Annotated in this window: 65 protein-coding genes and 1 pseudogene (1 of these 66 cut by a window edge); 28 read left to right on the forward strand and 38 right to left on the reverse strand. The window is 65.1% G+C overall.

Annotation, left to right across the window (positions count from 1 at the left end; all coding sequences use genetic code 11):
- The 9 genes from FFS56_RS20620 to FFS56_RS16700 all read left to right on the forward strand — a co-directional run.
- A partial coding sequence (locus FFS56_RS20620) for a hypothetical protein (protein WP_212742677.1) occupies positions 1-1,314 on the forward strand: 1,314 nt, incomplete at its 5' end.
- Entirely contained in the window at positions 1,307-2,818 is a 1,512-nt protein-coding gene (locus FFS56_RS16665) for an SCO6880 family protein (protein WP_067117755.1), read from the forward strand. The genes FFS56_RS20620 and FFS56_RS16665, both read left to right, overlap by 8 nt.
- 5 nt (positions 2,819-2,823) lie before the next feature.
- On the forward strand, positions 2,824-4,503 hold the full coding sequence (locus FFS56_RS16670) for a hypothetical protein (protein WP_212742678.1): 1,680 nt from the start codon (positions 2,824-2,826) through the stop codon (positions 4,501-4,503).
- Positions 4,503-6,248, forward strand: a complete 1,746-nt coding sequence (locus FFS56_RS16675) for a TraM recognition domain-containing protein (protein ID WP_137772147.1) — start codon at positions 4,503-4,505, stop codon at positions 6,246-6,248. Before FFS56_RS16670 ends, FFS56_RS16675 begins: the two co-directional genes overlap by 1 nt.
- Positions 6,241-6,621 (forward strand): DUF4913 domain-containing protein, encoded by a 381-nt coding sequence (locus FFS56_RS16680; RefSeq protein ID WP_067117765.1) that lies wholly within the window; start codon positions 6,241-6,243, stop codon positions 6,619-6,621. Before FFS56_RS16675 ends, FFS56_RS16680 begins: the two co-directional genes overlap by 8 nt.
- 98 nt (positions 6,622-6,719) lie before the next feature.
- On the forward strand, positions 6,720-7,310 hold the full coding sequence (locus tag FFS56_RS16685; RefSeq protein WP_137772148.1) for a hypothetical protein: 591 nt from the start codon (positions 6,720-6,722) through the stop codon (positions 7,308-7,310).
- 6 nt (positions 7,311-7,316) lie between these two features.
- Positions 7,317-7,715 carry a hypothetical protein gene (locus FFS56_RS16690; protein WP_137772149.1) on the forward strand — a complete coding sequence of 133 codons (399 nt, stop codon included), beginning with the start codon at positions 7,317-7,319 and terminating at the stop codon, positions 7,713-7,715.
- On the forward strand, positions 7,708-8,595 hold the full coding sequence (locus tag FFS56_RS16695) for a hypothetical protein (protein WP_137772150.1): 888 nt from the start codon (positions 7,708-7,710) through the stop codon (positions 8,593-8,595). Before FFS56_RS16690 ends, FFS56_RS16695 begins: the two co-directional genes overlap by 8 nt.
- Positions 8,592-9,497, forward strand: a complete 906-nt coding sequence (locus FFS56_RS16700; protein ID WP_137772151.1) for a CPBP family glutamic-type intramembrane protease — start codon at positions 8,592-8,594, stop codon at positions 9,495-9,497. Before FFS56_RS16695 ends, FFS56_RS16700 begins: the two co-directional genes overlap by 4 nt.
- Before the next feature lie 84 nt (positions 9,498-9,581).
- Here the strand turns inward: FFS56_RS16700 and FFS56_RS16705 are convergent, their stop codons facing one another.
- The 4 genes from FFS56_RS16705 to FFS56_RS16720 form a co-directional block, all read right to left on the reverse strand.
- Complete coding sequence (locus tag FFS56_RS16705) at positions 9,582-9,788, reverse strand: hypothetical protein (protein ID WP_113681861.1); 207 nt, start codon at positions 9,786-9,788, stop codon at positions 9,582-9,584.
- Between the two features lie 222 nt (positions 9,789-10,010).
- Complete coding sequence (locus FFS56_RS16710) at positions 10,011-10,256, reverse strand: MarR family transcriptional regulator (protein ID WP_137772152.1); 246 nt, start codon at positions 10,254-10,256, stop codon at positions 10,011-10,013.
- Positions 10,257-10,426: 170 nt separating this feature from the next.
- Positions 10,427-10,816, reverse strand: coding sequence for an IS5 family transposase (locus tag FFS56_RS16715; protein ID WP_171011026.1), 390 nt, complete (start codon positions 10,814-10,816; stop codon positions 10,427-10,429).
- Between the two features lie 144 nt (positions 10,817-10,960).
- Positions 10,961-12,082: a LacI family DNA-binding transcriptional regulator gene (locus FFS56_RS16720; RefSeq protein ID WP_137772154.1), complete on the reverse strand. Its 1,122-nt coding sequence runs from the start codon at positions 12,080-12,082 to the stop codon at positions 10,961-10,963.
- Positions 12,083-12,251: 169 nt separating this feature from the next.
- Here FFS56_RS16720 and FFS56_RS16725 point away from each other — a divergent pair, with 169 nt between their 5' ends.
- The 5 genes from FFS56_RS16725 to FFS56_RS16745 are packed head-to-tail and all read left to right on the forward strand — an operon-like array spanning position 12,252 to position 16,956.
- On the forward strand, positions 12,252-13,109 hold the full coding sequence (locus tag FFS56_RS16725) for an ABC transporter substrate-binding protein (RefSeq protein WP_137772179.1): 858 nt from the start codon (positions 12,252-12,254) through the stop codon (positions 13,107-13,109).
- Between the two features lie 53 nt (positions 13,110-13,162).
- A complete protein-coding gene (locus tag FFS56_RS16730; protein ID WP_137772155.1) occupies positions 13,163-13,957 on the forward strand; it encodes an amino acid ABC transporter permease in 795 nt (264 codons plus the stop codon).
- Positions 13,954-14,724 (forward strand): amino acid ABC transporter ATP-binding protein, encoded by a 771-nt coding sequence (locus FFS56_RS16735; protein WP_137772156.1) that lies wholly within the window; start codon positions 13,954-13,956, stop codon positions 14,722-14,724. The genes FFS56_RS16730 and FFS56_RS16735 overlap by 4 nt, the downstream gene beginning before the upstream one ends.
- Complete coding sequence (locus tag FFS56_RS16740) at positions 14,724-15,755, forward strand: Gfo/Idh/MocA family oxidoreductase (protein WP_137772157.1); 1,032 nt, start codon at positions 14,724-14,726, stop codon at positions 15,753-15,755. The genes FFS56_RS16735 and FFS56_RS16740 overlap by 1 nt, the downstream gene beginning before the upstream one ends.
- A 25-nt stretch (positions 15,756-15,780) precedes the next feature.
- Complete coding sequence (locus FFS56_RS16745; protein WP_137772158.1) at positions 15,781-16,956, forward strand: FAD-binding oxidoreductase; 1,176 nt, start codon at positions 15,781-15,783, stop codon at positions 16,954-16,956.
- A gap of 1,399 nt (positions 16,957-18,355) precedes the next feature.
- Here the strand turns inward: FFS56_RS16745 and FFS56_RS16750 are convergent.
- Positions 18,356-18,757, reverse strand: a complete 402-nt coding sequence (locus FFS56_RS16750; protein ID WP_046747422.1) for a hypothetical protein — start codon at positions 18,755-18,757, stop codon at positions 18,356-18,358.
- A gap of 165 nt (positions 18,758-18,922) precedes the next feature.
- Here FFS56_RS16750 and FFS56_RS16755 point away from each other — a divergent pair, with 165 nt between their 5' ends.
- Positions 18,923-19,252, forward strand: coding sequence for a hypothetical protein (locus FFS56_RS16755; RefSeq protein WP_045264356.1), 330 nt, complete (start codon positions 18,923-18,925; stop codon positions 19,250-19,252).
- On the opposite strand, the gene FFS56_RS16760 is transcribed toward FFS56_RS16755, so the two are convergent.
- The 5 genes from FFS56_RS16760 to FFS56_RS16780 form a co-directional block, all read right to left on the reverse strand.
- Positions 19,249-19,524 carry a hypothetical protein gene (locus tag FFS56_RS16760; protein ID WP_127481599.1) on the reverse strand — a complete coding sequence of 92 codons (276 nt, stop codon included), beginning with the start codon at positions 19,522-19,524 and terminating at the stop codon, positions 19,249-19,251. The genes FFS56_RS16755 and FFS56_RS16760 overlap by 4 nt on opposite strands.
- A 54-nt stretch (positions 19,525-19,578) precedes the next feature.
- On the reverse strand, positions 19,579-19,917 hold the full coding sequence (locus FFS56_RS16765) for an ATP-dependent DNA ligase (protein WP_127481600.1): 339 nt from the start codon (positions 19,915-19,917) through the stop codon (positions 19,579-19,581).
- Positions 19,918-20,217: 300 nt separating this feature from the next.
- Positions 20,218-20,394, reverse strand: coding sequence for a CsbD family protein (locus FFS56_RS16770; protein ID WP_082066565.1), 177 nt, complete (start codon positions 20,392-20,394; stop codon positions 20,218-20,220).
- A 37-nt stretch (positions 20,395-20,431) separates the two neighbouring features.
- Positions 20,432-21,193, reverse strand: a complete 762-nt coding sequence (locus FFS56_RS16775; protein WP_127481601.1) for a PRC and DUF2382 domain-containing protein — start codon at positions 21,191-21,193, stop codon at positions 20,432-20,434.
- Between the two features lie 75 nt (positions 21,194-21,268).
- On the reverse strand, positions 21,269-21,931 hold the full coding sequence (locus FFS56_RS16780; RefSeq protein ID WP_206516654.1) for a hypothetical protein: 663 nt from the start codon (positions 21,929-21,931) through the stop codon (positions 21,269-21,271).
- Positions 21,932-22,145: 214 nt separating this feature from the next.
- Here FFS56_RS16780 and FFS56_RS16785 point away from each other — a divergent pair, with 214 nt between their 5' ends.
- The 4 genes from FFS56_RS16785 to FFS56_RS16800 all read left to right on the forward strand — a co-directional run bounded on the left by FFS56_RS16785 (position 22,146) and on the right by FFS56_RS16800 (position 24,964).
- A complete protein-coding gene (locus FFS56_RS16785; RefSeq protein WP_127481602.1) occupies positions 22,146-22,853 on the forward strand; it encodes a hypothetical protein in 708 nt (235 codons plus the stop codon).
- Positions 22,831-23,244, forward strand: coding sequence for a phage holin family protein (locus FFS56_RS16790; protein ID WP_046746438.1), 414 nt, complete (start codon positions 22,831-22,833; stop codon positions 23,242-23,244). The genes FFS56_RS16785 and FFS56_RS16790 overlap by 23 nt, the downstream gene beginning before the upstream one ends.
- Positions 23,241-23,804: a DUF3618 domain-containing protein gene (locus tag FFS56_RS16795; RefSeq protein ID WP_058631421.1), complete on the forward strand. Its 564-nt coding sequence runs from the start codon at positions 23,241-23,243 to the stop codon at positions 23,802-23,804. Before FFS56_RS16790 ends, FFS56_RS16795 begins: the two co-directional genes overlap by 4 nt.
- A 62-nt stretch (positions 23,805-23,866) precedes the next feature.
- The gene (locus tag FFS56_RS16800) at positions 23,867-24,964 is read left to right on the forward strand and encodes a YihY/virulence factor BrkB family protein (RefSeq protein WP_127481603.1); all 1,098 of its coding nucleotides are present in this window, start codon (positions 23,867-23,869) and stop codon (positions 24,962-24,964) included.
- A 32-nt stretch (positions 24,965-24,996) separates the two neighbouring features.
- Here the strand turns inward: FFS56_RS16800 and FFS56_RS16805 are convergent, their stop codons facing one another.
- The 6 genes from FFS56_RS16805 to FFS56_RS16830 form a co-directional block, all read right to left on the reverse strand.
- On the reverse strand, positions 24,997-25,713 hold the full coding sequence (locus FFS56_RS16805; protein WP_127481604.1) for a TetR/AcrR family transcriptional regulator C-terminal domain-containing protein: 717 nt from the start codon (positions 25,711-25,713) through the stop codon (positions 24,997-24,999).
- A gap of 218 nt (positions 25,714-25,931) precedes the next feature.
- Positions 25,932-26,135: a hypothetical protein gene (locus FFS56_RS16810; protein WP_127481605.1), complete on the reverse strand. Its 204-nt coding sequence runs from the start codon at positions 26,133-26,135 to the stop codon at positions 25,932-25,934.
- Positions 26,136-26,571: 436 nt separating this feature from the next.
- The gene (locus FFS56_RS16815; protein ID WP_137772160.1) at positions 26,572-27,153 is read right to left on the reverse strand and encodes a recombinase family protein; all 582 of its coding nucleotides are present in this window, start codon (positions 27,151-27,153) and stop codon (positions 26,572-26,574) included.
- A gap of 493 nt (positions 27,154-27,646) precedes the next feature.
- Positions 27,647-28,825: a DUF262 domain-containing protein gene (locus tag FFS56_RS16820; protein WP_137772161.1), complete on the reverse strand. Its 1,179-nt coding sequence runs from the start codon at positions 28,823-28,825 to the stop codon at positions 27,647-27,649.
- A gap of 122 nt (positions 28,826-28,947) precedes the next feature.
- The gene (locus FFS56_RS16825; protein ID WP_137772180.1) at positions 28,948-29,847 is read right to left on the reverse strand and encodes a hypothetical protein; all 900 of its coding nucleotides are present in this window, start codon (positions 29,845-29,847) and stop codon (positions 28,948-28,950) included.
- Positions 29,837-31,513 carry an N-6 DNA methylase gene (locus FFS56_RS16830; RefSeq protein WP_249352996.1) on the reverse strand — a complete coding sequence of 559 codons (1,677 nt, stop codon included), beginning with the start codon at positions 31,511-31,513 and terminating at the stop codon, positions 29,837-29,839. Before FFS56_RS16830 ends, FFS56_RS16825 begins: the two co-directional genes overlap by 11 nt.
- A 285-nt stretch (positions 31,514-31,798) precedes the next feature.
- Here FFS56_RS16830 and FFS56_RS16835 point away from each other — a divergent pair, with 285 nt between their 5' ends.
- Positions 31,799-32,083 (forward strand): CRISPR-associated protein Cas2, encoded by a 285-nt coding sequence (locus FFS56_RS16835; protein WP_137772162.1) that lies wholly within the window; start codon positions 31,799-31,801, stop codon positions 32,081-32,083.
- A gap of 96 nt (positions 32,084-32,179) precedes the next feature.
- Here the strand turns inward: FFS56_RS16835 and FFS56_RS16840 are convergent, their stop codons facing one another.
- The 5 genes from FFS56_RS16840 to FFS56_RS16860 all read right to left on the reverse strand — a co-directional run bounded on the left by FFS56_RS16840 (position 32,180) and on the right by FFS56_RS16860 (position 34,941).
- Positions 32,180-32,659, reverse strand: a complete 480-nt coding sequence (locus FFS56_RS16840) for a hypothetical protein (protein WP_137772163.1) — start codon at positions 32,657-32,659, stop codon at positions 32,180-32,182.
- Between the two features lie 111 nt (positions 32,660-32,770).
- Complete coding sequence (locus FFS56_RS16845) at positions 32,771-33,313, reverse strand: hypothetical protein (protein ID WP_137772164.1); 543 nt, start codon at positions 33,311-33,313, stop codon at positions 32,771-32,773.
- Positions 33,310-34,206, reverse strand: coding sequence for an HAD family hydrolase (locus FFS56_RS16850; protein ID WP_137772165.1), 897 nt, complete (start codon positions 34,204-34,206; stop codon positions 33,310-33,312). Before FFS56_RS16850 ends, FFS56_RS16845 begins: the two co-directional genes overlap by 4 nt.
- Before the next feature lie 114 nt (positions 34,207-34,320).
- A complete protein-coding gene (locus FFS56_RS16855) occupies positions 34,321-34,620 on the reverse strand; it encodes a hypothetical protein (protein ID WP_137772166.1) in 300 nt (99 codons plus the stop codon).
- Between the two features lie 36 nt (positions 34,621-34,656).
- Positions 34,657-34,941, reverse strand: coding sequence for a hypothetical protein (locus tag FFS56_RS16860; protein WP_137772167.1), 285 nt, complete (start codon positions 34,939-34,941; stop codon positions 34,657-34,659).
- A 999-nt stretch (positions 34,942-35,940) separates the two neighbouring features.
- Between FFS56_RS16860 and FFS56_RS20880 the strand changes: the two are divergent.
- Positions 35,941-36,062: pseudogene (locus FFS56_RS20880) on the forward strand (AAA family ATPase); the annotation flags it as partial.
- Positions 36,063-36,166: 104 nt separating this feature from the next.
- Positions 36,167-36,502 carry a hypothetical protein gene (locus FFS56_RS16865; RefSeq protein WP_067117672.1) on the forward strand — a complete coding sequence of 112 codons (336 nt, stop codon included), beginning with the start codon at positions 36,167-36,169 and terminating at the stop codon, positions 36,500-36,502.
- 95 nt (positions 36,503-36,597) lie between these two features.
- On the opposite strand, the gene FFS56_RS16870 is transcribed toward FFS56_RS16865, so the two are convergent.
- The 3 genes from FFS56_RS16870 to FFS56_RS16880 are packed head-to-tail and all read right to left on the reverse strand — an operon-like array spanning position 36,598 to position 39,466.
- Positions 36,598-37,485 (reverse strand): hypothetical protein, encoded by an 888-nt coding sequence (locus tag FFS56_RS16870; protein WP_067117675.1) that lies wholly within the window; start codon positions 37,483-37,485, stop codon positions 36,598-36,600.
- A gap of 11 nt (positions 37,486-37,496) precedes the next feature.
- A complete protein-coding gene (locus FFS56_RS16875; protein ID WP_137772168.1) occupies positions 37,497-39,071 on the reverse strand; it encodes a relaxase/mobilization nuclease domain-containing protein in 1,575 nt (524 codons plus the stop codon).
- Positions 39,068-39,466, reverse strand: coding sequence for a MobC family plasmid mobilization relaxosome protein (locus tag FFS56_RS16880; protein ID WP_137772169.1), 399 nt, complete (start codon positions 39,464-39,466; stop codon positions 39,068-39,070). The genes FFS56_RS16875 and FFS56_RS16880 overlap by 4 nt, the downstream gene beginning before the upstream one ends.
- A gap of 138 nt (positions 39,467-39,604) precedes the next feature.
- On the opposite strand from FFS56_RS16880, the gene FFS56_RS16885 reads away from it, so the two are divergent.
- Positions 39,605-39,889, forward strand: coding sequence for a hypothetical protein (locus FFS56_RS16885; protein WP_067117683.1), 285 nt, complete (start codon positions 39,605-39,607; stop codon positions 39,887-39,889).
- A gap of 169 nt (positions 39,890-40,058) precedes the next feature.
- On the opposite strand, the gene FFS56_RS16890 is transcribed toward FFS56_RS16885, so the two are convergent.
- The 11 genes from FFS56_RS16890 to nrdH form a co-directional block, all read right to left on the reverse strand.
- On the reverse strand, positions 40,059-41,003 hold the full coding sequence (locus FFS56_RS16890; protein WP_067117686.1) for a zeta toxin family protein: 945 nt from the start codon (positions 41,001-41,003) through the stop codon (positions 40,059-40,061).
- Between the two features lie 62 nt (positions 41,004-41,065).
- Positions 41,066-41,539, reverse strand: a complete 474-nt coding sequence (locus FFS56_RS16895) for a hypothetical protein (protein WP_137772170.1) — start codon at positions 41,537-41,539, stop codon at positions 41,066-41,068.
- 47 nt (positions 41,540-41,586) lie between these two features.
- Positions 41,587-41,805, reverse strand: a complete 219-nt coding sequence (locus tag FFS56_RS16900) for a hypothetical protein (RefSeq protein WP_067117690.1) — start codon at positions 41,803-41,805, stop codon at positions 41,587-41,589.
- A gap of 235 nt (positions 41,806-42,040) precedes the next feature.
- Positions 42,041-42,514, reverse strand: a complete 474-nt coding sequence (locus FFS56_RS16905) for a hypothetical protein (RefSeq protein ID WP_067117693.1) — start codon at positions 42,512-42,514, stop codon at positions 42,041-42,043.
- Positions 42,515-42,528: 14 nt separating this feature from the next.
- Complete coding sequence (locus FFS56_RS16910; RefSeq protein WP_171011027.1) at positions 42,529-43,116, reverse strand: thermonuclease family protein; 588 nt, start codon at positions 43,114-43,116, stop codon at positions 42,529-42,531.
- Between the two features lie 72 nt (positions 43,117-43,188).
- On the reverse strand, positions 43,189-43,791 hold the full coding sequence (locus FFS56_RS16915; protein ID WP_067117699.1) for a hypothetical protein: 603 nt from the start codon (positions 43,789-43,791) through the stop codon (positions 43,189-43,191).
- A 41-nt stretch (positions 43,792-43,832) separates the two neighbouring features.
- Complete coding sequence (locus FFS56_RS16920; RefSeq protein ID WP_067117702.1) at positions 43,833-44,624, reverse strand: ParA family protein; 792 nt, start codon at positions 44,622-44,624, stop codon at positions 43,833-43,835.
- Positions 44,621-44,956 (reverse strand): hypothetical protein, encoded by a 336-nt coding sequence (locus FFS56_RS20625; RefSeq protein ID WP_171011028.1) that lies wholly within the window; start codon positions 44,954-44,956, stop codon positions 44,621-44,623. The genes FFS56_RS16920 and FFS56_RS20625 overlap by 4 nt, the downstream gene beginning before the upstream one ends.
- A 26-nt stretch (positions 44,957-44,982) precedes the next feature.
- Complete coding sequence (locus FFS56_RS16925) at positions 44,983-45,429, reverse strand: single-stranded DNA-binding protein (protein WP_067117708.1); 447 nt, start codon at positions 45,427-45,429, stop codon at positions 44,983-44,985.
- A 102-nt stretch (positions 45,430-45,531) separates the two neighbouring features.
- A complete protein-coding gene (locus tag FFS56_RS16930; protein ID WP_067117711.1) occupies positions 45,532-45,768 on the reverse strand; it encodes a hypothetical protein in 237 nt (78 codons plus the stop codon).
- 3 nt (positions 45,769-45,771) lie between these two features.
- Complete coding sequence (nrdH, locus tag FFS56_RS16935) at positions 45,772-46,014, reverse strand: glutaredoxin-like protein NrdH (RefSeq protein WP_137772182.1); 243 nt, start codon at positions 46,012-46,014, stop codon at positions 45,772-45,774.
- Positions 46,015-46,313: 299 nt separating this feature from the next.
- Between nrdH and FFS56_RS16940 the strand changes: the two genes are divergently transcribed.
- The 5 genes from FFS56_RS16940 to FFS56_RS16960 all read left to right on the forward strand — a co-directional run bounded on the left by FFS56_RS16940 (position 46,314) and on the right by FFS56_RS16960 (position 51,288).
- A complete protein-coding gene (locus tag FFS56_RS16940; RefSeq protein WP_016464935.1) occupies positions 46,314-47,408 on the forward strand; it encodes a tyrosine-type recombinase/integrase in 1,095 nt (364 codons plus the stop codon).
- Positions 47,405-47,728: a helix-turn-helix transcriptional regulator gene (locus FFS56_RS16945; RefSeq protein ID WP_016464934.1), complete on the forward strand. Its 324-nt coding sequence runs from the start codon at positions 47,405-47,407 to the stop codon at positions 47,726-47,728. The genes FFS56_RS16940 and FFS56_RS16945 overlap by 4 nt, the downstream gene beginning before the upstream one ends.
- Before the next feature lie 71 nt (positions 47,729-47,799).
- Positions 47,800-49,680 (forward strand): hypothetical protein, encoded by a 1,881-nt coding sequence (locus FFS56_RS16950; protein WP_137772172.1) that lies wholly within the window; start codon positions 47,800-47,802, stop codon positions 49,678-49,680.
- A gap of 25 nt (positions 49,681-49,705) precedes the next feature.
- Positions 49,706-50,050: a metalloregulator ArsR/SmtB family transcription factor gene (locus FFS56_RS16955; RefSeq protein ID WP_016464931.1), complete on the forward strand. Its 345-nt coding sequence runs from the start codon at positions 49,706-49,708 to the stop codon at positions 50,048-50,050.
- On the forward strand, positions 50,047-51,288 hold the full coding sequence (locus FFS56_RS16960; protein WP_016464930.1) for an MFS transporter: 1,242 nt from the start codon (positions 50,047-50,049) through the stop codon (positions 51,286-51,288). The genes FFS56_RS16955 and FFS56_RS16960 overlap by 4 nt, the downstream gene beginning before the upstream one ends.
- Positions 51,289-51,360: 72 nt before the next feature.
- Here the strand turns inward: FFS56_RS16960 and FFS56_RS16965 are convergent, their stop codons facing one another.
- The 3 genes from FFS56_RS16965 to FFS56_RS16975 all read right to left on the reverse strand — a co-directional run.
- On the reverse strand, positions 51,361-52,014 hold the full coding sequence (locus FFS56_RS16965) for a copper resistance CopC family protein (protein ID WP_036283402.1): 654 nt from the start codon (positions 52,012-52,014) through the stop codon (positions 51,361-51,363).
- A gap of 78 nt (positions 52,015-52,092) precedes the next feature.
- Positions 52,093-52,584 carry a hypothetical protein gene (locus FFS56_RS16970; protein WP_137772173.1) on the reverse strand — a complete coding sequence of 164 codons (492 nt, stop codon included), beginning with the start codon at positions 52,582-52,584 and terminating at the stop codon, positions 52,093-52,095.
- A gap of 687 nt (positions 52,585-53,271) precedes the next feature.
- A protein-coding gene (locus FFS56_RS16975; RefSeq protein WP_067117717.1) for a DUF3560 domain-containing protein crosses the window boundary here: on the reverse strand, positions 53,272-53,593 show its 3' end. The gene runs 617 nt beyond the window's last position; 322 of the gene's 939 nt are visible here — the last part of the coding sequence; the start codon falls outside the window, past its right edge; its stop codon occupies positions 53,272-53,274.

The following is a 53,593-nucleotide window of genomic DNA, read 5'->3' on the forward strand; positions in this document are numbered from 1 at the left end:
TGCGAAGGGTTCGATCCTCTGTGCTGGGCTGGTGAGGGAATCGGCAACGCTGCCAATAGCGCGTTCACGGATTTCGTGCGTGATATCTGGAAGCTGCTGATCGATTTTCTCGGGTGGATCAACTCGTTCTGGGTGGGCATCCCGAGTGCGGATGTGACGGCCCCGGCGATTGGTCAGATCAACGGGTGGATGGGCTGGTACACCGCCGCGATTGCGTTGATCGGGCTTCTTATCGGTCTGGGTCGCATGGCGATCTCGAACGACTTCAAGGCCGGTCTGCCGGCGGTCAAGATGGTTGTGAACCTCATCCTGGTCACGGGCGTGTACGCGGTGGCGTTCGCGGGTCTGATGACGGCGGGCGACCAGTTCGCGCCGTGGATCATCCAGAAGGCGACGGGGGAGGAGCTGAGCCTATCGGGCATGCTGTCTCTCTCGGAGATGATGCTGATCTACCCGGGCGGCGGGCTGTTCCTCGCGATCATCGGCCTGCTCGGCGCCGTTGTGAACGTCCTGTTCATGGTGATCCAGGGTGCTCTCGCGTCCACGATGTTCGCCCTGCTGCCAGCGGTGGCCGCGGGCAGCGGGACTGAGATGGGATCGAACGCATTTCGTCAGCTGCAGGGCTGGTTGCTGGCCGTGATTCTGTTCAAGCCGGTGGCTGCGATCATCTACGCCTTCGGGATGATGCAGATGAAGAACCCGCCGGCGATCGAGGGCCTCGATGACATCGGGAAGTCGATCTACAACGCCTGCGTCGCCATGGTGATTCTCGGCATGGCGGCCCTCGCTCTGCCGGCACTGATCAAGTTCCTGGTGCCGGTGGCAGCGGCGGCAACCTCGAACGCGTTCTCGGGTGGCGCGGCGGTCGCTGGCGTTGCTGCAGCCGGGTCGGCCGTCGTGATGGTCGGGGCGGTAGCCGCGACCGGTGGAGCGGCTGCACCGGCCGCGGGCGCTGCTGCAGGAGCCGGTGGTGCCGGCGCCGCGGCCGGTGGCGCTGCATCGACTGCAGCTGCAGGTGGAGCGGCTGCCGGAGGCACCGCGGCGTCGACGGGCGCTGCTACCGGGGGAGCGGCGGCGAGCGGAGGAACGGGCGCTGCTACGGCGGCCGAGTCCGGTACGTCGGCCGCCGCATCCTCGCCGTCGACGAGCCCGGGCGGTGCGGCACCTGCCGCTGTGGACAGCGGTGGAGCTGCGCCCTCGAGCGGCGGTAGTTCCTCTGGGTGGAATGCGGCGGGATCCGCGATGAACAGTCTCGGCAGCTCGGCATCGAGCAGCAGTAACGGAATTGACGAACAGGGGTCGAACGATGAGTAGCAATGACACCACGATGGTGGAGCACGGCAACATCGTCATGCCCGCCAAGCTCGGCATCGGCGGGCTGGGTGCGGGTGTGACGTTCGGGTCTATCCCGTTCGCACTCGTCCTCATTGGATGCATCGTGCGCGGCTGGTGGCTTGCTGCCGGCATCATCACGCTCCTCGGTGTGGCCGCGGCGGTAGTGACCGTGGTCACCGTCAAGCAGGGCCGCAACTGGTATCGGCGCAAGGCGAACCGCATGGCGTTCCGCGCTGCGGAGCGTCGCGGCGACACACTTCTGGTTGCGGGGCCTGCGGGACGGATCCCGGATGGGAGCTTCCGTCTGCCGGGCCTGCTTACGGCGTCAGAGCTGAGCGAGCACAAAGACAGCTACGGCAACCCGTTCGGGATGATCCGTCTCGCTACAGCGACGACAAAGCACTACACCGTGGTGATCGAGTGCTTCCCCGATGGGGACTCGCTCGTGGATCAGGACAGGATCAACCGGCAGGTCGCCCATTGGGGTGGCTGGCTCGCGCAGCTGGGTGTGGAGGATTCGATCGTCGGCGCATCTGTCACGATCGAGAGCGCGCCGGACTCTGGCCTGCGGCTGCGGCGCATGGTCGCGGAGAACGTGTCTGACCACGGCAGCGACTTCTCCACCGCTGTTGTCGGTGGCCTCGCGGACACGCTGTCGGGCGGTGCTCCTCAGCTGAGCACGCGTCTGGCTCTGACGTTCAATGGCACGGGTCTGGAGTCGAAGAACTCCGATCGTGGCGTGCAGGAGATGGCGGACGAGATCGGCAACCGCCTCCCGGTCCTGTTGGCTTCGCTGGGCATGACGGGAGCTGGCACCGGGGCGCAGGCGTGCACGGCGCAGGACATCGTGGACTTCACCCGCGTGGCGTACGACCCGACGGTGTCGGCCCGCGTCGAGCAGGCCCGCCAGGAGGGCGGGACGGGCTTGACTTGGTCGGAGGCCGGCCCTGCGTTCTCCGAGGCGAAGTACGACCGGTACTACCACGACCGTGGTGTGTCGAAGTCGTGGACGATGTACGAGGGTCCGCGATCGAAGTTCTACGCGACGGCGCTGCGCCGCGCATTCGAGCCGATGAAGGGCGTTCTCCGCAAGCGGGTGACGATCCTGTATCGTCCGATCCCCGCTGGGGATGCGCCGGATGTGATCGAGGCCGAGATCAACAACGCGCAGTTCAACTCGTCGACGAAGCAGCGCGCGACGGCCCGGCAGAAGAACCGCATCCGGTTCGCGAACAAGGCGGCCGAGGAGGAGGCCGCGGGTGCGGGTCTCATCCGGTTCGGCATGATCATCACCACGACGTGCCGGACGAACGATGAGTTCCCGCGTCTGGAGAAGGTCATTCCGTCGCTGACGAATCAGGCGCGGCTCAAGATCCGTGAGGCGCTGGGGAACGAGGACGTGGCATTCCTCGCGGGCCTGCCCCTGGGTGTGGTTCTGCCCGCGCACATGACGTTGCCCGATCAGATTAGGGACTGGCTGTGATGACGATGACGACGACGAGAGCGCAACGACGACAGACGGAGGCGGGAGAGCTGCGGCTGACCCCGCGTGAGGCAAAGCGCCTGGAGCACAAGGTGCGACCCCCGGCTGTCACGCCGCTGCAGCGCTGGCTGCAGTTCCTCGACCGCACCCGAACGCAGCGCCGCCGTGCGCTGGGGCGTGCGGGTCGTCGAGGCTGGCGTACCAGCGGCACGGGGCGGATGCCCTGGATCGAGCCGCTGCCGGAGGCGCAGGGCACCACGGTGCAGGTGTGCGGTCTCTGGCCGTTCATCGCCGGTTCGAGCGACCTTCCCGTGGGCGTCCCCCTCGGGAAGAATCTGCTGAAAGGCACGGTGGTCTGCGCCGATCCGATCAGTTGGTTCCTCGCCAATCTGATCAATCAGCCCTCGTGCTTCGTTCTGGGCCGTCCCGGCCTGGGAAAGTCGACGCTCGTACGTCGCATGGTGACGGTGCTGGAGGCCTGGGGGCACATCCCGATGGTCCTCAGTGACACGAAGCCTGACTACGTTGATCTGATCGACGCGCTGGGCGGGCAGGTGTTCCACCTGGGCCCTGGCCAGGAAGTCATCAACATCCTCGATTTCAGCCAGTTGCTGAGCGAGCTCGAGCAGATCCCCGACGACATCACCCGTGGCGACGCGCCGCGGCGTGAGGCGATCGACGCGATGAAGCGGCGTCGGGCCACTCTCGTGACGGGTCTGCTGGAGCTGGGCCGTGATGCCCGGATCAGCGAGAAGGAACGCAGCATGGTCGTGGAGGGCCTGCGCATCCTCGATGAAGAATTCGACATCGAGAAGGAAGGCCGGCAGCCGCGGATTAGCGACCTGGTGGCCCTGGTGCGTTCTCGTCACCCGCGCCTCGCCGCGATCGCGCAAGACCGTGGCGATGAAGAACGGTATGCGGAGCGCGCGGAGCTGCTGCTGGACGGTCTGATTGCGTTGACCTCGTCGGGTGTGTACGGGTCGATCTTCGACGGTGATAGCACCGTGCAGATCGAGGCCGGTCGGCCGGTCGTGTTCGATCTGTCGTCGATTGATGACGGCGACCTGACGCTGCAGGCGGCCGTGCAGGCCGTGTCGTGGTCGTTCGGGTCTGCGGTCGTCGACGCGGAGAAGTACCTCGCGGATGCCGCCCTGCGGCCCCGCCGTCACTACTTCCTGGTGATGGATGAGCTGTGGCGCATGCTGCGCGCCAGTTCGGCGATGGTGTTCTTCGTCGACGCGCTGACGCGTCTGAACCGTGCACGCGGTATCGCACAGGCGATGATCACGCACACGATGGATGACCTCAAGCTGTCGTCTGATGAGCTGACGACGATCGCGTGGGGCTTCGTGGCCCGGTCCGCGATGGTGTTCATCGGCGGGCTCGCGCAGTCCGAGATGGGGAACCTGGAGCAGGTGTTCGCGATGTCGGCACGCGAGAAGTCGATGATCATGGACTGGAGTGCCGACGGTTCGCTGAACCCGCACACGGGCACACAGGCGGTCCCGCCTGGGCGAGGAAAGTTCTTGCTCAAGATCGGCAAGAAGCCGGGGACACCGTTCGAGGTGGAACTCACGGCTGCAGAGATGGACGTGAACAACACGAACCGGGCCTGGACGACAGCGGCAGAGCGGTTCCGTGCGAACGCGGCGCGCGTGACCGAGACGCTGGAGGAGGCGGCCTGATGCGCCCGAACCGGCGGGCACAACCTCTCGCGGCCGACACCGGGTGGCTGGTGATCGGCGGGGTACTCGCGGTGGCGATGTTCGTCGGGGTGCTGGGCTGGTTGGCTGCGCTCACCAACCCCGGCGTCGACGAGCTCGGCCGGCGTGACCCTTTCACGGTGCTGGCGGCTGTTCTGACAGGGAAGCTGTCGCCGGCGCCGCTGCAGGTCGTGATCTTCCTGCTCGGGCTGATTGTCCTGGGGGTGGCGGCCGCCGCGATCGCCACGCTGGCGCTGCGGCGCCGGTCATCGGGATCCCGGGTCGACCACAAGGCGGCGTCGATGGGACAGATCCGCGAGCTGGATGAGATGACGCAGAAGAAGGTCGCGGAGGACACCGCCCGTCTCGGCGCAGAAGGCGCAGCGGACGGTGTCCCGCTCGGCCGACACGTCCCGTCCGGCAAGTTCCTCTTCGGTACGTGGGAGTGGGTGCAGATCTGGCTCATGGGACCGCGTGCGGGCAAGACGAGCTGCGTGTGCGTGCCGCAGATCCTGGAGACGCAGGGGCCGGTGTTCGCGACGTCGAACAAGCGAGACATCGTCGACCTCACCCGCGGGCCGCGATCGGAGATCGGCCGCATGTGGATCCACGACGTGCAGGACATCATCGGGGCGGAGCCCACCTGGTGGTGGAATCCGCTGTCGTTCGTGACGAACTTCGAACGTGCGGAGAAGCTTGTCGACGTGTTCGTCTCGGCCGCGCAAGAAGCTGACGCGAAGGAAGATGCGTACTTCGGGCCGGCCGGCCGGGAGACACTCGCGCGGTTGTTCCTCACCGCTGCGGTGACGGGGAGACCCATCACTGACGTGTACCTGTGGGCGATGGATCCCAGCGGGCGGGATCCCGAGATCGGAGATCCGTCTGTGCTGCTCGTCGAGGACGACTACACGCAGGCACAGGGCCTCTCGAAGACGCAGACGCTCACGGAGAAGCAGCGTGACGGCGTGTACGGCACGGTGCGGACCTTTATCGGCGTCCTGGCCAACAAGAAGGTGCTCCCGTGGATCACGGACACCGACGGGCGACCGCACTTCGACCCGTACGACTTCGTCAAGTCCACAGACACCGTCTACGCGATCTCTCGCGAGGGCGGTGGTAGCGCCAGGGCAATCACCGCGGCGCTGACGATGGCGGTCCTCACGGCCGCCGAGGAAGTCGGTTCCCGGATGCGTGGCGGCCGCCTCGCAACACCGTTGATGGCGGTCCTCGACGAGGCCGCGAACGTGTGCCGGTGGCGAGACCTGCCCGACGTGTATTCGCACTACGGCAGCCGCGGCATCATCGTCTCCACGTTCTTCCAGTCCTGGCAACAGGGCGTCGAAGCGTTCGGCATCAACGGGATGGACAAGCTCTGGGGAGCCGCGAATATTCGCGCCTCGGGCAGCGGCCTCGCGGACGATAAGTTCCTCCCGCACCTGTCCCAGCTGATCGGTGACCACGACGTGGTGCACCGCACCAGCACCCAGCAGCACGGAGGCCGGTCGACGACGACCAGCATCAGCCGCGAGCGGATCTTCGACGTCTCGGAACTCGCAGCGATGCCGCGCGGCCGCGCGGTGATGATCCCCGCCACACAGCCGGCGACGCTGTTCGCGCTCGAGCACTGGTCGGCGAAACCGTACGGCGAGAAAGTGGCCGCGAGCCGCGACTACTACGAAGCGCAGGCGGTCCAGACGGGACACCTCGAGGAGACATCGAATGTCTGATTACGACGACGAGACCCCGGATGAGCCCGAGGTCGAAACGTACTACCCGAACGTGTATATGTGGGTCGAACACTGGCTGTTGCCGCACTGGAAGCGTGACCTGTCCCCGGCTCGGTGGGATGCCCGCTGGTGGGAGTACACCGAGGTCCTCAGCCGGTTCGAGGCCCTGTGGCGGGCGTGGGAGTTCCTGCGCCTTGAAGGGCCGACCGGTATGGCGGTCTTCTTCCGCGACTACCTCGACACGGCCATGCCGATCATCACGGCCAGCGATGGCCCGTTCTGGCGCGTCGAGAAGGTCTCTCGAACGCGCACGCTGCCCGAACAGTGGCCGAGCGAGCTTCCCTCGCCCGAGGACATGCCCGACCTGGTCTGACCGGAGCTGACGCGATGCTGTTCTATGACATCTTCTTCCTCGTCCTGGCGGCGGTGGGAGCGGCTTTTCTCCTGGTGCCTGTCTTTCGGGATCCCGGGATGGCACGTCGCAAGCGCGTCACCCGCTGGGTCCACGCGATCGGCGTGTGCCTGGTGGCGGTGGCTCTCGTGGCCGTCGGCCGGACGTCGGCCGAGTGGGCCGAGTGGGCCGCGTTTCTCGTCCTCGCCGTCGCGGCCGTCTGGGCGCTGGTGATCCTCGCGCTCCGCCTCCAGGACCGCATCGAGCAGACTCGGGGACTCAGAGCAGATGCCACGCTAGGTCAGCTGGCCGCCCCGACACCGATCTCCGCGACCCGGGCGTTCTTCCACTGGATCGCCTGGTCGGTGGGAGGGGGCACGGTCCTCCTGCTGGCAGTGATGCTGCTAGGCGGGGTTCTGGAGCCCGAACTGGCGTCGTCCGTGATGAACGTGCCGGACGCCTGGAAGCTGATCCTCGGTGCCGACATCCTGATCATCGTGGCGGCCGGGATCGGCGTGCTGATCCAAAAGCTCACGCGTGACGAGGCGGTCCGGTACCACGAGGCTCTGACAGAGGGCATCGCCGCCCGGTTGCGGGCGGAAGAGGCCGCCGGATACGGCAAGGGGTATTCGGATGCGCTGTCAGGAACCGCACCAAACGAAGGCAGCTAAGTACCCATGGGACTGTTTTCGCGGCGCGGTAGTGCAGAGCTGATCACCGATCTGCGGCCGGGGGAGATCTTCGTGTTCGGATCGAACGCTGCGGGCTCTCATGCGGGCGGCGCCGCCCGACAGGCCGTGCGAGACTTCGGCGCCATCATGGGGCAGGCCCGCGGACTCCAGGGCCGCTCATACGCGCTGGTGTCGATGTCTGGTCTCGACGTGATCGCGGAGGAAACCGCCACGTTCTGCGCGTTCGCTCGCACGCATCCAGAGCTGACGTTCTTGGTGACGGAGATTGGGTGTGGCATCGCTGGCCACACCCCCGCAGAGGTCGCGCCGTTGTTCGCCGGGGCTCCGCGAAACGTCGTCCTTCCGCGCTCATTCCGGGAGCTTCTCGAGGGTGCACATGAGTGAGTCGGGAGAGCGGGCTCGTACAGCTGCTCTCGGGCGGCAGCGCGCGCAGGCCAAGCAGAGAGAGGCGCAAGCGATCCTCGATCGGATGCCGCCGCCGCGGTACCGGGTGGGAGCTGCGCGTGCGCATCGTCGTGCGGTCGATGACGCCTGGGTCGCTTTCCACCGTGCAGGGTACGAGATAAGAGAACACGAGAATGCTCTCGCGCATCTGGGTGCCGGCGCAGATCCGGATGAGTGGGGAGTGTTCAGCCTCGCTCCCGGCGTCAGCCTGGAGGCGACTCTCGCCCGACTTGAGGCGGGGCGACACGAGAATGCGGATCTGGCGGCCGCCGCCGCCGAACTGCGGCCGCTCGTCGCTCCCGCGCGGGCGTCAACCGTTCTCGGTGACGCTGCCGCCCGGAAGGAGATCGAACGGGCAGTGGCCGCCCTGGCGGCGCAGGCACCCCCCAGGCTCCTGCGCGAGCTCGTCAACCATCTCCCCGCCCGCGAGCGACCGTTGCCGGCACGCGCCGAGGATCTCGCTCACTACGGCAGGTACAAGCTGCTCGTCACCGAGGGCGCATCAGAGATCCGGCTCGACGACATCGTGATGGGCTCGGTGCGGGGGAGGGGCTTCGGCAGCTCACTCCTGCAGGAGCTATGCCGGTACGCAGACCATCGCTCCCTGCCGATCGTGTGCACCATGATGACCGACTACCCGGACCTGTCGCGGGATGCGTCCCCGGAGGAGTACAAGGCGGCCCAGCGGACCGCTGAGCGTCGCCTGGCCGGGTGGTACCACCGCCATGGCTTCCGGTCCTCTCGCCCCGTCGACGAGTGGAGATCCCGCACGGATCTACGGCGGGAACCCGGCCCCCACGAACGGAAGGAAACGACATGACCGAGAACACGACAGTCCCAGAGGATCGCGCGCGCACGACGCTGCGCGACGCGCTGCGACAGATCTGGGATGAGGTCGCGGCGCAGTTCGCGATCGACCGGACTGGCATCGCACGCCGCGATGTTCCTGCCCGGGCGAAGGTCGCAGCCTGGGCCGCGATCGCCGGAATCTACCTCGTGGGCTGGAGCGAGGGGGTCCGGGTTGCTGTCGTGATGCTGCTCGGATGGACTCCTGTGCCCGACACGTGGCCCACGGGTACCGTTGCGACCGCCACGGCGGGCATCGTACGACAGATCGCCGTGGTGTTGATGGCGGCCGCGTTGATCTGGGCGTTTCGTCGGTACGCGGGCGCTGAGGTACAACGTGCCACCTGGAGGACCGGCGTCAAGACGTTCCCCGTCGGCTACCTCGCCGTGTTCATCGGATTCACCCTCGCGGGGGCGCTCAGCACGGTCTTCGGGTTGCCGTCCAACGAGTTCGATCTTGCGCCGATCGATGACCCGCTTCTGCACGTTCTCAATATCGTCAACGATGGGATGGCCGGCCCAAGCGAGGAGCTGGCCCTTCTCGCGCTCGTCGTCGTTGCGCTCCGCGCCACCGGGCACAGCTGGACTGTGGTCCTCATCGCGGCGATTGCTGTGCGGGTGCCCTTTCACCTGTACTACGGCTGGGGTGCGATCGGCCTCGCCGCCTGGGCCCTCCTGATGGTTCTGCTGTACCGCCGCACGGGAGCTATCGTCGCCCTCATCCTCGAGCACGCCACGTTCAACATGCTCACTTACGCCGGCGCCATCGGATGGTCACTCAAGCTGATCTTCACGCTGTCTGGCCTCGTGGTCGTCGGCGTCGTCTTGACTAAAAGCATCGCGCAGCGAGAGAAGGCCGCAGCGGAGAAACCGTAGTGCGCTCGGCACACGTCGAGAGAGGGCCCCGCCAGCTCGGCGGGGCCCTCTCTCTTGAGTTCTGCCGGACAGCCCGCGCGGTGGTTACTCCCCAATTTCTCCGATGTGCTCGCCAGAGAGAGCGCGTTTGACGAGCTGCGCATGCTCGGCAGACACCGGGAACTGGATCTCGGCGCCGTCTGGGAAATGCTCATCCCCGGCACTGACCATGAGAAGGAAGTCGCCACTCGGGTACTGCGTGATGGTGAGTGATCCGCTTGTCAGCGACGGCTCCCCGTCGATGGTGCTCACCGGCCAAGTCAACGTGATCCGAAGGTTGTCGTTGTCCATCTGCACGCTCGATTCTCTAGAGACACCAGCCGCCCTCGTGACCCGCTATGGTGCACGAGTGAAGCACCTACACTATGGCTCAATTGTCATCGCGATCTCGGTGAGAATGTCAATCTGTTCTGAGACCGGTTTGTCACTCTGATTCGGGACCACCCCGTCGGCCAGCGAAGGGGGCGTGTGGGCTCATCGGAGTTGCTGATGGGAGTGGCGCAGGGTTGCCAGGAGGGCGGTCAGTTGGTGGGTGCCTGTTACGCCGAGCGCGGCGAAGAAGGACTCATCGGCATCCTCGACCGAGCGGTTCGCGTTAGTGATGAGGTCTTTGCCTCCTGCGGTGGGTGCGAGGAGTATTGCCCGGCCGTCCTGTGGGTGGGGTTGTCGTTCCAGCAGTCCCTTTCTCTCGAGTGCGCGGACCACTTGTGAGGTCATCATGGGGTCTGCCTCTCGCGCCGGCCACGCTGATCTCCCCGAGCGTCGCGGCCAGCATGCTGGTGTCCGCTGCTTGCCCCGGTGTCAGGATAAACGCGAGAGCGCGGCCTTTCCCATCACAGACCAGGTGATTCTTGGTCGTCAGCCCGCCACGCGAGCGGCCGATCGCGTGGTCAGGCGGCTCCTCGCCGAACTTCTTGTAGTTCGACGGATCCCCCTGTGGTTCGCGGGAGGGTGGCGCCGTGCTGGTGTACGCGGACGATCGTGGAGTCGATGGACGCGACCCAGTCCAGGTCCCCGGTCTGCTGAGCGAGGGACTGCACTTTCTCCAGCAACCGTGCCCAGACACCCTGATCGGCCCATCGGTTGAAGTTCTTATAGATCGTGTTCCAGTTCCCGAACCGCTCCGGCACATCCCGCCACGGCGCACCCGTACGGAAACGCCACGCCGTCGCCTCGACCACCGTGCGGCGGTCCACCGGCGGACGCCCCGTCGCCTTCACCTTCGGGAACAACGGACCGATCACAGCCCACGCCTCATCCGAGATCACATCACGCGACACCACTCAAGACTCGCCGACCGATCCATCAGAAGGCTTTAGCAACACGGCCTAGTAGAGCAGCGGCGAGCCGCGGCACCGTATCGGGCAGCGTTTGGTTGCCGCGATCAGCGATTTGGGCTGCTCGTTGCGTTTCCGCCATTCGGGTCACTGGATACTGCCCAGCAATCGGGCACGCGGTGGACCGACCGACCCGCGCTCGATGATCGCCTGCGGGAGCGTGTGCCGCACCGCGGGTCGCGCGTCGCCCTCAATCCGCTCGATCAGCAGACGTGCCGCCATCGCGCCAAGTTCGCGCTCCGGTTGCGAGATCACTGTGATCCCGGGTTCTGTGACGGATGTCCAGGGGGCGTTGTCGAAGGCGACGAGAGAGATATCGTCGGGGATGCGCAGCCCAATGTCACGGATCGCGCGGAACGCATGGATCGCAATCACGCTGTCAGAGGCGATGATGGACGTGACGGCAGAGTCGCCGGTGATTAGCTCGGTGACGGTGCGGCCGATGCCGTTGAGTTTCGCTCCGAGCCGTACGAACGCCAGGGGATCCGGGACGCCAGCTGCACGCAGCGCGGTACCGATGCCGCCTACACGATCGTCGATCACCGATGACGCGAGCCCCGGGCTGAACCGTAGGGAGCCATGCTCATCCCATACGGCGCGAGTCTCGACCGGCTCCAGGTCATTGAGAGTCGACACGTACGCGATGCGGCGGTGTCCGGCATCCAGGAGGACCTGGGCGAGACGTCGCGCGCCGGCGCGGTTCGCGGCGATCACGGCTTCGGCGTCGAAGTCGTAGACCACGCGGTCGAAGAACACGACGGGGCGGCCGGCGTCCGTGATGGGCGTGTAGTTCGAGGCGCGCAGCGACGATGCCGGCGCGATGAGCAGTCCGTCGACGCGTTTCGACAGCTGCACCTCGATGGCCGTCTCCTCGGCGTCGGGCTGCTCGCCGGAGTTCGAGAGGATCAGGTCGTAGCCGGCTGCGTCGGCGACGTCGGATGCTCCGCGGGTGGCCTGTGCGAAGGCGGGGTTCTCGATGTCGCCGACGATGATGCCGATGGTGTTCGAGCGTCCGGTGCTCATGCTGCGGGCGACCTCGTTCGGTCGATAGCCCAGTTCAGCCGCGGCATCGCGCACCCGCTGCCGCACCTTCGCGCTCACTGCGCCGTACTCGCCGAGCGCCCGTGCAGCGGTCGCTTTCGCGACTCCTGCCAGCGCTGCGACGTCGGCCACGGTCGCCCCGCGTCGCCCCTCACTCTGCGCACTCACCGAATGCACCCTCCCTCTTGACGCGGACTCTCAGCATATTGACGAGTCCTGCCGACGCGTGTACTCTCCTGGAAACACCCAATTGAGACCGGTCTCAATTTACACCGAGATCCTCTCACCTCCCCCACCCCGACACAGCAGCCCCTTCGAGAGGAGCCACATCGTGGCCATGAAATCCTTCCGCCGTATCGCGGTCGCCGCCGCAGTAGCCGGCGTTCTCGCCCTGACCGGATGCGCCCAGAGCGGCGCCGCCTCGTCCGGCGACGACGCCGGCGAAGAGAACCCGTACGGCCTCGTCACCCCCGGCCAGATCCGCGTGGCGAGCCTTGGCGATGCCAAGCCGTACACCTTCACCGACGAGAGCGGTGAGTTCACCGGCTTCGACGTCGAGCTCTTCACCGACGTCGCCGAGCGCATCGGCATCGACGACGTCGTCTTCACCGGCCAGGACTTCTCCGGCCTGCTGTCGGCCGTCGCGAACGGCCAGTTCGACGTGGGCGTCGCCGCGATCGGCATCACCGAGGAGCGCGAGCAGACGGTCGACTTCTCCGAGGGCTACCTGGCCGGATACCTGACCGTCATGGCCAGCCCCGACAGCGGCATCACCGACGAGGACAGCCTGGCTGGCAAGCGTCTCGGCGTCGTGCAGGGCACTCTGCAGGAGGCGTACGCGGTGAAGAACTTCACCGACACCGAGCTCGTGCGCTTCCCCGACAACAACTCCGCGATCTCCGCCGTCAACAGCGGCTCGGTCGACGCGCACTTCCTCGACTTCGAGGCGGCGAAGGAGTACGCCGAGCAGTACGGCCTCAAGAACGCCATCGACATCCCGTCGTTCGACGCCCCGGCCGGCTTCGCGATCGCCAAGGGCAAGGACGAGTTCAAGAAGGCCCTGGACGACGCCCTGCACGAGGCGATGGAGGACGGCACGTGGAAGGAGCTCTACGAGAAGTGGTTCCCCGGCTCCCCGATGCCCGACCAGTACCTCCCCAGCGCAGAGCAGGGCGAGGGCGACGACGGCGAGTAGTCGCCCCCAACGGATGCGGGGCTTCGGCCCCGCATCCTGACTAGGAGATCCTCATGGACTGGCTCGACAAGATCATCAAGACGTTCCTCGACTTCGACGCGATGCTGCAGGTCATGCCGCAGCTGCTCGGAACAGGCCTCGTCAACACGCTCATCATCTCGCTCGCGGCCACGGTGCTCGGCATCGTGATCGGCATGATCCTCGCGGTCATGGGCGTCTCCCGCACCGCCTGGTTGCGGGTTCCCGCCCGCATCTACACCGACATCTTCCGCGGCCTCCCCGCGATCCTCACCATCCTGCTCATCGGCCAGGGCTTCGCGGCACTGAGTCGGCAGGTCTTCGGCCCGTCTCCCTACCCGCTCGGGATCCTCGCGCTGAGCCTGATCGCCGGTGCCTACATCGGCGAGATCTTCCGCGCCGGCATCCAGAGCGTCGAACGCGGCCAGCTCGAGGCGTGCCGCGCTCTCGGGATGACGTACGGCAGCGCGATGCGGCTCGTGGTCGTGCCGCAGGGCATCCGCCGCGTGCTGCCGGCGCTGGTCAACCAGTTCATCGCGATCGTGAAGGACTCGAGCCTGGTGTACTTCCTGGGTCTGCTGGTGAGTGAGCGTGAGCTCTTCCGCGTCGGGCAGGATGCTGCAGTCCTCACCGGAAACCTGTCGCCGCTGGTGATGGCCGGCGTCTTCTATCTCGTGATCACGGTGCCGCTGACCCACCTCGTCAACTACTTCGACAACCGCTTCCGCACGGGTCGTCGCAAGGCGTCCCCGCCCAAGAGCGGCCTCGAAGAGGTCGCCGAACAGCAGCCCCCGCTCAGCCCGGTCTACACCCGAGGAGAGAACACATGACCTACACCTCGCCCCTCCCCGTGACCGACGGCCACTTCTACGAGGGCTCCCGTCTGCAGATCGAGAACCTCGAGATGGCGTACGGCGACATCGACGTGATCCGCGACGTCTCGATCACCGTCGAACCCGGCACCACGACGTGCATCATCGGCCCCTCGGGCTCGGGCAAGTCCACGCTGCTTCGCGGGGTGAACCGTCTGCACGAGCCGAAGGGCGGCCGTGTGCTGCTGGCCGACGACGATGCGCTCGCGCTGAAGCCCGACGTGCTGCGCCGCCGCGCGGGTCTCGTCTTCCAGCACTTCAACCTCTTCCCCGATCACACCGCGCTCGAGAACGTGGCGCTGGCGCTGCGCAACGTGAAGCGCAAGTCGAAGGGCGAGGCCGAGCGTATCGCCCTCGCCCGACTCACCGAGGTGGGTCTCGCGGAGCGCGCCGATCACCGACCGCGCGACCTCTCGGGTGGGCAGCAGCAGCGCGTCGCCATCGCCAGGGCGCTCGCCATGGAACCGGAACTGATGCTCTTCGACGAGGCCACCAGCGCGCTCGACCCCGAGCTCGTGAAGGGTGTGCTGAATCTGATGGCCGAGCTGGCGCAGCGCGGAATGACCATGCTCGTCGTCACACACGAGATGGGCTTCGCCCGCAAGGTCGCCGACCAGGTCGTGTTCATGGACGAGGGCCGTGTGGTCGAGGCCGGAACACCCGAGGAGATCTTCGACGCCCCGAAGAGCGACCGGCTGCGGCTGTTCCTCTCCGAGGTGCTCTAATGGCGATCCACACCGCGATCATCGGCTTCGGCACGGCAGGGCGGATCTTCCACGCACCGTTCCTCGCGGCGAGCGCGGAGTTCGAGATCGACGTGATCGTCACCGCCGACCCGGATCGGGCGGCGCAGGCTCGGCGGCAGCACCCGCAGGCGCGGGTGCTGCCTGACGCCGACTCGCTGTGGACGGATGCCGCCGATATCGACCTCGTCGTCGTCGCCTCCCCGAGCGGCACGCATGCCGCCCTCGCGGAGGCGGCTCTGCGGGCGGGATGCCACGTCGTCGTAGACAAGCCCTTCGTGGCCGATGCCGCGCAGGGTGAGGCACTCATCGCTCTCGCCGCCTCCGAGGGACTGAGGCTCACCGTCTTCCAGAACCGGCGGTGGGACGGCGACTTCCTCACACTCCGAGAGCTGGTGCGATCCGGACGGCTGGGAGAGATCCGGCGTTTCGAGTCGCGGTTCACCTGGTGGCAGCCGCAGGCTCCGCAGGGGTGGAAGGCCGATGCCCCGGCATCCGAGGCCGGCGGCATCCTGTTCGACCTGGGCCCGCATCTGATCGACCAGGCCCTGCAGCTGTTCGGTCCCGTGCGCGATGTGTACGCCGAGATCGATCGCCGGCGCGAGGGGGTGGCCGCTGACGACGATGTCTTCCTCGCCCTGGAACACGAGAACGGGGTCCGCTCGCACCTCTGGATGAGCGCTGTGGCTCCCACTCCGGGGCCGCGATTCCGGGTACTCGGGTCCGAGGCGGCGTACACGTCGTGCGGGCTGGACGGACAGGAGCCCGCGATGATCTCGGGTGCGCGCCCCGGCGACCCCGGATTCGGTGAAACGCCGGAAGCCGCATGGGGAACCCTCGACGCCGGCGAGCACAGCGAACGGATTCCGAGCGTTCGCGGCGACTATGGGGCGTTCTACGCCGGAGTCGCATCCGCGATCAACGACGGCGCGGCCGTTCCGGTCGATCCGACGGATGCCGTGGCCGGGCTGCGCGTGATCGCGGCCGCGCACGCGGCCGCACAACAGAAGTAACGACAGAAGAGAAGTAAGGAAGAACATGTCTGTAACTGGATCCGAGAAGATCGTCGTCATCGGCGGCGGCATCCTCGGCGCATCGACCACGGCGCACCTCGCGCGGGCCGGCGCCGACGTCACCCTCGTCACCCGCGGCGCGCTGGCCGACGGCGCATCGGGCCGTTCCATCGCGTGGCTGAACTCCTCGGGCGACCGCTCGACGGAGTACCACTACCTGCGCCTGCTCGGCATCGACCGCTACCGCACCTGGAGCGCAACCCGACCCGACAGCAGCGCCTACCTGCGATTCGACGGGGCGCTGAAGTGGGCGGGTCCGGGTGAGAGCTTCCGCTCGACGTTCGACTTCGAGCGGGCCGGCGGGTACGACGCCGTGTGGATGGACCGGGCTGACGTCGCACGCCACGCGCCGGATGTGAACGCCGATGCGGTGGCCGACGAGGGCGCGATCTTCAACCCCGGCGAGGGATGGGTGAACCTGCCGCACGTGATCGCCGCGTTCGTGGACGAGGCGCGGAACGACGGAGCGACGATCATCGAGAATGCCGGCGAGGCACGCGTCGAGGTTCACGACGACGCGGTCGTCGGTGTCGTGCTCGAGGACGGAAGCCGCATAGCCGCCGACCGCGTGGTGCTCGCGACCGGACCCAGCGTGCCGGGGCAGCTCGCCGAACTGGGCGTGGTGGTGCCCGATGCGTCACCTGCGGCGTTCGTGCTCTTCACCGAGCCGGTGGACTTCGAGGTGCGCACGGTGCTGAACACGCCGCGGGTCGCCGTGCGTCCGACACCGGATCGCCGGCTCGTGCTCGATGCGGGCTGGGCCGAGGAGTCGGTCATCGTCGGCGACGACGGCTCGATCACGGTGCCTGAGGAGTCGGTCCAGGGCCTGCTCGACGAGGCGTCGAAGGTGCTCACGGGAGCGCCGACGCTGGTCGCCGGGCACGTCGGCGCCGGGTGGAAGCCGATTCCCGGAGACGGTGATCCGGTCGCCGGTGCCGTCCCCGGCATCCGCGGTCTCTTCACCCTGTTCACTCACTCCGGTGCGACTCTTGGGTTGATCCTCGGGGAGCTCATGGCTGAACAGGTGCTCACTGGCATGGCGTCGCCTGTGCTGTCGGCCTTCCAAGTCGACCGCTTCGACGAGCAGGAGTTGCCTGCTGAGGTCGGTACCGACGCCTGGGCACCGGTCGCGCCGCACTAAGAGCGGCGCGGGGCACAAATCAGGGCGACTATCGCTGGGTTGCAGGAGGTAACTGCTCCCCGGTCGTTGGCAAGCTCATGACTTGCGTTCGATCTCCGGCGATGTAGTGATTCCTCAATGGGCCACACCACCAGGTTTGGCACCGTCGTCTCCATCGATAGCCGCAAGTTTCGCTTGCCTCCGGTCGCGACACGATTCGCGGACGTGCGTCCAAGCTGTCCCCGACGAAGATGCGATCCTCAACCCGGGGGAGGGGGTGGGGCTATTTGCCACACCTAATCCAAGGGCCTGCGGCGGAGGCGGCCGCGGGCGGCCCCCGTTCGCGGCGTGCGCCTTGCAAACGGAAAGCAACCGACGCGTCTCGGCTTGTGCTCGCGACAGGTGCTGGGGCTCCCGCACAGCTGGGTGTGCTCGGTATCGTCGTGCCGGATGTGACCGTTCCGGCCTGCATAGTCGTCACGGACCCGCTCCCTGTCCCCATCCGTACCGTGCTGAACACGCTGCGCGTCGCCACCCGCCCGATGCTTGACGGAGGCATGTCGCTCGTCGCGGGGTGGGTACGAGCGATCAATCGTCATCGGCATGGACGGTGCGCTCGTGGTGCCGAGGGAAAGCATCGCCGGGACTGCTCGCCAAGGCATCGGAGGTGCTCAGGCAGGTCCACTCGATAGGACACCGATCGAGATAGTGCAGGAATCGGTCGGCGATTCGAAGATGTCATGGCGACCACCGTGCACCCAGATGCCCTGTTCTTCTTCCTCTGGTATCAGCCCGTCATGAGCCTGATGTGTCGCTATCGCGGAGAAACGTCGCGACGGCATTGAGTGTGCGCGAATCGGACATGGTGCGGATATGGTCTACCCCGGGTATCTCGATGAGCCTCGTGTTCGACACGAACTGAACGAGCTGTCGGCTGCTCTTCAAGCTCGGAGGGTCATCAAGGCCGGCGACGAGGAGAAGTGGTGCAGTGATTCGTTTGAGGTCGCCCGCCGCCATCGTTGATGATTGTTCGAGTGCGCGGACCAGTGCTCCGAAAGTGCGGCAGGATCGGTGCGTCCGATGGCGTGGGTCGTAGCCGGGTCGATCGATCCGTTCGCGGAGTGCCACGCGTTTAAGAATGCGGCCATGCCCTGCTCTCGGAGAACGTTCCCGCAGCCGGTGAAAAATACCTGATCCGCTATTCCAGCCATCGATGTGCGGCAGCCCCCTAGGCGCTCACGGTGGCGGACCCTGCCGCAAACGATCATTTACGGCGCGATCTAGTGCCTGCCTAGGAGTTCCCGTCACAAACGTTCGCCGCAACCGCCAAACGACAAGGGCTTTCGGCTGATCTCGGACTGTCCCGCTCGTCTCTGCCCCGTCCGGGGTATGAGGTGACGTTGGTAGACAGTTTGGACGGTTACCAGGCGTAGACGTTCTCGGAGATCTTGACCGCCCCTTCCGGTGCTTGAACTCCGTCGACCACGACTTGGTACTTGCCTGCCAGACCGTCGACCCCGACCGTGCCGCCACCGCAGCCCACCACCCACTCATCCTTGCCTGCGTCCGCGACAAGACAAACGGTTGAGTTTTCGAGGCCGCGAGCGAGCCAGAGCGAAGTGCCCGCATGCTCCCCGACGTAGCGACTCGTCGATACGTCGACGTCGTCATACGCATAGTCCGTGAGTTCCGGCAACTCATCGCGGCTTTCTCTCTCCCCTTGAAGGTCCGAGAATCCGACCAGGTCAGTACTGCAGCCAGAGAGAAGCGTGATCGACGCGAGAACCAGAGCTGTCGCAGAAGCGTAACGGAGGCGAGGCATGGCCCCCATCTTGGCTCACCACAAACAAGAGCACCACAGGTCGACCGCCAGGCAGCCGATAACGATCGTTTCCGGCGCGGGCATGACCGGAGGGCGCGGGTCCTGCCGTTAGCAGCAGCCGAAACTAGATCTTAGGGGTGGGTCCGGGTCGCTAGGGTGGTTCTCATGGCCAGTCTTGTGTACGGGGATGGCGTGGATCCGATTCATATTGAGGATCGGGCGCTCGCGCATCTGAAGATCGTTATTGCGACGAAGTTGCGTCGTAATGAGAGCTTCACGTTGTCGTGGAAGCATCCCGAGGGTGATCCGGGTGGGCGTTCGACGATCTGGATTCATCCGTCGATTCCGCTGCGGTTCACTTTCGATGAAGTTGAGCCGCCGCCGATCAGTCTCAGGTGGGTCGAGCAGCTAATGCACACCGCGAATTCGTCGGGCGGGATCACGCTCGTCGACGAAGTGCTGGATGCCCCTGAGATCGAAGCTGCTGCAGACTAGAGCAGATCCCAGCTGCCGGACAGGCCGAGTGTCAACACTGCCTGGTCGGAATCCAGTGTCACTTCTTCCTCGGTGATGATCACGTGACTGGAGGGCGTGACCAGGGAACGGACGAGTCGATCTCCTGCATCTTTGAAGCGCACGATTCTTCCTGTGCTGGCGGCGGCCACTTCTAGGTCGTCGCACAGCTGTTCCGCGTCCTGTGTCGGGGAGAGGACGAAACTTGCCCCGTCGATGGTGACAAGCGTCTGAAGTGCGGTGCGCTCGCTCATCCGACCAGGGTAGGAGCCGGGTGGGTGGGATCCTAAGGGGCTTGCGTGAACAGGTCAGGCTGATGCATTATCCAGATCGCGTTCGAGGCGAGTGCCCCCGGCGGGTTCGGGGGTGAGGTACAGGCCCGTGGGCGAGCTGGCGGTGAAGGCGAGAGCGTCGACCCACGCCCGATTGATTGCCGGTTGCCGGCTGCCGAAGTATTTGTACACCAGTGAACTCCCGGCATGGACCCACACGGTTGTCCGTCCACCGCCCGTACTGGCATCTTCTTTCCATGTGAACGCGAAGGGCTCACCGCGGCGGAGCTTTGCCGAGATGACGAGCTGTAGATGGCTGAGTGCCCGATCTTCGATGTCGACCTTCAGTCCGCCTTCGTAGATGAACTTTCCCATGCCGTGCACTCCTCGGTCTTATCGCCACGGACCATGCCAGCAGGGGGAATGAAGGGATCGTCGTGACGTGAAACTTCATTGTCTCACCGATCCTTGGCGGCCTGCCTCCGCGTCTGACCGTGACGTTCATCGACGGGCAGGTGTGCTTCGGTGCGCCATCAACCGTGACATTCCTGGCGCCCGGATACGCGTCAGATCTGCATTCGAATCGGAACCGCGAGCATCCGGTACGGAGCACTCGCAGAGAAGTATCCGGTGCCCGCGGGGGCGTGGGCACCGGATACGAGGGAGCGAGATTTGTTAGTTGTCGGACAGAGCGTCCTTGACGTTCTCGCCAGCCTTCTTCGCGCTGGCCTTGGCCTGGTCGGCGTGACCGTCGGCTGTGGTCGACTTGTCGTTGGTTGCTTTGCCGACAGATTCCTTGGCTTTGCCTTTCAGATCTTCGGCAGTGTTCTTGATGTCATCTCCGATACCCATCGGATTCTCCTTTCAGCGGGCTGACAACGGGGAGTTGTCAGCGGTCGGTGGGGGTGTCGCCCTCGAGCTCGATCTCTTCCTTGCGGACCTCTGCGCTGACCTGCTCAGTGTCGGTCTTGGTTTCTGTGCCGATGCGGACACGCTCGACCGGGACCGTTTCCTTTTCGACCACGGGGCGCTCCTCCGTGAGGACGACCTCGTGCTCTTCCTCGCTGATGTCCGGACCATCTAGCGCGTCGCCGACGTTCGCCTCCGTGATGGGTTCACGCTCGAGACGAACCTCTTCGTGGCTGACGGGGACCGTGACAGTCTCCTCCTCGGTGACCACGTACTTGCGGAGGCGGGCTCGACCGGTCTCGACGCGCTCCGTGCCGACGTGCAGCTGTTCCTCGGACCGCGTCATCGCGTCGTCGGTCGTCGGACCGGAGGTGTCGTATCCGTCGGTCGATGCCACATCCCGGTCCGCGGGTGCGTTGTCGACGGGAGCGGCGCCGGTTCCGTAGTAGGTGTACAGCTCGTCCTGTTCGTTGTCGGTGAGGTCGGTGCCATCATCGATGCGAGGTGCGTCTTTGACGAAGTCTTTCCCGTACGGGACTCGAAGATCTCCGTCGACGGCGTCGGCCTGGTCCAGGGGCACGAACGATTCCGAGGTTCCGAACAAGCCCGTAGCTACGGTGGCCCAGTTCGGTCGACCGCTGGTGGGGTCAACGAAGATCTGGCCGACCTTTCCAATCTTGTTGCCGTCAAAGTCAGTGACGGTGGCTCCGATGAGGCTGGCGATGTTCTGTTCGCTGATCATGAGTGGTGCCCTTCGTTTCTGTCGTGCGGTGGATGGTTGGGGAATGTGTTGCGTCGGGAGCGTTGATCGCGAGGGTTAGCGGCCGAGTCCCACACGGTCGACCCTGCGGTGGTATCGCATCCCCGCCAGGCCTCCGAGGATCGCTCCGATCAGGGCAACAATGGCGGCGCCGACCGCGGTGAGGATGCCGGTGAGGGTGGCAGTCTCCGGGGTCACGGGAATCCGCGGGAAGCTCTGCAGGTTCGCGAGAATGTCCCACTGGGAACCGGCTATCGCGGTGACGATGGCGAGAATGATCGCGATCACGATCGCCCACAGCCACACCGCGATGCCCTGTTTGGCTCCACTGAATCGGGCCATTCGTCCGGCGACATAGCCTCCGGCGAAATAGGCGATGAGCAGGACGAGTCCGATCGCAATGGCGCTGATGATGCCGGTCGCGCCGACGTTCTCTGTCGCGGCGTCCGCGGCCTCTTCCGGGGTGGTGCCGTTGCCGAGCCCGATAGCGGCGCCGATCGCGGCGACCAGCGCGGTCAAGAGCACGGTGGTGCCCATCGCGGTCAGCCACCCGAAGAACGCAGAGCCGAACTTGAACCCGCCAAATTCTGCTTTCTCACGCTCGTGGACATCGGTGCGGAGAGTGTGATCCGCATCGACGGGAACCGCAGCGTGGGGGGAGTCTCTGTCGTACACGGGTGCTCCCGGCTCCCGGGGCTCAGGGGAATCGTTGCTGTTCATACGGCGAAAGTAAGCCGAAGGAACAGAGTGTAGGAGGTGGTTGTCTCGATGGCTTGAGGCGCGTACTGTATGCGAACTTACAAAGTAAGTCTGTGTCTGATCCCGGACTAGATACACCGTAAGTCTGCTCGGAACAAGGGTCCTGGCGAAGAAGGGGGAGTAGGTCTAAAACGGGTTCCACCGACTGTTCGGTCGGTCCGCGAGAGGAGCACTAATGTCGGACAACTATGAGACGACCAGCCCGAGCGGCTCGGGCGTGAACACCCCCGGTTCTTCGGGCAAGGTGGACGCTGCCAAGCAGGAAGCCGCCGACCTGAAAGACACGGCGGCGACGCAGGCGAAGGACGTTCTTGGCACGGCCAAGGATGAGGCTGCGACCGTCGTAGGGGAGGCGAAGACGCAGGCGAAGGATCTGTACGCGCAGACCCAGCGGGAGTTGTCGGAGCAGGCACACACCCAGCAGCAGCGTCTGGCCGGCGGCCTTCGCTCTGTGAGCAACGAGCTCGGCTCCATGGCCACCAACTCGGAAGGCAGTGGCGTCGCCAGCGATCTGGTCCAGCAGGTGTCGGGCCGTTTGTCTGCTGCCGCGACCTGGCTCGGCGACCGGGACCCTGGTTCCGTGCTCACGGAGGTCAAGCGCTACGCGCGTCGTAAGCCCGGCACCTTCATCCTCGCCGCAGCGATCGGCGGCATCGTTGTGGGACGCCTCACCCGCGCTCTCGCCGCGAACGCCTCCGACGAGAAGGACGCCGCCCCAACGCCTGCTCCCGCGCCGGCACCTCGACAGGTCCACCCAGACCCGTCCGTGCCCGTCCCGGTGGGCAACGACACGGGCACCGGGACACCCCTCTACTCGCAGGCGGACGCAAGCCGTCCGGACATTCTGGGGGAGGACGGCTATGACCGACCCCACACCGTCTGAAGCGAAGGCCGCATCGACCTCGATCGGAGATCTGCTCGGAGAAGTGTCCCGTGACATTTCGACGCTGATGCGCCAGGAGGTCGCCCTCGCTAAAGCAGAGTTGAAGGACTCGGCCACGAAGTCCGCCAAGGGTGCGGGCCTGATGGGTGCAGCCGGCTACGGCGCACTGATGGCGGTGTTCTTCCTGTCCGTCGCGCTGTGGTGGGCTCTGGGAACGCTGATGGGCGGCGGCTGGTCCGGCGTTGTCGTCGCGGTCCTGTGGGCAGTCATCGCCCTGATCCTGTTCCTGGTCGGGCGCAGCCAGATCAAGCAAGTGAAGGGCGTCCCGCAGACCGTGGACACCCTCAAAGAGATCCCCGAAACGCTGAAGAGAAATGAGGAGAACCGATGAGCGATTCACCCGACGAGATCCGTGCCGACATCGAGCGGACCCGCCAAGACCTCGGCATGGACGTTGACGCCCTGGCCGACAAGGTCTCCCCGTCGAAGATCGTGGACCGACAGCTCGGCAAGGTGCGCGGTGCGTTCACCTCCGTGCGCGAGCGCGTGATGGGCGCCGCGGACGACGCCGGCTCATCACTGTCGGATGCGGGCTCTCACGCGGGAGAGCTGAAGGACCGGGCGGTCGCGAAAGCGGAAGGGAACCCGCTCGCTGTCGGACTGATCGCCTTCGGCGCCGGCCTGCTCGCGGCGTCGCTCATCCCCGCATCATCGAAGGAAAAGGACCTCGCCGCTACCGTGAAGGAGCAGGCACAGCCTCTCGTTGACGAGGTCACCGATGCGGCGAAGGAAGTCGGCGAGCATCTGAAGGAGCCGTTGCAGGCGTCCGTCGAATCCGTGAAGGCGTCCGCCCAGGACTCCGTCGCCACAGTCAAGGACGAAGCCCAAGGCGCGGTCGGCGACGTGAAAGACCAGGCTCAGCACGCTCGCGAGAACATCTCCGACAGCTGACCCCGCACGAATCGGGCGGGCCCGTCACACGACGGGCCCGCCCCTTCACGAAGGAACCTGCAATGACCAGCACAGCCCCCTCCACCCCGCGCAACGCCCCAGATCCCGAAGCATCAGGCAAGCCCGATTCCCCAGACGATCTGCACAAGAGGTCCTGGAAGTACGTGTTGCGCAAGACGATCCGCGAGTTCTCCTCGGACCAGTGCACGGACATCGCTGCGTCGCTGACGTACTACGCGGTGCTGTCGCTCTTCCCTGGCCTGATTGCGATCTTCTCGCTGCTGGGTGTCTTTGGGCAGGGAAAAGCCGCCAGCGATGCGGTGCTGGGAATCATCGAGCAGGTCGCTCCCGGCGACACGGTTGACACGATCCGCGGGCCGATCGAGCAGATCGCGGAATCCCCCGGTGCCGGATTTGCCCTCGTCACCGGCATCCTGCTGGCCATCTGGTCAGCATCCGGGTACGTGGGAGCGTTCAGCCGTGCGATGAACCGGATCTACGAGATCGAAGAGGGCCGGCCGTTCTGGAAGCTGAAGCCCGCCCAGCTGCTGGTCACCGTCATCACCATAGTGCTGCTCGTGATCGCCGCGATCATTCTTGTCGTCTCCGGCTCGGTCACCAAGGCGATCGGCGACGCACTCGGCATCGGCGACGTACCCCAGACGATCTGGTCCATCGCCAAGTGGCCGTTGCTCATATTCATCGTGGTGTTGGTCGTCGCGATCCTCTACTACGCCACCCCAAACGCGAAGCAGCCGAAATTCCGGTGGATCAGCATGGGCGCCCTGCTGGCAATCATTGTGCTCGCCTTCGCCACCGCAGCCTTCGGGTTCTACGTCGGCAACTTCTCCAACTACGACCGCACCTACGGCTCCCTCGCGGGAATCATCATCTTCCTGCTCTGGCTGTGGATCGCCAACCTCGCCCTGCTGTTCGGGGCAGAGTTCGACGCTGAGCTCGAGCGCGGCCGCCAACTGCAGGCCGGCATCGCAGCGGAGGAGGACATCCAGCTCCCGCCACGCGACACGCGCAAGAGCGACAAGGCCGCCGCAAAGGAGCAGGAGGATGTCGAGAAGGGCCGAGAGATCCGACAGAACGTGGACCCGGACGATGACACAGCCGAGGACACCACCACTCGAGGAACGCCTCGGAAACGCTGACGTCTGCCCGGCCTTGGGCGCTCACGTCATGTCTATTGGGTCAGCTCTCGGGCGAGACGGTCGAGGAGTACTTCTAGCGATACCTCGAACTCTTCGTCGGAGCGATCCTCGCTCAGAAGAGCCCGTAGCCGCAGGACCTCCGGCGCGTCCTGCAAGCTGATGCTGCCGTCGCGCTCGGGAATATCCGCGCCTCCTTCGTCCAGCGGTTCTTCCACCGGGCCCGTCTCAGCCCCCCGGACCGCGGACTCCAGCAAGAGTTGACCCAGTAGGAAACTACTGAAGGCACGGTACGCATCCACCGCTTGAGCGTCGGTGAACCCATGCCCCAAGAGGGCGCTGAGGAACGTGTTCACCACCTCGACGCTACGAAGCGGCGGGCGCAGCCAAGGGGCCGCGGGATGACGGGTCGCCACCAACGGAAACGCCTGCGGATGATCGATCGCGATCTGACGCACCTTATGTGCGACATCCTGCAGAAAGCCTTGCCAATGCTCTGTCAACTCGTCATCCAGGTCCGATGTCAACTGGCCGAGGAGCAGGGCGATCACACCCTCGAGTAGATCCTCACGCCCGTGCACGTACCGGTAGAGAGACATCGCCTCCACGCCCAACTCCTGAGCGAGCGAACGCATCGAGAGCCCCTGCGCACCTGAGCGATCAATCTGGTCCAGAGCAGTCTCGATAATGAGTTCGCGGCTCAGGCGGCCAGCCGATGACCCTCTGGACTCCCGGCTGGATTCCTTTGACATGACGTGCCATCCCTCCCACCGGTCAAAGCACGCACGCTATCCGTGAATGCGGATAGGACCGACCGATGTATGCCCACGGTAGACCCGCTTACGTTGTAAGCAGGGCTACCGACCCCCGCGCTGTCCGAGACTCGCCGCGCGACTCCGACCACTAGACGGGTTGAGCTCGATTGGCGGACCAGAGAGAGTGCTTCGGTCGTAGGCGATAGTCGGGAGCGTCAGTTGTCCCCGTCGGCGGCTTCGTCTTCTTCTGGGTTAAAGTGCGAAGGCGAGTCGGAGAGGCCTGCGGCTACCCCGTCGGGGTTCGTGGGGATGGTGTTGTCTTCCCCCAGGCCCCCGGGCTTGACTGTCCCATCGGAATCGTTGGTCGGAACATCGGTGTCGGAGTGCTCACGGCTCGAAGCATTGCTATCGTTCGTCATCGGCTTCTGCTTTCACTATGTCCTGTACTGCAAGAGACGGCAAGAATACCTCCTGCGACACGTTAGTTAGCACCCCACTGCCTATGAACCCAGGTCACGGTCGACCGAGGTTGGGAATTTCGCCACGCCTCAGCGTCAAGACGGTCTCACGACGCCGCGACTCAAGTCGGACGCTAGCGTCGACTGCTGCGCATGACCAGGTATCGGGACTAGGCCCGCGATGCTCCGGCCGTCGGGATAGTTGCCGACCGAAAACGATCGTTTTTGGTGGGCTGGTCGACGTCGACGGCTAGGCGCGCGACACGCCGAGGATCGATCCGCCGAAACCCTCTGCCGAAACCAAGACGCGCCGAAACCTCGGCAGCACCCTTTCCGGCGCGGTCGTAGAGCCGTTGCCGCAGACGCCTTCACGCGTCATGTCTCGGCTCAGATGGGATCAGTCGGCAAGAGCTCGAGACCGTCGGTAAAACGTTGCTCGAGACATGCCGAGGTCTCGAGCAACCTGGGCGGCAGGTTCGCCCGCTTCAACCAGGCGAACAGCACTGCGGATCTGACTGTCGGTGATGCGTTGTGGGCGGCCGCCGAGATCGTGACCGGCTGCTCGTCGCTTGGCAATGGAGTCGGTGACGCGTTCGCGCTTGATCTCGTGCTCCATCTGCGCGAGCGCGGCCATGATAGTGAAGAGCATCGAGCCCATCGGGGTGGATGTGTCGACGTCGCCGCCGCCCAGATTGAGAACTCGGAGGCCGGCGCCGCGGACGCGGAGCTCGTCCGCGAATGCGAGCATGTTCTGCGTCGACCGTCCGAGCCGGTCCAGGGTCGTGATGACCAACGTGTCACCCGGCTCAAGCGCGGCGATAGCGAGGTCGAACTGTGGCCGTGAGGCGCGAGCACCCGAAACCCCGCGGTCAACATAGAGATCGTCTCGCCGGATACCGGCGGCGAGTAGATCCACTTCTTGGCGATCGGTGGACTGCTGTCGCGTCGACACCCGCGCATACCCAATGAGCTTCGTCATGCCTGCCCGCTTCCTGTCTCAAAACTAATCTCGCGCACAGGTCCGAGAACCGGTGGTTACGAAACGTAGTTATGAGAATCTGATTGGCGCGAGATTACGCTCGCTTGTTCCGTGCGCGTCGAGTTGGGCGAGACGCCTCGTAAGGCTAGAGATACGAGACAGATACTTGTCGCGCCTCAAATGTCGTCCCTCAACCGTTACCTGAGCTATGCGACCTCGCAGGTTTGTTCCCTTCAGCGGCGGGGGCGGAGGGCAAGCAGCTTTTCGGAAAGATCGTCTCGGAACTGGGTTGATTCCGATGGATGAAGCTCAACCCAGAGCTCAGCATTCAGGGCACGGAGTACCCGCGACTTCCCGGCGCCGTTTCGTCCGCCCAGGATCGTGCAAGGAAGTGCGACGTCGATAAGCACTCCCGCGGCCGATACTGGCTCAGATGCTATTGATCTGAACCTCTTCTGTAGCTCGCCCCAGACGCCGGCCTCTGCTGCCTCCCTCACTTCGATGCCTCAGATGGGCTGAGTTCGCCCCAGCCCACGGATTCAATGAAGTCCGCGAAGAGCGTAGGAGCCTGATCAGGTTCCTCCGTCAAGCGCGTGAAAAGGAAGTCTGATTGCTTGAACGCGGGATATTTGAACACGATCTCTGTGAACAGGTGCAGGGACAGGTCGCGAATCAAGACGGATGAAACGTCAGTTACGCGGTAAGAGGCTCTATCGTCATAGAGCCGAAGGATCTCAGCAAGCGCTCTGCGCAGGTGAGCCTTCTCAGAGTCGAAGTCCCCGTTTCGCTGACGGGCTCGGTCCGCCTCGAATCGGCCGAGCAACCCTTCGGGTAGCTCTCCGAGTCGAGCGGGTGCCCAATCGCAATAAATGAGCCACGTTTGGAGTGTGCCCTTATTGAACCGAACTCGCTGGTCTTCGTCGTTTGCCCGGGCGATCTGAGCGAGGAGGCGCCTCCCGGACTCTCGGACTGCGCTGATGGTTGCATCGCTGAATCCCTCGTCGCGGCGGTAGTAGTGCTCCACGACGTTGTTGTTGATGTGAGTGGTGAGAGTCCCGAGCTCAATGGCTACGCAGGTCCGAGCGACGATGTCGTCATAGGCGAGACGACCGTTGCCGAAACCGATCTTCGATCTATCTAGCAGGCCATCGGCCGTCAACTGCCCCACGAGTATCTTCACCTGGTCGCGCGCATCTCCTCGGAGCGCATTTCGCTTCTCTGGCGGCGTCAGGTTGTATGCCTGATTGAGCCGGAAAAAAAGCTCGTTCGGCTCGTCGGGTTTGTAGTCCGTGAGCGTGATGGTCTGCACGACGAATCGGTTGACCGCTTTGCGCACTGAGTCTGGCAACTGCGAGTAGCGCAGCCCATGTAACTCTTGGATCTTGGAATCGTGAGGCTCGATAAAGCCGTCGATCCTGACTTTGTCATCGAAGAAGTCCCGAATGCCAGCGAGGCGTTGCTGGCCGTCGAGGACCTCTTCGTCGCCATTGTCGCTGCGTACGATGTGCACCGCAGGGACATACCAGCCGCGGAGGACCGTGTCGACCAGCCGTTGCCTGCGCTTCGAGTCCCAGACCTCTCCGCGCTGAAAGTCGGGCTGCAGATCGAGCTCGTTGCTTCGGATGCGAGAGATAAGTGTCTCGAGCTGGGGATCGGACTTGTCGATCTTCATAGTGGCCTCACCCTAGTGGAGCATGATTGCGTCTTCCAGCACTCTGGCCGACTACTAGAGATGTTGCTGATCTCGAATGGCAACGGCCGCCCTGGTGTTCTCGCCGGGTTCTCCGAGACTTGTCAGAAAAGGCCAGCGGTGCTGTCGTCTTCGGCCACGGGGATCTCGCGCCGTTCGTACTTGCTCCGCACTTCGACGTGGTGGGTAACCGAGGTTGCGGCGAGGATCTGCTCAATCATCTTCGTCATGAACTGCTCGGGGCGGACGTCTTCGGGCACGCGGTCAAGTTCGACACTCACCGTGGGGTCGTCGTCTGACCAGCTGACGAGTGCGAGGCCGGTGGCGGTGTAGCCGTTGCCGCCGCCGATGTCGCGGAGTTTGCGCATCATGTCAACGGTCTTCTCGAACGCATCAGGTTCTTGGGTGAGGATGGTGTCGCGTTGAACGAAGAAAAATCCGACGGCGGCAAGGGGGTAGCGGCTGCGGAGATTGCCGGCGTCGCCGTATGCCTCCTCAAACCGGTTGCTGAGGTTTTTCCCGAACGACGACACCATGGTCTTGGTGCTGAGGAGGAGTTCCGGGCCCCGATCCCATCGAGCGATCGCGACATCGACCTGTTTGTCGTACGCACGGCCAAGGATCTTCGCGTCCGTTGGGGCCACGATCGGCATCGCCATGAGCTTGGCTCGCACCTCGTCAGAGAGGACGCGTGGGAGCTTCTCAAGGAGTACGGAGATGTCGCGGGGCATGATGCGTGGTCGTGTTGCGCGGGGCCATACTTCGTCGGGGCCGAAGCCGGCGCGGCGGAGTTCGTGGGCAAGCCAAGAGTCGACGCCGTTGGCGAGAGCCCCGCTGGCCCATCCCTTGTTCGCGGCGACCGGGATGGTGAGGAGGCCTTCGGCAAGTGAGTAGTCCGGTGCGTATACAGGTTGCTGTCCAGGACCGTGCGTCCACGGTTCGCTGAGCGGCGCTGCAGCAAGAATGGCGTCAAATGGGGTGAATGAGTCTGGCTTAGCTATCATCGGCTCGGCCCCGTCCGCCACTACGTCCGCGGACCGTTCGGCGGGACGTTAGAGCCTGGTGATCTGCGCGAAGTGCATCCAGCTCGGGCGTCGACAGCACCCCCTGGAACAGGATCTCATCGACCAGTGCGACTGCGCCGAGAAGGTCCTTTCTCTGCAGGAGTCTCTGTACTCGCGGCTTCACCGCTGCAAGTGCCTCACGGTGCTTGGTGAGCATGGCGGGTGAGGGCATCCACCAGCGGTCTGCTTCACGCGGTTCGATCTTCAGGATCCCGCCGCCGTAGGAACGTCCGACAAGTTCTGCAGAAAGCAGCGTCATCGAGTTAAGCGACGCCACGGGGAGCGCCTCGCGGCCGATGTCCCGCAGCTCATCACGCAAGTAGACGCCGTGGATGCTGTTCAGATGGCGCGCTCCCGCAGCGTTCGTGGTCAGCCGTGCCGTGTCGGCATTCATGCAGGTGAGGAAGAGGTCCGGGGCGTCGAGGACCGGGACGCGCCACCAGGACTTCCTGACGCGGCATTTGTAGGCCTGGTCGACACCGGTGGCATGTCCAAACTCGATGTAACGCAGCGTGGCCTCTGCCGGGGTGCTGCTCGGCCAGAGCAGCCACGTGGGCTGGTCTCTTTGACCAAGGCGAGTCAGGCCGGAATCCGTGAGCGCAAGCCCGCGGAGGTGCGAGCTCCCCGGAGGGCTAATGCGGAGCAAGTCGCGCCGAGGGATGCCAAGTTCCCGGACACGCGCGGGTGAGAGCGCGAAGAACCGGTTCCCTCCGGTGACGGCTCCGAGGGTGGTGTCCCCGTACGTTTCCAGCGGCCCGAAGCTGTCATCTGCTGCGAGGCGTGACCTGACGGCCGTGGTCGCCTCGGACAGCGCCAGCGGTGTCCACCGGTCAGCGGTGTCGATTGGAGCCCAGGTAGTGCCGGATTCCAATTTCTCGAGCGTCGTGGCGTTGCGGGTTTGTCGCAGCGAGGCGTGGCCGGCAGGGGCTTGCTTCCACCCATCGGCTTTCACGAGCACCGTGTCCGCCTCTGCATCAGGGAACACTTGCTCGTCAAAGACGACGAGCTCGACACTGGCGAAGTTCTCCAGCAGGAATCGTCTGATCGGGGCGGCGTAGTTCACGCTCAACAGCTCTGCGGGAAGGACCAAGCCAAGCCGGCCACCAGGCTTAAGGAACCCTGCGGCGTGCGCCACGAACGCCGCCCAACTCGACGACAACCCCGTAAGCGCGACGCCTTGGTGCAGCGCTGCGAACCGGGCACGGTCCCGCTGATCACCCGTCCACTCCTGGTAACGGATAAATGGTGGGTTACCAATGATCGCGTCGAACGTCGGGGTGGCTTCGACGAGGAAGAAATCGCTGACCGTGATCTGTGCGCGGCCGCCGACCGCCGCGACGACAGCCTGTGCGGCGTGTGCGCTCGGTCCATGGATCTCGACACCATGCACGACTGGCTCGGTCCCGCCGAGCGCGATCAGATGCTTAACAGCTGCGGTCAGAAACGCGGCCTCACCTGCGCTGGGTTCGAGCACGGAGTCCGCGGAAGTTCGGATCGCCCACTGCGCGATGTGCTGCGTGATCCCGGCCGGGGTGAAGAACGCACCGCGGGCTTTTCGCGCCGTCGACGTGTCGAGCAGCGCGGGGAAATCAGAGTCACGGAACACAACATCACACTATGCGACAAGCCCCCGACATTCCCATCGCCAGGCGGCTACCCGCCTACATCCTTCCGGACCTGCGCAGCTCGAGACCGTGCCAGACAGGATGTCACAGTGACGGTGCCCATCTCATCGATCTAGTAGAGCGTTGGCACTAGAGCACCATCAGCTGACCCAGCCGCGAGGATGAACCCCGTCGGTGCTGATGTCCTGTCCCACGGGCCATTGTCGGAGGGCATGTATATGGTTTGGCCATCCGCGCCCTGAGGCGCACTACGAAAGGACAGCAGGATGGCGAACTACTTGGTCTCATACGACCTCGTCGGCCCCAAGCGGGATTACGACAAGATCACGAAACACATGCTCACCTATGCTCCGCGGATGAAGCCACTCGAGAGCGTGTGGATCGTGGGATCTAACAAGACCGCGGGCGAAGTGCGCGACGACGTCAAAAAGCATGTCGACACCAACGACATGGTGCTCGTGATTGAGGTTCGAGACCTCAGCTGGGGTACCTCCAACGTCGCCAAGGTTGTTACCGACGTGATGAAGAGCGTCCTCCGGCCGAAAAACTGAGAACCCTCGACCCGCAGGCGCCCTTATGGGTCCCGCGTACGCAGGTGTCTGCCTTGCGTCCTCTGACGTAGGACCCCTATCGGTTCTGCCCTCGGCTCAGCCCTCTAGGACGCTGACGGGCAGTCGCTCTTGCACGAGAACACCATTCACCCAAAGGTCGGCATAGGCGCTGTCGTGCGGCTCCGAGCCGAGCCCGACCTCGAAGAACTGGACCGACACCGACCCGGCCCCGACGATCACGTCGCCTGAGCGGCTCGGACCTCGCGCCGCGAGCACTAGTTCATGAACGTCAGCGACTACTTCTGGATCTTCCGTTCCAACGAAACGAACCGAGAACGTCCGTACAAAGCTGCCCCGGTTACCTGTGACGGCAACCGAGTAAACGAAGTCCTTCACGGGATGCGCTGAAACGGGCTCGCCCAGCTTCCAACTGACGTGCACTCCCGCAGCATCTCCGACAAGTTCCACCGACGTCACGCGCCGTGGCCGCACCACACCATCAATATGAGTCACGTCGTCAACATACGCTTTCCGGAGCGCCGCGGTGCCGAGGGGATCACGTGCGCCGAGAGCCACGAGTCCACCTTGGTTCGTGCCACTGACTCTCCTTGAAGGATCCGAGAAGTGTCTTCTCGGTGGTTCGTCGAACCGACAGATCACCGCCGATGGCCTCAGGAGTTTGCCCAATCACGGGGTAGGACTGACCATCGGGGCTGGCTGTAGCGTGCCACCTTGCCCAATCTCAAGTGTCAACAGCGCGATGCCGATGCCAACAAGACACAGTATGCAGACACCTGCTCCATAGAAGATGTTGAGCTTCTGAGTGGAGGTCATCTCCTCAAATGGTCCCCATCCCGTGCGACTCGCCTTAGTGATCTCGGTTGAGAGGCCAGCGTCGATCCCAAGCCGCTTCAACGATTCTTCGATCGGTGCGGCGGCGGCCTGCGCGCCTTTGAGCAGCCGGTGGTACCACACACCATCGGCGAACCAGAACAGTAACCAAATCGACAGTCCCAGCAACGGAACCAGTGCGCTGGGGTTGAAGCTGATCGAACCGAACGAGACATTCTCTGCGTTGAGGTACCCAAAGAAGGCAGCACCGAGCGTAAAGGTAAGCGCCGTGATGGCTAGGGACCTAATCCGCCAACCGATGTCGTTGAAATGCTGCTGCACCCCCACGACCGTCTTCCATAGGTCTATCGTCCGTTCTGACTCGGAGTCCTGGGTCATGTTCGCCTGCTCTCAGTTGGCCCGAAATCGAAAATACCCAAGAGCTCAGCGAAGCTCTCTCGCAACGCGTAGCGCGGTTCGGGTTGGACTCCAGGGCGCTCGTCCTGCTCTTTCCGCACCATCTCATCGGTCCAGTGCGACACACGCTGGAGCAGTTCGTACCGGGGGTCTCGGTGATTTACTCCGTACTCAGCCCAGACATCGAACGCACCGACGCGCTGCGCCATCTCTACGTCCTTTATTAGCGTGTCACCTACGTACACAGTCTCTTCGGGGGAGACCGCGTGGTCCGCCATGATCTGCTCGAGCACTGCAGGCGCCGGCTTGAGTATCCCAGTAGCCACATGCCGGTGCTGAGTGTGTGAGAGAGCATAGGCGTCGCCCGGGACATGCCGCATAGCCCTCGGCTCTAGACCGATCGGGGCATCATGGTCGGGCGAGGAGTAGTACTCGTCTAGCAACCCATCCAGCTTGTTGGTGATGATGCGCCAACGGGTCCAAAACTCCAGCGATTCGGTATAGGCAACGATGGTCGTTCCTCTCCCCTTAACATGCTCCAAGGTTTCCCGGACGCCGAGGCGGAGCCTGGTTCGCTTCAGCCGGGCTGCGTTCTGAGCATGGATAGAAGGATCGTAAAACTCCCGAACCGAACGACCTGCGGGCACCACGGACTCGAGGGTTTTCATCTCATCGATTAGCCACGAGTATTCTGACGTACCCCTCCGCTGGTGGATCGTTCGCATCTCAGCGATCAGGTCCTCTTCGGGCTGCCCCGATTGCTCCACCAGCCCATCAAGCAACGCTGAGAAGGACGCGTGCCAGGGATCGAACCAGTGCCAGATCGTGTCATCGAGGTCTACCACGAGCAGTCGAGCAGGGATCAATTCGAGCATGCACTCAGAGTAGAGCGACGCAGCGACATCGATACAGAAACTTACATAATAACGACTATCAGTGCGGGGGAGGGACGTGGATCACTCCTGTCAGCACCGCGCGAGACCTGAAGTTTAGTGGGAGAGCTGGTCAAGAATAAGTTCGCCCCGAGTGTTGAGCTGGTCCATCATGCGAGTGACTCGTTGCGGATCGACAGATGGCATCACGGCGTCGTCGAACGCGATAATCAACGGGATGCTCGGGTGCACCCAGATCGTGAGTCGACCATCGGCAGTCGTTGTATCTGCCAACCAAGTCATCATGAAGCTCTCTTGCCGTCGCAGTTTCGTCGCGATCACGATTTTCAGGTGGGCCAGAGTATCGTCATCGACTCCGATAGGTGGTCGGGCCGCGTTGTATTCGATTCGTCCCATAGACAGGACATTACGCTTACGGCGGTAGTTGTTCGCCTATGGGGCAACCGGCGGCGGCTGATGGGGGATCGGGGTCGGCCGCGTCGAGCGGTTCCGCGTCTCAAGCAGTCGGACGTTCTCGAGTACCTCGATCGGTGACATATATCGTGTTGCGGCGGGGATCTCGCGCATCCACATCACTTCGACCTCGTACTCGTCGACTTGATAGATACAGCCGACGGTTCGGCGAGGATCGTTTGCCTCGTATCGATGATCGAGGATCAACCATTCGTACTCCGCGACCTTGCGAAGATCGAACCGGGGATCGGGAAGTCCAGTCATGTCACCCTCCATCCGAAGGCAGTATCGATCTGGCTTGGCTGACGTGATAGCACCTTGACAGGAGAACTCAGGAGGTTATCTGAGTTGTTCGGATTCGGTGCTGCTCGTCGCATGGGGGAGTGCCGACCAGTTCGACATACTGGAGACCTATCGGTCGGCGGCATTAGACGGGGTGACGGTGAGCCGATTTTGGGGGTACAGTCCGAGGCAGAGCAGCCCCGGGTTGTGCCTGGGGCACCACGGTCGGGCCGCTCCGGTGAGGTTTTCTGCTCGATGGGTTGAGTCTCTGGCGGGCAGGGGCCTTGCTGTCGCCACCTCTAACTCTGCTGACCCAATGGGAGCGTCTGATTACTTCCGAGCAAGAATTACGAACCTTCAAGGTGGCGGTACTTCGTCAGTACGCCGCTGATGTTCGAGAGCGCGCAGAGACTACGGGTTCGGGTGAGCTCGCAGCAGTCGTCGCGGATCTCCTTGAGAGTCGTGCGGCCAGAATCGAAGCGGGTGAGCTCGACTACTCCTCGATTTCCGCGGAAGAATTCGGTGCAGATGCGGCAGGCGCGCGTCACACGGAACCCGGTACCTGTTAGCACCACCCAGCATCCAGGGCCCGAGAAGGTACTCGGGAGCCCAGGTGTGGTGGGGCTTCCGGACAGATTCTAGACGAACGTCAGACCGGTATATATACTTTTGGCTAGCGAGGAAGTCACCCGGTCTGGGGATGGGGTCTATCGGCTCCTCGCTCGGGGGCTTCCGCTCTGTCGGTGCGACTGGGGCGGTCGATGCGAGAGGGGGCCCCTCAATCCCACTGCCGCCTACTGCCGCGAGTGAACTTGACGAATGGGAGAGTCCCGAATCGCCCTAGGTTCGGTCCCATTGGATTCCCTGGTCGGCAAGGCAGGGTCGGTCGATCTTGGTCAGCGTGGTACACCGTTGAGGCGCTGTACTCGAGAGCTGCCAGCTCGACCCGTTCGCCACGTCAAGTACACCTTCGTCGCCCGCCTCGTCGAAGCCGCCGAGGTCAAGACAATGGCGTAGACCTTCGCGCGATATGCCGCGTCGACTTGCTCCTGATCGACGAGCTCGGCTACATGGAGCTAGACCGACGCGGAGCGAATGTTCTGACATAATTACGATTATCGGCTATTTCCCGAGCGTCGAGATTAGAACATACGAACTACCATAGCAAGGTACTCCGTGGACCGCTGTGGGAGGTGATCGTGCGCCGATGGGCACGAACAAGCGCTACCCGCACATGTCAATGCAACGGCTCGAAGAGAGCCAGCTGCGCGCGGCGCGCAAGCGCGGTCCGCTGCACTCCCTGACGCATGAACAACTGCGGCTCGACCGAAGTCCCGTGACCATCGTCCCGGAGCGGGAGAAGCTCTGGGGACTCGCCTGGCTGCGCTTCGGGGACACGGACGTGCAGTGCACCGTCCTGGTGCGGCGGTGGACGGCGGATGCCGTCGGGGTCGAACTCTCACTCGACGATGAGGTTCTACGGTGCTGGATCTGGCAAGGGGCGTGCCAGCGCATCAGCGAGCGGACAGAGGCCTGGACGTAGCCCGTTGTGATCGACTCATGGCGCGGTGGCGAGCGTCCCGGCACAGAATGGAGGGCGTGATCACCATGGTGATCACGCCCTCCATCGACCGTCGGTCAGCGAGTGAGTTCGGTGCCGGCTTTCACCTGGCGGGAGCGGTTCACGCGCGCCTTGGGCGCGCCCTTCTTCCGCCCCTCGTTCAGAGCCTGGTTCGCGGAGCGCGGGTAACCGCTGGCCGACTCAGCCCGGGCCTTGCCTGCCTGCGTCTTCGCCTCCTTCACCGCGGCGACGTCGGCGGTGAAGTCCTGGTGCTGTTCGGCCTCGAACAGGTCGGCCTGACGCTCCTCCTGGGCTCCATCAGCGCGGAGAGTGTCGGCGCGCTCTTCGTGCTCCTCGGCCGCGTCCAGGTGCTCTTGAGTCTCCTCAGCGGAGGCGCCGGTGGAGATCTCTTCCTCGGTAGCCTTCGTGCGCTCTTCCTCCGCGAGGGCGTCTTCACGGTGCGCTGCACGCCAGTCATCGATCGCGTTCGTGAGCGCGTTGTGCTGGTCGAGTGGGCTCGTGGGGTGCTTGGCCACGATCTCGTCCGTGTGGACGCCGTAGAGGTCGCGGATCCGCTCGCGCATGATGTCGCGGGCGTCGGCCGCGCGTGGGTCTCCGTCGAGCTGCTGGAGGAGGGAGAACTGCGTCGCCACACGGTTTCCGTCCGCTCCTGCCCACCATCCGTCGCGGCGCACCTGGTCGCGTGCAACGGTGATCGCCACATCGACCTGACGGTCCCCCGCGGCCTGCGCCCGCTCGAGGTGACGGGCCTGGTCGCGTTCCGCTCGTTCTGCCTCGACACGGGCGCGCTCTGCGAGACGTGCAGCGCCTTCGTCGAGCTCGCGGGACTGGCGCGCCTTCTCGGCGCTCTTCGCTGCGATGCGCTCGCCTACCTGGCCGAGCGACATGAGACCGGCACGAATGGCTTGGTCGCCGGCCTGGAAAATCTCTTCCTGTTCGTTCATGGTGTCCCCCTCTATCTACCGAGATCCGGGCCGCTGGTGCGACCTGGGTTCATTGGTCGTTGTTGCGTCGTGGGTCGTGCTCCGATCGTAGATCCAGGCACCCCCGTAACGCTCTGTCCGGTCGTCCGCTGCATGCGTTCCTGTACGGCCTTCAACGCGGCCTCCGCGCTCGAGCGGAGGGCCGCTGCGTTGTCTGCCGCGCCGCGCTCGTGCTGCACAGTTGCGATGCGCTTCGCAACGCGATTCATCTGTCGCATGACAGCGATCCACCCCTCCCTACTGTCGGTGCCGGCGCCGCGCGCCATCAACCGCATCTGGTAGCCGGCATCGAGCGCACGACGCATCGGCACGGCAGATCCGCGCTGCCCCTGAGCGACGCGGGCGAACTCGTCAGAGGCGGCCGCGAGCGGTCCCGGCGTGCCGCGCTCGAGCGCCATAGACGCGTGCGCGTAGACGCCCGATAGATCCGCGGCCGCCGCCTCAGCACTGAACACCGGGGCACTCTCCCCCGGCCGCACTGCCTCGGTGTCGTGACCTGCCACACGCGCCATGGCGATCTCCGAGACGGGCGCAGCCTTCACCTTCTCGGGGGCGTCAAAACCGCGCACCCGGGCGGCGCGGCCCGCACCCTTCCAGGCATCCACCGCGGCAAGCTCGCTCGCGTTCGTGTGCTCCCACCCGGAGCGCAGCTGGGGCAGACCGAGCGAACGATCCAGCTTGGACGGTGCGTACCAGACGGGCTTCTCGTCGGCCTTCGTGGGGATCATCGCCGCGGTGTATCCGACGACGCGATCCGTGCCGCCTTTCTCGTATCGAGGGCGCACGATCACGCGGGCATTGCGTGCGGCGGCGATGAATTCTTTCTCGGAGTCCGAGTTCGCTGCGACCGTGCGCAGGCGTCGGCGCAGCTCGTCGCGCTGCGTGTACGCCTCGCCTTCGCGCGCGGCTCGTGCGGTCTCTGCCGGCTTGTTCGCGCTGAGGGTTCGGGCGTTCTGCTGTCGGCTCTCCAGGACGTCGAGTCGGTACTTGACTTCGAGCTCGCCGGCGATCTTCTGTGCGCGCACGTAGTCGCGATGCGTGTCCGCCTTGGTGCCGTCCTCGCGCACCAGGTTGACGGCGATGTGTACGTGGTCGTTGCCCGATGTGGACAGGCCGTGACGGATCGCAACCCAGCGGCAAGACCGCTCGCCCTCCTCGTCGACGAAACCCATCTCGCGGACAAAGTCGGTCGCGATCGCGGACCACTGCTGGTCACTCAGCTCGCCCTCTTCGGCCTTCACGCTGAGCGAGCAGTGCCACACGTGAGCGTCGCGCCTCTCCCCCGTCGCGACTCGCTCACCGGTCTCCTCGTCGATGTCGTACACCGGCACGGTGACCTCCGTGCCGAACAGCTTCGACGGCAAGTCGAGCGCGTTCGCGAGGTCCAAGCCCGCGTCCGCTGAAAGCTCTCCCTGCCCGGCCAACTCCACGATCACATCGTGTCCCGCGACAACGTGCGGCGCCGTGTGCTCGTTCGCCCGACCCGGACCACGGAGGTACATGATCAGCCCCGGCATACTCCCACCCCGGGTGATGTTCGGCATCATCGCGAACTCACCAACTGCGGCAGCAACTCGTCGATCTTCGCCGACACCTCACGCACCGCACGCAACGCGTGGTGCAGCTCATCCCCCGGCCGCTCCCCCGCGTTCGTCGCACGCGCGATCTGGTTCACATTGTTCGCCAGCGACGCAAGAAGGCGACGCGTGTGGAAGAACTCGGCCGCAAGCCGACGACGATCCGTCGACGTCTCGCCATGCTCCGCAAGAGCGGCCTCGACCATGAGGCGCGGAATGGTGACGTCCGCCTCCAGCGCACGCTGCAGCAGCAGCGCCTCCTCCTCCGCTGTCACTCCCACCTTGTGGGTGTGCTGGCGGCCGCCCGGCGCGTTCTCACGCCGCCGCCGCCCGCGAACTCGCGACGGAACAGGAGCGTCAGCCATGACTCTCCTCCCCTGCCCAGTGCAACGACCCGACCACGTTGGGAACAGCCCGGCACAATGCCGGCAAGCGACTTAGGGTACCTAAGTCTCTAGCTTGCTCCCGTTCCATGCGTTCATCATACCTGCTAGAGTTGTGCTATGACAGCCGAACACGTGATTGAATCCGCCGAGCGCAAAGCGCGCGAGCTTCTGGATCAGCGCATCGAATCGGTGCGTGCCGTCGTCCGTGCGCAGCACGACACCGCGGCGCTGCGAGAACAGCTTGCCGAGTCCGAAAGGGAGAGCGCTCGCCTGTACCGTGCCGCGCTCAGTGACGGCTGGTCGGAGGCCGAGTTGAAGAAGCTCGGGATCACGGAGACCGGGCCGAAGACGTCACGACGTCGCAGCGCAGCCGCGTCCTCAGACAGCGAGCAGAACGGCTAATCAGCCTGGCTCACGATCCGCATTCCCCCTCACCCGATGCCGGATCATCGCAGCAGAAAGGACCCTGTCAAGGGCGCTTCGCGTCGCTACGCGATGAGGCACGGCCTCCCCCTTGACAGGGTCCTTTCTGTTGTATGGCGGCTTGATATCGGGTAAGGGAGAAGAGCGCTTAGGACAGCTCCGGTCCCCCGCGCCCTAGGTCTTTCTGCGATCCGGGTTTCCGAACGGCCGCCGTCGGCGCACGCTTCATGTACGCGGCATCGACCATCGGCCCGCCCGGGTGCAGGCGCGCCAGATTCAACTCTCGCGCTGGCTGCGCCCGACGCCCTTCCGCGATTGCAGAACGGTGCTCGTCCATCGATGTGAAATGACGCTCGAATCGCTGAACCGCCGGATTCTCCGCGAGCAGAGCTGCAGCATCCTGCGAGCGGGCACGACCGTGCGCCGTGTCGAAGAGAGGACGCGCATACGCGCTCGGCACCCAACGGCCACCGAGTGGATCCTGCCCCGCCTCGGCCGCGGTGATGGCCTCAGACCACCGCTGCACGATGCGCTCCTCCGAGACCTCGAACGGCACCTCCACGTCGACAACATGGACGCTGTAGCCGGCACGCTCCAGCTGTGTGCCGAGTTCGACCGCGGACGCCTCACTGCCCAACACGGTGTCGACGATGATATTCGTCCCTCGGGTCATCATCCGCGCCCGCTGCGCGGACGCAAGCTCCGACGACTCTTCGTGAACGAGCGCCGCCAACTCCATCGGGTAGAGCCGCTCCCCCGCCACCTCCAGGTCGCGGACGGCCGCCGGCTTGATCCATGACTCGTACGATCCATCCGCGATCGACTGGCGCAGCAGCGCGGCCTTGAAGTCGTCGGCATCGATGTTCACGTACGACGACTTCGACGCTCCGAGCACCCGATCCGCAACGCTCCCCTTGCCGGCACCGGGCGGCCCCGCGAGCACCAGAGCCTTGCTCTCGCCCCGCGCGTCCGGATAGCGCGCCGCTGCGTCTGCGAGTAGCTGCCCAAACAGTCGCCCACGCTGCGGTGTCAACTCACCGTCGACCCACCATGTGGGGTTGTTGATCGTCGCCGTCGGCGCATCCTTCGACACAGGCCCACCCGGACGGGAGAGCTGCCGAATCAGATCGATATGACGCTCAGCTTCCGCCGGACTCACTCGGCCGCCGCTCGCGGGTGACGACGCTCGAAGACCTCTTCGTAGATCTCGTCATCGATCAGTCCGGCATAGCTCGCCTGCTCGACCTCAGCCCACGACCCCTCAGGGTGAACAATCACATCGTCAAGCTCGAGCTCGGGATTCGTCTTCCCTCTCGGGGCATACGGCCACCGCGTGAGCTCGTCAACCAGGTGCTCCCGCTCGAGGAAGCCGGCCGCATATCGCTGACAGATCTCATACGGCGATGCACCCGAGAAACCCTCTCGCGGCAGCGCCGTCTTCGTCGCCGTCTTCAACGCATTCGTCACCGACGGCTGCGCAATCCCCAGCCACCCCGCGATCCGCACCTGCGTGTACCCACGCTCCCCCAGAATCCGCAACGAACGCCGATAGTCCAGGTCGTCAATTTCCTTCCTCAGCCGAGCCCGAACAGCAGCCCGCGCCTCAGCAGGGATCTCCATGACAGTCATGATCACCACCTCCTATAGCCCAGTCTATAGGAGGATCATAGAAGCGGCTATAGCGACTGATCGCGACGGGCGGTTCCGAAGTCCGGGTCTCGATCTGCTCGCCACAGACCGTTCCATGCCCTGGTCACCAGCTCCCGAGTGCGGGAGGCGCGATCGTCGTCCGATCCGCGAAGCTCGGGCGGCGGCTCGAAGTAGGGCTCTTTCAGCTGCTTGGCGACCAGCGATTTCGAGATCTTGAGCATCCGTGCGACCTCTCGAACGCTCATCCCCTGCTCAGTCAACACAGCGATCGCTTGCGCTCGTACAACGTGGTGTGCGCGATACGCGTCCCACTTGAACTCCACGGCACGCTCTAGCGCAGCGGCCGCATCCTCCGTGGAAACAGGCTCGCCGTGCCAAGTGGGACGCGGCGCCGGCGTCAACGAATCAAGGAACTTTCGCTTCGACTGTCCACTCATGTGGACAGTCGATCGCAGAGTGTCCATTCGTGTGGACACTTGCTCAGAGAATCAGCTGCATCTCACTCGGGTGCACGTGCGCGACGTCGTGGCCTCGACGGAGGACGCATGGCCACTCACCGCGGCCGCCGTGATTGCATCGCAGCTCGTCGAGCGCTTCATCCGCGTCCTCCCAGTCCTCCCGTAGGTCAGTTGCGCGGTTTGCTTCATCGCGGAATCGGGCGAGGGCTTGCGCGTAGTTGTCGGGTGCTGCGTCGGACTCGTCGAAGTCCTCCCGGTGCTCCCCCGCATGCCCCTGGGAGTACGTGCACTTCGCGTCGATCACGTACTCATCTTCTTCACCATCGGGCCCAGTGACCGCGTAGGCGAACGGCGCTCGGCATTCGAGCGCTTCGAGCGCGGCCTGCGCGTCGTCGACGCGGGCGGACGCCGCCCGGTATGCGCTCAACGCCTCGTCGAAGCGCGTCGCCGCCGTCGTGAAGTTGCGGGGATCCACAGGCGTGTTCTCTGCGTTCATGGTCGTTCCCTTCCTCACCGGTCCACTGAGGGGCAGGCGCCCCACAGCCCAACGCGTTCGTCTCTGGCGGCCGCTTCCGCGGCCAGGTGGTCAGATTGTCCCTCATAGGACTTGTCGTAGGTGTACTCGTAGCCGGTGCCAGCTGCGATCGCGAGCACCGCGGCGCTCTGCCCGTCGACGTCGACGTGGCGGAGTAGCCGGCCGTACGCGTCTACGTCGGCCTGCGTGCTGTCGCTCTGCAGCTCAACCTTGCGGCCGTACAGCAGCTCGTCTAGGAAGTTGCGAGCCTCGATCGCGTAGCAGTCCCCCGCTGCGCCGTCGCGTCCGATCTCAGGCGTATCGATGCCGATGATTCTGACGCGCGACTCCCCCGCGCTTGTCTTGACGTCGAGGTTGTCGCCGTCGACGACGGCGACAACCTCGGCCGCCTCGGCGGCCGCCACTACTGTCTGCGTTTCTGCAGGGCGTTCCTGCGGCGTACAACCGGCCGTCGACACGAGGGCCACGGCGAGCCCAGCGGTGGTGATCAGCAACGCACGCGTGCGCCGTGGCGGGCGCCGCGTGACGACCGGCCGATTGCCGGGGTTGTTCTCGTCCGTCACGATGTGCTCCTTGTCGATGTGGGGTGGTAAGTCCCGGTGGTCTGCCGTGTCTGGTTGGTCTATCGTGTGCGGTTAGCGAACGAGCCGGTTCGGCAGGCGCTCTGGCGGGGTCGGCAGCGTTCCTCCGTTGCTCGCTCGGGCAGCGTCGACGGCGATGCCGATGGCTTCGGCGGCCCATGCGCTGTCGGATGGCCAGCGGCCGGCCTGTTGATCGGCAGTGATAGCCGCGCGCATCCGCTTCATGGTGACGGTGGGGATGTTGAAGGACCGGGTGGAGCCGGTGCGCTCCTCGGAGCGCCCTCGAAGGCCGCCCCGAGTGGCACGCTGCTTCGGAGTCCGCGCCGCGTGTGTGTCGAGCGCTGCGGCGATCCAGCGGGCGAATGTGTCCGCCTCTCCCCCGTTGGTCCAGTCGGCGAGATATGCCGCTCGAGCGCCATTGAACTCGTCGGGCGTGAGGTAGATGCCCAGGCGGTCCGTGTCGCCGGGAGCCGCCTGCGGTCGCTTCTTCGGCGCCGCTGTCGGCCGACGCTCGGGCGTCGCTCGCGCCGGCGTGACCTCGTTGACCGGCTCTGCGGGCGGCTCTGCCGGCGCTTCCTCGGCGGGCGCGTCGACGGGTTCATAGAATTCGTGCGCGAGCGCGGCCGCGTTGCGGTCGCGGAGGCTTCGACGTGCCATGGCTGTCTCCTTGGTCTGGTTGGTCAGTGCTGTTTTGTTTGTCAGGCGGTGACGGGCACGGGTGGTGCGGTCTTTCGCGCGGGAATGGGAGTCCCGATGATCGGTGCGAGCGCCTGGGCGTAGTCCTCGGCGATCGCAGAGCCCGGCGCGTAAACGCTGACGGGCTTGCCGTCGGTGTAGGCGTCTTTGGCGGCTACTGCCTCGCGGACGGGGCTGGTGATGCGGCCGGGGAACTGCTCGGTAAGCACTTCGACGACTTCTCGATCGATCAGCCGCCCGTGGCGGTACTTGGTGGGGACGATCCAGTGGATGCGCTGCCCGACGTGCAGCCGGGGTGCGACGCGCTGCGCCACGAATTCATTGAGCTTGCCGAGCTGGTCATACGCTTCGGTCGCGCATTCGACGGGTGCGATCACGACGTCTGCAGCTGCAAGGGCAGAGAGGGTGAGGAGGCCCAATGCCGGCGGGGTGTCGATTACGACGTCATCCCAGTGGTCGGCGAGCTCCGGCATGTCGCGCAGCGAGGTGATGATCTCGGGCCGCTGGTCTAGAGAGGCGAGGTCCTGGCTTCCGACGAGAATGCTCACACCCGGCACGCTCGGCGACGGGACGGCCGCCTCGAGCGCGGATGCTTCCCCGACCAGCACGTCAGCTGCGACCGCCGACAACTCCGTGTCTTCGGTCACGCCGAGGCGCTTGGTGAGGTTGCCCTGCTGGTCGAGGTCGATTGCCAGCACGCGCCGCCCCATGGCGACGAGTGCCGCCGCGAGGTCTGCGGATGTCGTGGTCTTGCCCGATCCTCCCTTGAGGATCGCGAGCGTGTAGACGGTCACTTGGAGTCTCCCTGAGGGTCGAGCTGGTCGATGCCGCGCTGCACGGTCTCGATCAGCGCCGTGTTGACGGACACCTTCTTGCGGTCGGCGTAGTCCATGATCCGATCGCGGGTGTCTTCGTGGCCTGCCCACTGGATGAGGTTCGCGCGGGGTGCGGAGCGTTCGGGACGGGCGTCTTCTTCCGCCTTAGCGTCGCGCAGCTCCTTGATCAGTTCCCGCAGCCTGTAGATACCAACGATGATCACGGTCACCAGCCCGCAGAGCACGAGCCAGCCGACGACGATCAGCACCCAGGCCCAGATGCCCCAAGCCAGGAATCCTTGAACAATCATGTTTTCTCCTTCGTCTCAGGCGGGGTTCAGAACGGGGTGTCGCTGTTGGGGATGTCGGCGACTTCCCATGAGCCGGCCTGGTCGCTCTGATTGCCCTGCTCCCCCGCTGCGGTCTTGCGCTCGGCCTTCTTCGCGGTGACCGTGTGGTACTTGAGGCTGAATCCCACCTCAACGGCGGTGACCTGCTGCGCGGTGCGCTCCTGCTCGGTGCCCTTATCGGTCCACCGGTTGGTTTCGATGCGTCCCTCGATCGTCAGTCGATCTCCCTTGTGGGACGAGGCCGCGACGTTCTCGGCCTGCTCACCCCAGGCTTCGACGCGGAACGCGTTGGGCTCGGCGTCTTCGAATCCTCCGTCGGGCGTTCGGCGCTGTCGGTTCTCGATGATGGTGAAGTGGACCACGGGGCGGCCGTTCTGCGTGTAGCGCAGCTCGGGATCCGCGGTGAGGTTGCCGGCGAAGGTGATGGTCGACATGGGTTCTGCTCCTTGTGGTTGGTGGTGTTGGTCCGCCGTGTTGTTACTGTCAGTCTAGCCTAGTTGGTCAATGTGGTCTAGTTCATATCACGTGTTTTCTGGTCACTCTGGTGCGTCATCAGTCGGCACGTCGAGCTGAGCCCGCTTGCGTGCAAACTCCGCGAGCTGCTCGGGGGAGTAGTTGGCCTTCATGTACCAGTGATTCGCCTGCCACTGCCAAAGGTCAACGTCCCGCTGCAGCTGCGCGTTCTCGCTGGTGAGCCGGATGATCTCTTGCCGCATCCAGTTGAAGGACTCCCACGACACCGGGCCGCGCTCGTCTCTCTGCTCCTCGTCCATCGCTCAGCCCATGTGAGCGGCGACGCGCTCGATGTGATCAGGACGGAAACCGCTCCAGTGATCCTCGTCGTCGACGACCACGACGGGCGCCTGTGCGTAGCCGAGTTCCTTGACGTACTCGAGCGCAGCGTCGTCCTCGCTGAGGTCCACGACGCGATAGGGAATGTTCTTGGCGTCGAGCGCCCTATACGTGGCGTTGCACTGGACGCAGTTCGGCTTACTGTACACAAGCGGGCTGTGTTGCATTTCCTGCAACTGTGCGGGTTGGCGCATGATCGTTGATCTGGCGCGGAAACGAAGCCGTGCCAGCTTACTGATGATGGTCGGGCGCCGACTTGAGCCGGGGTCATTGCGGTCTCGATCGGCTGTGCGCGGGCAGCGTTGAGCCAGCTTTTGCCTGACGAGCCGCGAGATCATCGATATCCGCGTACACGGCGTAACGCCCGATGCAACTGAGGGGCAAGGCGCAATAGACGTTGCGCCTGTTGACCGTGTGTTACATTTACTGTCGTTTCCGTTGCGTCTGATGCATCCCTGGAGGGTGAATGGTTTCGCGCCCGCTGATGCTCGCGCCTGTTGTGCAACTCGACCCCGAGCGGGCCACGTTCACCGACATGCTCGATCGGTACGCGATCTCGTTGCGGTCCCGAGGCCTGTCGACCTCGACCATTGAGGCGCGGCTGTGGGGTGTGAGACGGTTCCAAGAGTTCACCGGCGAGTATCCGTGGAACTGGGGTCCGCGGGATGTTGAGGACTTCACGTCTGCGCTGCTGTCGCGGCCGCAGCCGGTCGCGCATTCCACGATCCGGGGCTACCACCTGATGGTGAAGCTGTTCTGCGAGTTTCTCGTCAATCCGACTTACGACTGGCATGACGTCTGCCTCGAGCGGTTCGGGCTCGTCCCGGCGCAGATCTGCCACCCGTGGAACACGCACTCGCATCTGGCGGAGTTCGAAGCGCGCGCATCGCGGCGACCGTTCGGGTATGACGAGCTCGAGGCGTTCTTCGCGCGGGCCGATGAGATGGCGGAGGATCTGATCGCGAGCCGCGGGAAGGCGGCGATCCCGGCGCTGAGGGACGCGCAGCTGTTCAAGACCGTCTACGCGTTCGGGCTGCGCCGCCGGGAAGCGGTGATGCTCGATCTCAACGATCTGCGACCGAACCCGCACATGCCCGACTGGGGCCCTTACGGGAAGGTCCACGTTCGCTACGGGAAGGCGATGAAAGGTTCGCCACCGCGGCGCCGCACGATCCTCGCGCTGCCAGAGTTCGAGTGGGCGACCCGCGGGTTGAAGGTCTGGGTCGAGGAGGTCCGGCCGCGGATCGCGACGGACAACGCCGCGGCGCTTTGGCTGAGCGAGCGCCGCGACCGGATCAGCACCCGCACCGCGGACGTCCGGTTCGCGCGGATCCGCGACGACCTCGACTTGGACCCGATGCTGACGCTGCACAGCTTGCGGCACTCGTATGTGACGCACCTGATCGAGTTCGGCTACGCCGAGAGGTTCGTTCAGGAGCAGGTCGGGCATCATCACTCGTCGACGACGGCGATCTACACCTCGGTCAGTGATGACTGGAAGAACCGGGTGTTCCACGAAGCGCTCGATCGGGTGCTCGGAAAGAAGGAGGACGTCGCATGACCCGCAAGTTCGAGTGGCACCTGCGTCGGCGTCTCGCCGAGCGCGACATCTTCAAGACCACCGACCTCGGCCCGCTACTGGCCGAGCAGGGCGTCTCCCTCTCCCGAGAGCAGGTCTACCGGCTGGTGACGAGCCCGCCGCAACGACTCAACATGGAAGTCCTCGACGCGCTCTGCGTGATCCTCGGCTGCACCCCCAACGACCTCATCACGTTCGAGGACATCACCGTGAAGCAGACCCGCGTGGTCGGCGGAACGGTCACCGAGCTCGGGTCGTTGCGGACGGTCCCTGCCAAGCTCGTCCGCCCCGACAAGCAGTGACCTCGCCACCCACCACCGCACTTCCCGACACCGTTCACCATCTCCTCGCGCAGGGCGAACCCTGGGTGAGCATGGGCGAAGCTTCGCTCACGGAGTTCATCGTCGAGTTCGCGCCCGCCGCCGTCACCCGCGGGCACATCGCCCGCTACGTCCGGACCACCACCGACCTCGCCCATGCCGGTGACCGGATGACGCCCGCGATCGTGCAGCGCTTGCTCCGCCGAGTTCGCGATAACGGGCACGCCGTGGTGGTGCCCGTCTGCGAACGATGCGGACGAGAACGGATCATCGGCCGCGGGCCCGACGATCGGCGCATCTGCAAGCCCTGCACCGACGTGCTGCGCGCCGAGGAATGCAGCGACTGCGGCAGGATCCGCCTCGTCTGCCTGCGCCGCGGCGGGAAACCGCTCTGCAACAACTGCCGACGGCGGCTCCCGGACGCGAAGAAGTCCTGCAGCCGCTGCGGCAACGCACGCCTGGTGCACACGACCACTGCGGCCGGCCCGCTCTGCCCAGAATGCGCCCCCGGGAAAGTCGAACCCTGCGTGCACTGCGGGCGCACCGCCCGCGTCAGGGTGCGGTTCACTGGCGGCGCGACCTGCAGCCCCTGCTTCAACGTCATCCGCAACACGCGCCGACCCTGCCCCCGATGCCAGCGCGTCACTTTGGTCGCATCCGTCGCAGACGACGGCACCCTCGCCTGCACACCCTGCGCGGGACGGTCATCTCCGTTCATCTGCGTCAGCTGCGGCATCGAAGACATCCGTCACGGCAAGAAGTGCTATCCCTGCAGCGCCCGCGACGCCGTCGACGCCCTCTTCGCCGCCGGCACCCCCGACCGGCAGGGGGTGCTCGAGCCGCTCCGGGTCAGGCTCCTGAACCACCCCGAGCCGAAATCCATGGTCCAATGGCCGCGACGCTCCGCCTCCGCCCGATTGATCCGCGACATGCTTACCGGGCGCCTCGAGATCTCTCACGAAGACCTCGACGAGCACCCTGTCACCCAAGTCGCCGAACTCATGCGTCACGCCCTCACCGACGTCGGCGTGCTCCCACCCCGCGACCAGGCCTGGTCGCACTTCGAACGCTGGCTCGACCGGTTCCTCACCGGCCACCCCGCCGAGATCTCCCGCATCCTCGGCCCCTACTGCCGATGGTCCGTCATCGCCCGCACCCGGCTGCTGATCGCCCGCAACGGCCTCAGTGACGGCACCTTCGATCGCGCCCGCTCCTCCTGCCGGATCGCGTTGGCGTTTCTCACCTACCTCCACGACAACGCCCTCGACCTGCACACCGGGTCCCAGACGATCCTCGAGGACTACCTAGAACAGTTCCCTCGGCACCTCGATCAGGTCCGCACCTTCATCCGCTGGGCCGCCGACACCGGACGCGCGACGCGGATGAGCCCGCCGCCGTCCCGCTGGGTCGACCCCTCCACCAGCTACCCGATACCCGTCTACCGGGACTGGATGCACCGCTTCGAGACCGACGAGACCATCCCCTTGCGGACGCGGATCTGCGGCCTGCTCTGCGGCACCCTCGGACGCCCCAGCTCCACCGTCGCGAAACTCACCCGCACCGCCATCACCGACACCGGCGACGAGATGACCGTCACCATCGGCACCTCACCCGTGAGGCTCCGCGACCCGCTCCCCGCCCTGATCCGCCGGCAGCTCGACGCCCCGCGACGCTGGGACACCGACTCCGACTGGCTGTTCCCCTCCAAGCTCCGCGCCGGCGCGCACACCGACTACAGCATGATGGTCAAAGACCTGCAGACCCTCGGCTGCAGCATCGTCTCCCTCCGCGGCGCCGCACTCCTCGCCCTCGCCGCCACCATGCCCGCCGGCCCCCTCTCCGACCTCACCGGCATCAGCACCGGCGTCGCCAACCGCTGGCAAACCCTCGCCGCGGCCGCCTACTCCGGATACCCCGCACTCCGCCTCGACTAACCCCAATCTGCATTAGTATCTGCGTATGCACGTAGATACTTTTCCTGATGACCTCACTCCCGCGAACGACTTCGTCGACATCGCGGTCGAGGTGTTCCGTCTCCTCGCGGACGCGACCCGGATTCGGATCGTCCTCGCGCTGCAGGGCGAGGAGCTCTCGGTGAACCACCTGGCGGACATCGTCGACCGGAGCCCCGCGGCGGTGTCTCAGCATCTGGCGAAGATGCGGTGGGGAAAGCTCGTGCGGGTCCGTCAGGAGGGGAACCGGATGTTCTACCGGCTCACGGACGAACACGCGACCCGGCTGGTGGTCGAAGCGATCCGCCAGGCGGAGCACACCGTCGAGGAGACGCCGGGGCACCACGCATGATCACCGTTCTCCGCAACGGCACCTACGCGAAGCTGTTCTCCGCGCAGGTGATCGCGCTCGTCGGCACGGGCCTGCTGACCGTCGCGCTCGGCCTGCTCGCGTTCGATATCGCGGGGTCCGCGGCCGGGTCGGTGTTGGGCACCGCGTTGACGATCAAGATGGTCGCCTACGTGGGCGTCGCGCCCCTCGTTGCCGCTCTCGTCGACCGGCTACCGAAGAAGGCGGTGCTCGTCGGCGCCGACCTGATCCGCCTGGCGATCGCGTTGATGCTGCCGTTCGTGACCGAGACCTGGCAAATCTACGTGCTCGTGTTCGTGCTGCAGTCCGCATCAGCGACGTTCACCCCGGCGTTCCAGTCGCTTATCCCGGCCGTGCTTCCGGAGGCGAAGGACTACACGAAGGCCCTGTCGCTCTCACGGCTCGCCTACGACCTCGAGGCGATCCTGAGTCCCACGATCGCCGCGGCACTGCTGACAGTGATCAGCTACAACAACCTGTTCGTCGGGACCGCGATCGGGTTCACGTGCTCCGCCACCCTCGTCCTCGCCTCCCGCCTCCCCGCCCGCGACACGGAGCCCTCACGCTCGACGTTCTGGCAGCGGCTCCCGCTCGGGCTCAAGGTGTTCGCCCGGACCCCGTCGCTGCGGTTCCTGATGATCACGAACGTGATCGTCGCCGCCGGGACCGCCATCGTGCTCGTCAACTCCGTCGTCTACGCGCGGGGCGTGTTCGGGCTCGACGATGCGGCCCTCGCGATCGCGCTCGGCAGCTACGGCATCGGATCGCTGATCGTCGCGTTCACCATCCCGACCCTCGTGGGCCGGTTCGGGGTGATCCGAGTGATGGTCGCCGGCGGCATCGTCATCACCGCGGGACTGACCGCGGCGATCGCCGTCACGACCCTCGCGGTCACCACCGGAACCGGCTGGTTCCTGCTGCTGGGCACCTGGGTGCTCCTCGGCATGGGCACGTCGCTGGTGAACACCCCCTCGTCACGGCTCCTCGCCGACGCCTCCACACCGGCGAACCGGAACCTCGTCTACACGGCCCAGTTCGCCCTTTCCCACGCCTGCTTCCTGATCACCTACCCGATCGCGGGATGGCTCGGCGCGGTCAGCCTCATCCTCGCCGCCGTGGCCCTCGGGGTCATCGCGGGAGGCGGGCTGGTCGCCGCCTTCGTCCTTGCCCGCCGCATCCCCGCGACAGCGCCCGAGGTTGAAGCGCCCGCGACGGCATAGGCTCCCCGCGATGCGAGCGGAAACGACAACGGCCGGCCGGAGACAGGAGATCTCCGACCGGCCGTCTGCGCCTTACGGGGTCTTGCGGCGCAACCCGCGCACCACAGCCGCGACGATCGCGGCCACCGCGACCACACCCACCGCGACCACGACCCACACCCACACCGGGGCGCCTTCCTCCGCGACCACCGCGGCATCCGCCTCAGTCGACGCGGCCGGAGACTCGGCAGCAAGATCGCTCGGCGCGACCGTGACCTGAGCGGCCGGGGACTCCTCGGCCAGCTGACCGTCATCACCACACGCCGGCGTCTCACGCCCCGCGGCCGCAGCAGCACCGGCGGCGGGCTGATACGTGAACGAGTACTCGTCGGAAATCGGATGCCCGTCACCGGACACCGCCCGCCACAGCACCCGATACTCGCCCGCCGCGCCGAGCTCGACAAGCGTCGTCATGACCGCCTGATCGACGTCGCTGCACCCGGTCTCGTAATACCGGTCGTCGGGGCCGATCACGACCGTCTTCGCCGCGGTCGGCTCGTCGAGGATCACATCGGTGAACACCAGCTCGATCTCGGGCAGGCCGGTCACCGTCGCCCCCGATTCGGGGTTCGTGTTCGACAGCGCCTCATGCGCGGACGCCGCGGACGCAGACCCGACCACCAGGCCGGCGGAGATCGCGGCCGCCGCAGCGACCACAAGGAAACGATGGACAGATCGTCCAGACATGCAAAAACACCTTTCGGTTGGCGCGCGCGACGACCACCGCCGCACACGCGAGGGATGACAAGAAGGGAAATCGGACCGTCAGCAGACGACCGGAGGCCCCCGCCACCGCACAACCGAGAACAACCGGCCAGGCAACGCCAGGACCGGCTCCGCCACGAACACCCGCACCACCCGGAACGGGCGCAACGGGACGAACAACCGCAACGCAACCAGGCCAGCGAGCCCCAGTAGTTGCGCGACCGCGAGGACCGCCTGCTCGCCGCGGCCGAGCATCAACACGGTGATCAACGCGGCGACAACATGCGCGACCCACATCGACCCGTCCGCGACCGCGTGATCCGGCATCGAAACGGCCACCCCCCCGATGCTCGACAGCATCGAGGAGCCCATCGCGTGGTGATCATGCGCCGGGGCGGGCGCACCCGAGACCCCGAGGGGAACAGACAGCAACGCATGGAACAGCAACTGACTGATCGAGACCGCCACAGCAAGGCGGAACCAAGACAACGCCCGCCCCGCCAGGAACACGCACACTGGCAACGCGAGCACCAACGCGACCAGCACGTTCAACCACGGCGGCAACCCGTCCCCACCCGCAGCATGCGACATCGTCGCGACGAACGTCGCGATTCCCGCAGCGAACGAACCACGAATGACCCTTGGGCCCCTCGCCGCTCGACTCGACTGCACCACACCACCGTAACGGGCCCGCAACGCGCGCCTGGGCGGGAGGAAGGGCGACTACTCCGAAAGTGAGCACTCACAACACTGCGCAGACGCAAGAAGGAGGTTGCACCAGACCCGCAGCTCGTTCTCGATCATGTCCCTTGTCCTTTCTCGATCAATTCGCTGGCTCGTTCCTGATAAGCGGAGCAGTGCCGCAGCAGCAGGGCCGGAACACAACCGCTAGGCGGTGGGGGAGAGAATTTCGTTGCGATGTGAGGGAGCGTAGCGACCGCGTGGCGAAAATCTTGGAGGAGCCGGCCCCGCAGGGGCTTGTGTGTAGGACCGCGGCGGCAATGATGGAGCGGCAGGAACGATGCCCGAAGCTCTTAGAGCCTGGTGGCCCGCGAGGGCCACTCCTGGCCGCGTAGCGGCCCCGACGGGGGAGTGCGAGGGGGTTGCTCCCCTCGCGCCCCGATAGGGGCACGGCGGGCCTGTGCGGCTGTAGAATTACGGTGTGCTTCCGGTGTGGTAACCGGTCGCCGTGTTGATGTCAGGCCCGGCTTCCCCATTGGGGAACCGGGCCTGACTGCGTCAGGCGGCGGGCTGGTGGTCCTGGATCTCGGCGTATGGTGCGCGGTCGGTCCAGCTGTAGGGCGTCTCGACGCTGACCGTCTTGGCGTTGACGCGGGCGACCTTGGCCCAGTGGCCGCGGATCTTCACGGCGTCACCTTTGGCGATCGTGTCGCGGCTGTAGCCGGTGGCCGTGCCGGTGGCGATCTGGTCGGCGCGTACCTGCTCCCAGTAGGCGAGCTGGTCGCGCAGCTCGTCGAGCTTGGGCGCGTAGTGCTTTGCCCTCTTGGCCTTCTGCTCGTCGGTCGCGGGGCGGTAGCCCTTCTCCGGGTCGTACACGTCA

It is taken from the genome of Microbacterium sp. Beta (assembly GCF_005502545.1).
In the GTDB taxonomy this organism is placed as follows: domain Bacteria; phylum Actinomycetota; class Actinomycetes; order Actinomycetales; family Microbacteriaceae; genus Microbacterium; species Microbacterium oxydans.

Excerpts from the sequence above, each read along its gene's own strand:
- FFS56_RS16670 (WP_212742678.1), top strand. The coding sequence starts at position 2,824 with ATGACGACGACGAGAGCGCAACGACGACAGACGGAGGCGGGAGAGCTG.
- FFS56_RS16855 (WP_137772166.1), bottom strand. The coding sequence starts at position 34,620 with ATGGGACGAATCGAATACAACGCGGCCCGACCACCTATCGGAGTCGAT.
- FFS56_RS16780 (WP_206516654.1), bottom strand. The coding sequence starts at position 21,931 with ATGAACAGCAACGATTCCCCTGAGCCCCGGGAGCCGGGAGCACCCGTG.
- FFS56_RS16880 (WP_137772169.1), bottom strand. The coding sequence starts at position 39,466 with ATGGCTGACGCTCCTGTTCCGTCGCGAGTTCGCGGGCGGCGGCGGCGT.
- FFS56_RS16740 (WP_137772157.1), top strand. The coding sequence starts at position 14,724 with ATGGCGATCCACACCGCGATCATCGGCTTCGGCACGGCAGGGCGGATC.
- FFS56_RS16700 (WP_137772151.1), top strand. The coding sequence starts at position 8,592 with ATGACCGAGAACACGACAGTCCCAGAGGATCGCGCGCGCACGACGCTG.
- FFS56_RS16870 (WP_067117675.1), bottom strand. The coding sequence starts at position 37,485 with ATGAACGAACAGGAAGAGATTTTCCAGGCCGGCGACCAAGCCATTCGT.
- FFS56_RS16965 (WP_036283402.1), bottom strand. The coding sequence starts at position 52,014 with ATGTCTGGACGATCTGTCCATCGTTTCCTTGTGGTCGCTGCGGCGGCC.
- FFS56_RS16750 (WP_046747422.1), bottom strand. The coding sequence starts at position 18,757 with ATGCCTCGCCTCCGTTACGCTTCTGCGACAGCTCTGGTTCTCGCGTCG.
- FFS56_RS16815 (WP_137772160.1), bottom strand. The coding sequence starts at position 27,153 with ATGACGAAGCTCATTGGGTATGCGCGGGTGTCGACGCGACAGCAGTCC.
- FFS56_RS16895 (WP_137772170.1), bottom strand. The coding sequence starts at position 41,539 with ATGACTGTCATGGAGATCCCTGCTGAGGCGCGGGCTGCTGTTCGGGCT.
- FFS56_RS16945 (WP_016464934.1), top strand. The coding sequence starts at position 47,405 with ATGACCCGCAAGTTCGAGTGGCACCTGCGTCGGCGTCTCGCCGAGCGC.
- FFS56_RS16930 (WP_067117711.1), bottom strand. The coding sequence starts at position 45,768 with ATGGACGAGGAGCAGAGAGACGAGCGCGGCCCGGTGTCGTGGGAGTCC.
- FFS56_RS16905 (WP_067117693.1), bottom strand. The coding sequence starts at position 42,514 with ATGAACGCAGAGAACACGCCTGTGGATCCCCGCAACTTCACGACGGCG.
- FFS56_RS16850 (WP_137772165.1), bottom strand. The coding sequence starts at position 34,206 with ATGCTCGAATTGATCCCTGCTCGACTGCTCGTGGTAGACCTCGATGAC.
- FFS56_RS16925 (WP_067117708.1), bottom strand. The coding sequence starts at position 45,429 with ATGTCGACCATCACCTTCGCCGGCAACCTCACCGCGGATCCCGAGCTG.
- FFS56_RS16875 (WP_137772168.1), bottom strand. The coding sequence starts at position 39,071 with ATGATGCCGAACATCACCCGGGGTGGGAGTATGCCGGGGCTGATCATG.
- nrdH (WP_137772182.1), bottom strand. The coding sequence starts at position 46,014 with ATGCAACACAGCCCGCTTGTGTACAGTAAGCCGAACTGCGTCCAGTGC.
- FFS56_RS16860 (WP_137772167.1), bottom strand. The coding sequence starts at position 34,941 with ATGACTGGACTTCCCGATCCCCGGTTCGATCTTCGCAAGGTCGCGGAG.
- FFS56_RS16745 (WP_137772158.1), top strand. The coding sequence starts at position 15,781 with ATGTCTGTAACTGGATCCGAGAAGATCGTCGTCATCGGCGGCGGCATC.
- FFS56_RS16725 (WP_137772179.1), top strand. The coding sequence starts at position 12,252 with ATGAAATCCTTCCGCCGTATCGCGGTCGCCGCCGCAGTAGCCGGCGTT.
- FFS56_RS16810 (WP_127481605.1), bottom strand. The coding sequence starts at position 26,135 with ATGACGAACGATAGCAATGCTTCGAGCCGTGAGCACTCCGACACCGAT.
- FFS56_RS16825 (WP_137772180.1), bottom strand. The coding sequence starts at position 29,847 with ATGATAGCTAAGCCAGACTCATTCACCCCATTTGACGCCATTCTTGCT.
- FFS56_RS16775 (WP_127481601.1), bottom strand. The coding sequence starts at position 21,193 with ATGATCAGCGAACAGAACATCGCCAGCCTCATCGGAGCCACCGTCACT.
- FFS56_RS16770 (WP_082066565.1), bottom strand. The coding sequence starts at position 20,394 with ATGGGTATCGGAGATGACATCAAGAACACTGCCGAAGATCTGAAAGGC.
- FFS56_RS16960 (WP_016464930.1), top strand. The coding sequence starts at position 50,047 with ATGATCACCGTTCTCCGCAACGGCACCTACGCGAAGCTGTTCTCCGCG.
- FFS56_RS16685 (WP_137772148.1), top strand. The coding sequence starts at position 6,720 with ATGGCACGTCGCAAGCGCGTCACCCGCTGGGTCCACGCGATCGGCGTG.
- FFS56_RS16675 (WP_137772147.1), top strand. The coding sequence starts at position 4,503 with ATGCGCCCGAACCGGCGGGCACAACCTCTCGCGGCCGACACCGGGTGG.
- FFS56_RS16805 (WP_127481604.1), bottom strand. The coding sequence starts at position 25,713 with ATGTCAAAGGAATCCAGCCGGGAGTCCAGAGGGTCATCGGCTGGCCGC.
- FFS56_RS16950 (WP_137772172.1), top strand. The coding sequence starts at position 47,800 with ATGGGCGAAGCTTCGCTCACGGAGTTCATCGTCGAGTTCGCGCCCGCC.
- FFS56_RS16785 (WP_127481602.1), top strand. The coding sequence starts at position 22,146 with ATGTCGGACAACTATGAGACGACCAGCCCGAGCGGCTCGGGCGTGAAC.
- FFS56_RS16795 (WP_058631421.1), top strand. The coding sequence starts at position 23,241 with ATGAGCGATTCACCCGACGAGATCCGTGCCGACATCGAGCGGACCCGC.
- FFS56_RS16680 (WP_067117765.1), top strand. The coding sequence starts at position 6,241 with ATGTCTGATTACGACGACGAGACCCCGGATGAGCCCGAGGTCGAAACG.
- FFS56_RS16900 (WP_067117690.1), bottom strand. The coding sequence starts at position 41,805 with ATGAGCGTTCGAGAGGTCGCACGGATGCTCAAGATCTCGAAATCGCTG.
- FFS56_RS16820 (WP_137772161.1), bottom strand. The coding sequence starts at position 28,825 with ATGAAGATCGACAAGTCCGATCCCCAGCTCGAGACACTTATCTCTCGC.
- FFS56_RS16915 (WP_067117699.1), bottom strand. The coding sequence starts at position 43,791 with ATGGCACGTCGAAGCCTCCGCGACCGCAACGCGGCCGCGCTCGCGCAC.
- FFS56_RS16730 (WP_137772155.1), top strand. The coding sequence starts at position 13,163 with ATGGACTGGCTCGACAAGATCATCAAGACGTTCCTCGACTTCGACGCG.
- FFS56_RS16790 (WP_046746438.1), top strand. The coding sequence starts at position 22,831 with ATGACCGACCCCACACCGTCTGAAGCGAAGGCCGCATCGACCTCGATC.
- FFS56_RS16690 (WP_137772149.1), top strand. The coding sequence starts at position 7,317 with ATGGGACTGTTTTCGCGGCGCGGTAGTGCAGAGCTGATCACCGATCTG.
- FFS56_RS16955 (WP_016464931.1), top strand. The coding sequence starts at position 49,706 with ATGCACGTAGATACTTTTCCTGATGACCTCACTCCCGCGAACGACTTC.
- FFS56_RS16865 (WP_067117672.1), top strand. The coding sequence starts at position 36,167 with ATGGGCACGAACAAGCGCTACCCGCACATGTCAATGCAACGGCTCGAA.
- FFS56_RS20625 (WP_171011028.1), bottom strand. The coding sequence starts at position 44,956 with ATGATTGTTCAAGGATTCCTGGCTTGGGGCATCTGGGCCTGGGTGCTG.
- FFS56_RS16755 (WP_045264356.1), top strand. The coding sequence starts at position 18,923 with ATGGCCAGTCTTGTGTACGGGGATGGCGTGGATCCGATTCATATTGAG.
- FFS56_RS16760 (WP_127481599.1), bottom strand. The coding sequence starts at position 19,524 with ATGAGCGAGCGCACCGCACTTCAGACGCTTGTCACCATCGACGGGGCA.
- FFS56_RS16885 (WP_067117683.1), top strand. The coding sequence starts at position 39,605 with ATGACAGCCGAACACGTGATTGAATCCGCCGAGCGCAAAGCGCGCGAG.
- FFS56_RS16765 (WP_127481600.1), bottom strand. The coding sequence starts at position 19,917 with ATGGGAAAGTTCATCTACGAAGGCGGACTGAAGGTCGACATCGAAGAT.
- FFS56_RS16800 (WP_127481603.1), top strand. The coding sequence starts at position 23,867 with ATGACCAGCACAGCCCCCTCCACCCCGCGCAACGCCCCAGATCCCGAA.
- FFS56_RS16835 (WP_137772162.1), top strand. The coding sequence starts at position 31,799 with ATGGCGAACTACTTGGTCTCATACGACCTCGTCGGCCCCAAGCGGGAT.
- FFS56_RS16710 (WP_137772152.1), bottom strand. The coding sequence starts at position 10,256 with ATGATGACCTCACAAGTGGTCCGCGCACTCGAGAGAAAGGGACTGCTG.
- FFS56_RS16735 (WP_137772156.1), top strand. The coding sequence starts at position 13,954 with ATGACCTACACCTCGCCCCTCCCCGTGACCGACGGCCACTTCTACGAG.
- FFS56_RS16665 (WP_067117755.1), top strand. The coding sequence starts at position 1,307 with ATGAGTAGCAATGACACCACGATGGTGGAGCACGGCAACATCGTCATG.
- FFS56_RS16695 (WP_137772150.1), top strand. The coding sequence starts at position 7,708 with ATGAGTGAGTCGGGAGAGCGGGCTCGTACAGCTGCTCTCGGGCGGCAG.
- FFS56_RS16845 (WP_137772164.1), bottom strand. The coding sequence starts at position 33,313 with ATGACCCAGGACTCCGAGTCAGAACGGACGATAGACCTATGGAAGACG.
- FFS56_RS16940 (WP_016464935.1), top strand. The coding sequence starts at position 46,314 with ATGGTTTCGCGCCCGCTGATGCTCGCGCCTGTTGTGCAACTCGACCCC.